The following is a 57671-nucleotide window of genomic DNA, read 5'->3' as shown; positions in this document are numbered from 1 at the left end:
CTCATCAACAAAGCCGAGCGTCTGGTGATAATACGGAACCGAACCGTCGAGCACGATCGCCGCTTTCAAACGTCGCACCGCTTCCTTCTCGATCGGCAGGAAATACGTCAGCGCCAGGCCGTACCGATACTGTACCAGCGCATTGCGCGGTTCAGCCTTTGCCGCGGTCTTGTATTCCTTCAGCAACGCCTTATCCAACGTCCCGCTACGATAGCGCGCGTCGAGGTAACCCCGCCACGCCTCGACAAGCTCCGGACGCCGATCGATCAACTCGCGGAACGTATTCGCCGCAAGCGCCGCATCGCCCACTCGCAATTCGAAATTGCCCTTGTTCAGATACTCGCGAACGAGACCTTCGCGCGCCTGTTCATAAAACGCCGGAGCGCCCGGGAAGAACTGCGCACGCGTATTTTCTTCAACCGACTCGTACGTGTCGATCGACTCAATGTACTTGCCCTCGCGCGCGAGGAGCTCCGCCAGTGCGAACGACGAACGCGCCGCCAGCCGTGGAGCCTGTTCCTCCATCGCGATCGCCTCGCCCCACGCGTCCTTTGCCTGACCGGAATTGCCCGCATCAGCCAACAAGAGTCCCGAACGATAGAACGCCGCGGCCTGCAGCGTCGGTGAATCCGGCACGAGATCTGCCGAACGGCGAACCGACGCATAAGCCGACGCGCCCTCAGGCGGATTCTTTGCCGCGATATCCGTCAGTTGCAGCGCCGCCTTCTCCACAACGTCCGATACATCGCTGAATTCCATCAACACCATCTCGTAAGCCGCCACCACCTGGTCCGGCAGGTTTAACGACTCATACGTCTTTGCGCGAAACAGCGCCGCCTCCGCGCGCACACGATGCGGCGCATCGGTCGCCTGCTCTGCTTCTAGGGCCAACTCAATCGCCCGCGCAGAATCTTCCGCATGCAACGCCAGCCGTGCGGCTTCCAACAGCAAGTGGGAATGCAACGCGGCATCGCTCGCATTTGCCTTCGCCAACTCTTCCAATTCACGCGAAGCACTCGCCTGCGCCGCACGCGTTTCAGCACGCAGCGCCCCGGCGCGTCGCTGCGCAGCCGCCGTCAACACGATACGCCGAAACAGTAGCTCCGCATCCAGCGGCGAAGCCACCACGCCATTCGCCGACGACCAGTCGAGCATCGCCAGTCCCTGCTCGGGCCGATTGGCTTCGCGCAAGACGTCCAACGCCTCCGCGATTGCCTCACCGGCTACTTCAGAGCCCGCCTCGTGCAGAGCTCCTTGCCGGCAAAGCGCAACCGGCGTGTACGGATCGAACGGATCGGCACCCCACGCATCGGTCGCCTGCTCCATCCCCGCCCGCGCCGAAGAAATCCCGGCAACCGCAAACGGCTGCGTCACCAACGCAACATCCAGATTCCCGCGCAGGTTCACGCCGAAAACAAGTTCCCCATCAGAGAGCCGTGGCGCATCCAATCCCTCCAGCGGAGGTGTCAATTGTTGCCACGATCCATCGCGTGCATCGAATCGCCACGCGCTGGGGCGATCACCATCGCCGAAGACTCCATCCCCATTTGTATCGTCTGCAAAAAGCAACCACGGCCCCTCTTCATCCACAGGCTCTGCCGCCATCGTCGCGCCGTATGGAAAATCTGGCATCTCCATCCGCGCCTCCGACGGGCGCACGTCATCCCAGCGCCGCGCGGCGACTTCATGCCACTCGGGCTCGCCGTTCAATGGCGTGGAGCGAAAACGAAGAGCTAGTTTGCCACTGCGCTGCACCCACTGCGGTGAATCGTCGCGAATGCCTCGCTCGGAAAGCGCCCGTGGCTCGCCATTCGGGAATGCCATCACCATCACGTCGCCAAACGCATCCTCGCGCGTCGATGTCCAGGCGAGCCACTTCCCATTGGGCGACAGTGCAGGTTGCGAATCCGACGCCGCGCTGGGCGCAATCGCCGTTGGTTGATCGGGGAACTCCGCATCCAACCGTGTCGTGTAGAGTTCCTGGCCTCCATCGCGCTCTGAAACAAACACGAGGTGCTTGCCGTCTTGAGAAACCGTCGGCGAGTAGTCCGCGGAAGGATCGGATGTCAGCAAGCGCAAGTAAGGCGCCGGATCGCGCCCACTGGCCGCCGTCGAGAGCAACGCCGCTCCGATCGCCAGAAGTGTTTTCCGAGTCGTTTTCATTTTCTCACCCACTCCCCGTCGCGGGACTGCACCCACGAACCGTCCGGAGCCAGATCGTGATTCAATCCGGCGAAGATCCAGGCGACCTCGCCGCGTGACGACTCATCCACTCCCGGCGTTGTCTGCACCAGGCGATCCAGAATCGTCTGCCGATCGGCGTTCTCTTCGTCCACGACGCGCTCGACTTCATCGCGCGTCAGATCGGCAATGACCGCCCCCGCTTCTTCATCACGCAGCGCCAGCAAGCCGTCATTCGCTTCGCCCGCAATGCCTTCGCGCAGGATCCCCTCGATGTCGCCGCGGTTGTACTCGCGATTACGCATCGCCATGTACGTCGCCTGCTGACTTTCCGTCGATGGCGGCGGCGTCTTCAGTGAACCGTCCTCCGAAACGCCGCGCACGCTGCTGTAGATCAGCAGATTCTCGCCCAACGAATCGTACGTCCCGAGAACCTGTTTCTCCAGCGACGTTTGCTCGCCGACCACGAACAGGTCGACATTGAAGAGGCTGCCCCCGCAACCGGTCGTCGCAAACGACACGGCTCCGAGGATCACGATTCCAAGCAAGAGTTTCGGTAGGGTTCTCATGGTAGCGTTCCTGCCTCTGTGGATTGTGATGCATCGATAAACAGATCCGACCGCAGTAACATCAGCAGCGGATCGTGCGCACGACTGATCGCGCCGGCCTGCTGCTGCATGCCGTACACGGCGAAGATCTCGCCCAGTGGCGCGCGGTCGAGGATTGGAAGTGGAACAATCACGCCAACCGGTAATCGAAGTTGCGCGGCCATTGTTACGAGTGAATTCTCAAGCACAAACTGCCCGCCAACCGGCGCACCGAAGTTCAACGCCGTGATGGCATTCTGGAAGCGCGGATCGTCCTGGTTCGCATCCAGCGCCTGCAGCAATCGCGCGAGCGCCTTCTTGCCGATCTGCGTCGAACGCAGCCGCACAAGAAGCGTATCCAGCACGTTGCCTTCGCTCGATTCCGGAATGCGCCACGTCATCGTCGCGACGCCGCTGATCTCATCCTGACACCCACCCAGGTCTCGCAGGTAGGGCGAGAGCTTGCCGCCGCGCAAACCCGTCAATTCCATCTCCGCCCGCAGAACGGGATCGCTGCCCTCTTCAGTCAAAGAAGCCGATGCCGTCGCCGGTCCGCCGAGGAAGTCGCGAATTCCTGCCGACATGCGCAGGCCACGCTCGAATCCCTGCACCGTCACGACCGAATCCAAGATCTCGCCCTCGGCTGGCGGCTTTTTGAACGCAATGCGATCGACCGTGAACTTGCCTTCCGTTGGCTTTGTCGGAATGCGTACGGAACTGTCGAGACGATACGTCTTCAACGCATCCCAACTGCCATTCAGTCCATTCAACGCAAACAGATCCGCAAAGGCCACATCGACGGAATCCGTCGAAAGCAACGAATTGAATTCCAGCAAACGCCCCGGCGTGTTGGAGAGCTTTCCACTCCAATCAATCGTGCCACCGGCGGTCAGCAGAGGATGCGTCTCGTTCAGCCCATCCAGATCCAGGTGGAACTTCGCGTCGCCAAGCAACCTCGGCCCACGCAACCACGACTCGATATCTGTCCCCGCGCCTTCGAGCAGATAAGGCTTCAGACCTTCCGCGCGGAAATTCGCGCCGGCGAGCATCTCGTAATTCCCGACGCTTGTTTCCGGCACAGTCAATTGCAGCACATCGAAATCGTCGAGTTCCAGACTTCCGTTCACCGCAAAATCGCGCACGGGTTTTTGCTCGATCGCGTCCGCACCGATTTCATCAATTCCAAGATTCCACGCAAGCGCCGCGTTCTTCCCATCGTCGGAAGCATCGAACGAGGCATTGCCTGCAATGCCCTCGACCCACCAGGCCTCTCCACTGCGCACGGCGACCTCCCCCCAATCGAGCGTCGCACTGCCGCGCACGGGCAGGCCCCTTGCCAGATCGTACGGAGGCCGCGGATCGGAGCCCCGCAACTTCGTCGTCGCCTGCGCCTTGCCGTGCAGCTCCGGCAAGCGCCCCATCATCTCCTCATCCAACTGGACCAACTGTGTCAGATTCCGAATATCGGAAACATCGACCGTGGAATCCATGCTCCACGAGAAGTCGCCCCAGTTGAAATTGCCGGAGCCACCGCCGTTTCCAACGCCTTCGATCACCGCAACGACATCGTTCGCAATGAAGTCACTCCGCTCCATTTCGATCTTCAACTTACCGGCAAACGTCGTCGGAGGAAGCCGCATCTCCATCGTTTCCGTCGGGAAAACAAACGCACCAATACGACTCGCAGGAATGTTCACAAGAATCGGCTTGTTCATCTCGAAGCGCGTCGAGTTTTCGATGCGAACCTCGCCCATTTGGATATCCATCGGGCCCATGACTTCGCTCGTCGCGGTCACAGCACTGTCCTCATACACAAAGCCCATCGGATCGTTCGGATTCAGCGTCACCGTGAAATCGCGATCGTCACGCGTACCGGCCAGGTACTCGCCCATATCGCCCTTGTACCATTCCATCTCCGGAACATCGGTGGAGAGATTCCCCTTCACGACCCAGCGCTCGCCCATCTTGAGACCATCATCGCCCAACGCCAGCGGCGCATCGATCGTCACCGTGGCCGTCGTCATCCCCGTCGCATCCAGCGCCATCTCCATCGATTCCATCTTCTCCGGGGGAACAAACGCTATCAGGAACGGCATCGTACCGGCAAAATGCCCGCTCGCCGTTGCGCCGGTTCCATCGCCCAGATTCACGGTCGAATCCAGCGACGCCGACATCGCATCGCCGAGCAGAGCATGCAGCCCGTCGATATCGACACTTTCAAGTTCGCCATCGTTCCAACGTACCCGCGTTCCCGTTTCGAAATGCAGATCCTCGCTGAATACATCGGTTCCCATCTGCGTGTAGCGCACGGGACCAAAGGAAAACAGCGACACATGAGCCTGCAGGTCGCGCCCAATCTCACCCTTGGCGTCGAAGTCCATTTCGAGTCGACCCGCCAAGTCGATTGGCAACTCCTTGAACTGCTGCGCCAGCGCCATGATCGGCCCAAGCGACGTCTTCGATTTGCCCGCCAGATCGATCGCCGTCGGCGAGGCGTTGCCTTTCACATCCAGCGATGCCAGCGGACTGCGCAGGGCAGCGTTCCGAATCTCAATCGCCTTCGCGGCCGGGTCGGCCGTCAGATCCCAATTCGCGACAACCTCCGATTGCCGAATCGGCAGCAGACCGTTCTCGCGCGGAATCGCGGCGCCGATGTCCCTGCTCGTCACGGAGCCCTTGGTCGAAATCGAACCATCTGCCGCGCCGTTCGCCGAAACATCCGCGACGATCCGCCCCTGCAGTTCGTGCACATTATGCTGCGCAAGGATCGCGTTGTACGAGTCGTTCAGAGCATCCAGATCGAACCCAGCCGCCAACGCAGTCTTCCACACTGGCGTCTCGCCGGCAAGATTCGCCTCGGCCGACCCGTCCACATAGTACAACGGCGCCGCGACACCAAAAGTCGGGACGGAGAAGAGCTTCTCTGCAGGATTCAGCGCCAATGTGGCCGACGTCTTTGTCGCAAACGGCGACAGATCGAGCGGAAAGGGCAACGCAGTCGGCGTCTCTGCGAACGGAGCCAGCGTCGTCAGTGCGCCGGGTGAAACATCCAGCGAAACGAACACGCGATGCTCCGCGTCGCCCGGCGGCAGAAGGCGCGCCGTGAAATCCATCGTCCCCGTCAACCCGGCATCGTTCGTTGCACTGATGAACGACGCGCCCAGCATCCACAGCTTCTCAAAATCCGCGTGCGCGTGGGCCTCGAAGCGCCCCGGATGCGCCGGATCGTCGAACGCCAGGTCGCCCCCTTCCGCCAACATCTGAAGCGCAGGCGAATCGAATGTCGCACTCAATTCATCTACTCGTCGTTCCGACAGGTCCATTGCCGCAGAAAGCGAAGCCGTCAGGTTCGGAATTGTCTGCGGCGCCGGCCCCAGAGGCGCACCCGCCGCCACGACATCATGCGTGGCAACGCTCGCTTCGACGTCCCACTTCTGGAAGTCCTTCGCGTGCCGCGCATTCAGCGCCAACTCCAGCTCGCCATCCATCCGTGGCACAAATGCGTCCGGCGGCAGGCCCGGCTGCGCAAGTTCCGCCCATCGCCGGAGCGGAATCACAATACGCGCCACGATCGGCTCTGCGCCCGTCGCGTCCGCATGCAGGAAGAACCCGCCCGCAGCGATCTGTCCCGCGTGAACCATCCCGTCGCTCGCCGTCGTCGCAACCGTCGTCATCGGAGTCAACATGCCGTCCGAATCGATCCAGTGCTCGATCTTCGCGCGCACATCCCACGGCATCGTCTCTTCGCCCGAACGCAGCGTACCATCCACATCGATCGTCACCGGCGCCACGTCGCCCGGCCATAGAACGGACAAGGAACCGCCTTCCCATCCGGCGACGTAATCGCGCGTCAAGTCCACCGCCCGCAGATCGATTTCATCCACGGCAATCTTCAGCGAAGAAATCGGCAACGGCGCCGCTTCCGACGGTTTCTCTTCCTTCGGCGGCTCTGGCGCCTCCGGCTCCTTCTTCATGCCGTCGGCGATCTTGATAACGTTCCACTCGCCGTCTTCGAGCCGCACCGCGTTCACTTCCACACGATGCACGCGAATCTCGTCGAGAGCATATGGCGGCATGCGCAAAACGCCGGTCAGCGTCAGCGGAACCTCTACGCCCTCCAGGTCGAACAACGGCCGGTCGTCTTCGCCCTCAATCGCCGGAATCTCTATGCGATCCAACGTCAACGGCGTGCGCCAACCGAATGCGATTCCCTCGATCGTAACGGGTCGACCAAGGATCTCGCTCGCCGTCGCAGAGGCTTTCTGCTCGGCCCAACCACTGGTCAAAATCGCCGGAGTCACCAACACGACGATCAGCAGCAACAGAATCAACCCACCCGCAATAAAGAGCAATCGCCGCAACCATCGTCGCGGCTTCTTACTCCGTCCCTCTTTTTCAAGCGACGGAACATGCGGTTTCGGCGATTGCTCGGAAGAGGTCATCGGCTATGCAATGTACGTCCCATTGTGTTTTGGAAGCGCTCGCGCTGCTGCACACCGTCGACGCCCTGCAGCTCCGTCGCCAGCATCGCGTTCAGCTTCCCGATGCGCGCACCCGTGTCCGGATGCGTCGAAAACCACCCGCCCTGTTTGGTCGTCGTCGCCCGCAGATGCTTCAGGAAATCGCGCAGCCCCGCCGGATCGTAACCGGTGAATGCCGTGATCTCCGTCCCCACGAGGTCCGCGTCGTACTCGAATCCCTTGTCGATGCCGTGATCGAACACCGTTGTAGAGAAGAAATCCACCGCCTGCGTGTACTGCGCCATGTCTTCTTCCAGCGCAACGGCCAGCTCCTGACCCGCCTGCAGAACCTGCTGGCGCTTATACATCTTCAGCAGATGCTTCTCGTTCACGTGCGCCACCTCGTGCGCCAGAACGCCCGCCAGTTCCGCCTCGGTTTCCATCAGCTCCAGCGCACCGGACGTCACAAAAATATACCCGCCCGGACCGGCAAACGCGTTCGGATCCGGATTGTCGATCACCGCGAAGTAGTAAGCGCTCGACGGCAAATCCTCGCGGCCACCCTGACGCGCCACCGCGCGACCAACCAGGTTCACGTAACGCTGCAGTTCTTCGCTCGGATGCGGCTTGCCGTACTGACTGAATGTGCGAACGGCCAGACCGCCACCCAACGAACGCTCCGTCTCCAGATTGATGCCCTGCGCCGCCTGGTGCACCGAGCCCGCTGCCTGACCCAACTGACGAGCCCGCGCCTCTTCCTCCGGCGTCAGCTCGCCTTCGCTCGCCTTGTACGCCACATAGCTCGCCTCGACCAGGCTACCGAACTCCTCGCCGGAACACGCCGCACTCCACAACGCAACACCCACCAGCAACATCGCCGGCGCAATCGCACGGAAACGAATCAAGTCACTCCACCTCATGAGTTGATCCCTCCTTCGCGCAAGAACTCATCCACCTCGGTCTCCGTGATATCCGCGGCGCGCTCTTCCATCTGCTGCACTGCATTGATCACGGCCATATCGACCAGGCCGCCGTTTCCGCCCGCCAGGTTCTCTGCATTCTCCGACAGCCCGCGTCCGGACGCTGCCGTGCGCATTTCCTCCGGCCCATCCGTCCCGCGGATCAGGCCGCCGAAACCGCGATCCGCATCCGGCGGATCCTCACTGATCTTCAGCTTCGAAACCCAGCCCTTTTCCCCCGACGGCGTGCGCACCAGGTAACGCATGCGCGTCTTCTTCAGCACCGTCAGAGCCGTTCCCTGCTCCACCGTCACAACCACCGGACCGGCCAGCCCAGTGCCCTCGCGCAACTCCGTCTCGTACGTCTTCGCGTACACGATTTCATCGGCCGCCACCGGCCCCGGGGCAGTCGCCCACAGAGCGGCCGCCATAATCGCCGCGGCAGACCAGCGCAATCTCTTCATAAACCCACTCCTTTCAAGTCCCAAAGACTCACCAAGATCGCTGTACCTGGTTGATGCCCCAGGATTTCCCTCAATCGCCCTCCGGTCAATCAGACAATCCATCCCCCGCAAAGGTTCACCGCCGGAATCCCCCCTGGGACCGCCGGCTTCCAGCCGGCCAGCCCCTTGAGGTGGCTTGGGCATCCCTGCCCAAGAGCCGATCCAACACCCCTCGCAATCCCCCACCCCGCACTAAAATCCCATTGAAGCTCTCGCTTCCGAACAATCACCATGCCTCAATCACCCACGCGAGGACCTTGCCATGCTACGCAGCCTGATGAGCCTGATCAGCAACAACTTCATGTACTCCTGCATTGCCGGCGTCGTCCTCGTCGTTGTCGGCGGCCTCGTCGCCTTCAAAGCCGACAGCAAATGGGGCTGGCTCGTCCTCGCCGTCGGCGTCGTCGTCATCCTCCTCGCCGGCAAAGGCGCCGGACTGTACTAACCGCCAGCGACATCCCTCCATTCTTCCGTTGCCACGACCCACGCCCTCCACAAACATGCGTCAAACGCATCTGCGTTTTGTGGAGGGGGGGAGCAATGCAGACACGGCCCTGGAATCGCGTATTCGTTGGAATAGTCGCCATTCTCGCTTCGTTGGCCGCTTCGGTGCCCGCCGATTCGCCTTCGTCCGAAGGCGTCTTCTACGACGTGAATCTGCACGTCCTTGACGGCGGCATCGGCGGCGGGTCGCAGACAGGCGTCGTCGGCGATTTCAACGAAGACGGCCATCTGGACATGGCCAATTCCATCAAAGGCACGGGGAAGACTCTTCTCAGCCTGGGCCGTGGCGACGGGACGTTCTTGACTCCCGGGATTCTGCACCAGGGTGGAGTGACCTACGATCTTATTGCGGCAGATCTGGATGGAGATCGTCACCTCGACATTGCCGTCTCCGAATATGAAACCAGCGGCGTCCTGGTGCTTGCTGGGAACGGCGATGGAACATTCGCCAAAGCGAAGGCCTTCCCCTGCACCGCCTCCAATCGATTGGCGGTTGGCGATCTCAACTCCGATGGTCTCCCCGAAATTGTGGCACCGAATCTTATTCTCTGGAACGGAGGAGGTCTAGACTTCTCGCGCATGAGTCCCATCTCGCTGGCTCCATCGGGATTCTGGAACCTCGAGATCGTGGACATGAATCGAGATGGCCGGGCCGATATCGTCGGGCTCGATACACAACAGAACTCCATTCACATCCTTCTAAACCTCGGCGATGAGCAGTTTGCGCCCGTCTCCGATTTCCCAACCGACATCCGCCCCTACCGATTCGACCTTGCAGATATGAACGAAGATGGCTACTTGGATGCCGTTGTTTCTGATGTCGGCACGCCCCAGATTGGCTTGATGTTCGGAGATGGGACAGGTGCATTGGAGGATCCGCTCTTTGTTCCGATCTCAATGCCGTCCCCATACGCGTACACGAACGACATCAACAACGACGGTCATCCCGACATGATCTTATCGGGAATCAATAATCTGACCATGATGATTGGGACCGGCGGTGGAAACTTCGAACCGGAATCAACGTACTTGGGACCCGATATGATTCGAGGCCTCCTTATTGGCGACTTCGATGGCGATTCGAACGCAGACCTCGCTCTGTGGAGATATGGCAGCTCCGACATCTACATTATCCGAGGCAGCAGCGATGGCACGCTCCAGATCCCGTACATGATCCCAGCCTGCCGCGAGCAGATCGAAGAAAGCACTATTCATCGATCCGGGCCGGCGCAGGTGATTCTCGAAGACGTGAACGGAGATGGCCGAGAGGACGCCATCACCCTGAGCAGCGGCGGAATTGCCCTGATGTTCCTGCTTCGTGACTCCAGTGGGGCCTTTGAAGAACCGATTCTCACCAACGCAATCGATGGAAACTGGCAAGGTCGTTGCGCCCTGGCGGCGGCAAATCTGAATGGCGATGCGTTTCCGGATGCGATGCTGTGGGGCGATGCGGAGCAGAGCGTCGCAGTTGCCATCGGCGCAGGCGATGGAACATTCATGGTCGGGCAGCGAATCCCTGTACTCGCCAACAGTGCGAATTGCTCGATCCTCTCGCTCGATGCGGCGGACTTCGATCGAAATGGCACCGACGACCTGGTGGTGGGGTGCGGAGATGGACTCGAGATCTATCTGAGCAACGGAGATGGAACCCTCGCCACAACGCCCACGCTGAAACTTGAGGACGCAGATGAATTCGTCGCCGGAGAGCTCAACGGAGACCACATCTTCGATCTCGTGGCATCGAGCTCCACAACCTGTACACTCACCCTCCACTTCGGAGTTGGACAGGGCGGATTTCAGGACCCCAGGTCACTACCAATGCCATTCTGGGGACGCGATTTTGTTATCACAGATCTCAACGCCGATCAAGCTCCGGACCTGCTGCTAACGAATTCGACATCGGATGAATTCTGCGTCCTTCTTGGGCAGGAAAATGGAGACTTCTCCGCTGCTGTCACTTATTCGTTCGCCGGTTCAGGGTACCCCATCTGGGCGAGCTTCGCCCCTCCTGTTTGTGCAGACTTCAACGGCGATGGGTTCGTCGACGTCGCGGCCATCTCTGGTGGCACAAACAGACTGGCGGTGCTTCCCGGTCGTGGAGATGGAATCTTCGGCGACGCCGTTCACTACTTCGTCGGAAACACCCCAACCAGCCTTGCCACTGGCGATCTCGACAATGATGGAGTCGCAGATATCCTCGCAACAAACAGCGATAGCCTTGGCATTTCCATCCTCCTGAGCCAAAGGACGGCACAACTCCCCATCGATGGGTGGATGGCGAAATAGCAAATCGGAATACTGTGGGAGGGAAGATGGAATGAACAAGAGCGAGATTTGCAACAGAGAGAAGAGTAGCATGCGCAATCACAGGGAATGGCTGAAGCGAATCCTTCTCGGGATGGTCCTCTTACTTCCCTCCCTCTCGCCTGCGAATAGGACATCGAGACCTTTAGAAGCACCTGTCGCAGTAGTTCTTCCCGACAATATGGAGTTCCAACCTGTTCTGTCACACATCGTCCACCTCGACTCAGATGGATACGCGGATTGTGTCGTGACGCAACGGCAGGATGATAAGGTCTACGTCTACCCCGGACAGTCCTCCGGATTCTTTCGCGATCCGAAGATTCTCGATCTTGGGTCTAGCCAAATCGAAACTTCATGCACGGCCGATTTGAACAAAGATGGCATGCCTGATCTTGTCATCGGATTAATCGGATCCACCTCCGTCCTCATGTTCCTTGCAGATGGCCTCGGGGGATTCCACGATCCTACGTCGCTCCAGTTCACTTCTTTGAGTTCGGCGGTCGAGAAGATCTCTGTAGCAGACATGAATGGCGACGGAAACCAAGACCTTCTGCTCTCCGCCCTCCGTTTGCACATCCTGCTCGGAAATGGCGACGGAACCTTTCAGGAGTCGATTACAACCACCATTGGTTCGCCGTCAGAGTATTCCGTCGTTTCCGACTTCAATAACGATGGGAAGATCGACTTCTTCTATGGCTCAGGCTATACACAGCTTGTTCTTGGAAACGGGGATGGCACACTTGAAACCCACGAAGCCCCTGTCACCTCGATGGCTTGGATTGCTGGAATGGAGACTGGAGATTATGATCACGATGGCAACCAGGATGTTGCCGTGGTCAACATGCCATCTACCGGCTCACCGAGAGAACTGACAATTCTACTAGGCAACGGTGACGGCACATTCACAGTGGACAGTTCTTATCCCCTGGTGGGCGAAGCCTTGGGACTGGCATCCGAGGACTTCAACCGGGACGGCCACCTGGACTTCGTCTGTGATCGTCACATCTCTTCTGACTCTGATGGTATCCAGGTTTTCTTGGGAGAGGGAGATGGTACATTTGAGGAATTACCCCCACTTCCAATCTCGTACACCTGGCATATTCATACCACAGTGGGAGACTTAGACGGGGATGGGATTCTCGATCTGATCTGGACGGGCTACCAAAATACCGCCCCGGTCCTTTTTGGAAATGGAGATGGAACATTCATGACCGAGCCGCGCAGCATCCCCTCCCGCGATAAAGCAACTCGGCTGGCGACCGGAGACTTCAACAATGACGGCATGTCTGATATCGTCTCGATAGCAAAGAAATCCTCCGATACCACAACGCCTGGACTCTCAATCACGTTCGCCCAGAGCGATGGAGCCTACTCTCCCGCGACAGAATTGGTCGTCGGACCAAGCCCCCGAGAGATGGAGGTCGTCGATATTAATCGTGATGATAACCTCGATATACTCTGGATCGATAGTGAAGAAGACACATTCTCCGTTCTGCTCGGGGCCGGCGACGGTACATTCACGATGGCGCTTAAGGAGGCGGTTCCAGAGTATCCCATCGATTTCGCCTGTGCCGATCTGAATGAAGATCCGTGGTTGGATGTCGCCATCCTCAGCATCAACGGCCACAGAATGACTATCTACTTTGGCGCAGAGAATGAACTCTTTGAACCAGAGACACTCTTTGCTCCGATATCCTATCCCAAGGCCCTTGCCGCCGGAGATCTCAATGGGGACGCCCATACAGATCTTGTACTCTCTTCCGAATGGTCCACGGTCCGGATTCTGCTCGGCGATGGGCAGGGTGGTTTTACCTACTCCACCATCCCTGCTGATCTTGCCAGTGGAGAGGATATCGAACTGACTGATTTCAACGGCGATGGGAATCTGGATATCTTGATCGTCAGTGCCGTGTCAATTGCTCCCAGCCCCCTCGGTCTCATAACCGTATTGCTCGGAAATGGCAATGGAACCTTCCAGCCAGGTACAAACTACTCGGCGGAAGGAGGTTGGGCAAGCCGCGCCTCGGTGGGTGATCTAAACGAAGATGAAATCCCCGACGTCTTTCTCACGCTTCAAGGTGGAAGCGCCCGCTTCTATGCCGGCAATGCCGATGGCACGCTCGAACCTCCATCTTCTCTCTGGGTCGATCTTCCCGGATCAACCGCCGCGACGCTTCTTGATTTCGATGACGATGGAGACCTTGACGTCTTCGTTCCATTGGAGAAGGAAAACTCAATGGCACTCATTGAAAACAACATCATCCAACGCGCAGGCCCAGTACCCATTGGCTGGATGGCTAAATAGAAAATCATGAGAGGGAAGAACGAATGAAGAAGAGCGGAACTCACCAAAGACACTGGGCGACAGCCTTCGCAGCATTCCTTTGCCTACTTGCAACTTCAGCCACATGTGCTCCATGGTTTGAATCCCCCGCGCAGGCGCCGTCTCTGCACAATTCATGGAGCTCGGCAATGGCGACTGGTGATTTCGATGGAGACGGATTCCTCGATATCGTTTCCTCCGAAACATACTGGGGCGATACGGGCCCAGAGCAGATGGACTATGGCATCGCGATCTTCCTCGGCAGAGAAATCGGTTATCCAAGACCCGGGATATCCGTCCCCACGCGAACCGCTTCGGAGATATTCAGTACTGCCGATTTTAACGAAGATGGTCTTGATGATCTCCTCGTCAGCTACGGCTCAAGCAATACTGTATCCGTTTTCGTCGGACACGAATCCAAGTTTCTCGACGAGGGCACATCATTCACGCTTCATCTCTACCAGCAGGCCCCACCATGTCACGCCATTGGCGACATCAATGGCGACCAACACCTCGATCTTGTATTGGGCACGTCGTATGTCTTTTCCGAGTACATCGATTTCGTGTTTGGGAATGGGGACGGAACATTTCAAGAGCCCATTTCCTTTCCTGTTCCGCCCTCTCTGAATGCCGATTTACTTGTACTTGGCGACTTTGTCGAGGACGGTCATCTCGACATGATGATTGATGGCAGGTCGCTATTCTACGGCGATGGGACCGGCTCATTCACATGGCATGCCGATCTGAGCGACCGATTGGAGCTAGCTGACTGCCTTGCGTTCGATTGCAATGCCGATGGCCATCTCGATTTCGTGCAACTGGTTGAGGATTCACCATTTCGACTCCGTGTACATTTGGGAAATGGCGAAGGGAGATTCACGCTCAGTCAGGAAGTAGAGATCGAGGACGAACCGAGGCGCCTCGCCGTCGGTGACGTCAACAACGACGGGTTCCCGGATCTTGTGTGTACTACTGCAATCGATACCCCTCAGAGCAGTGTCGCCATTCTGCTCTTCTTGGGGAATGGTGATGGCTCGTTCAAGGAAGGCGCCGACCTCGGTATTGGAGATCAAACGGCAAGGCTCATCCTTGAAGACATTGATGGAGACAAGAACACTGATCTGCTGCACTCCTCCTTTTGGAAAACTCCACGCATTTCATTCGGGAATGGTGATGGGACATTCATGATGGCCCTCTCCTCGATCCCGGCAGGCGACAGACCGGGATCTGCGCAAAGTGCGGATCTGAATCGCGATGGAGTTCCGGATGTCGTCGTGACAAGCCGGGCTCTCTACCCAGATACGGATGTAGACGCCACTCTGACGATCCTGCTCGGAAACTCTGACGATTCATTCTCGACGCCCACCACGATCATCGTTGGAAAACAGATCGCCTATGTCGCCATCGAGGACTTCAACGGCGATGAAATCCTCGATCTCGTGGCGAGCGGTCACCGCTCCTCCACGCTGAACTGCTATCTGGGAAAGGGCGATGGAACTTTCCAAGAATCGCTGCCGACCGACCTGATGGTCCAGTCTGAGGATATCCAAACTGAAGACCTGAACGGAGATGGAATCCCTGATCTTGTTCTCTGTACATCGGAGACCAAAATCGAGGCCCTTCTCGGAGAGGGAGACGGCACATTCACTGAACTACTACCACTCTTAACCGGCGGAACCGACTCGTTGCCCGGTTGGATCGAAGACTTGAATGGAGACAATATCCCAGACATTGCAGTCCCAAATGTCAGTGAATGGCGTGTATATTTCGGCAAGGGAGCCGGCCTTTTCGGGGTTCCAACCATCTACTCAGGGACGTTCAAGCCGTTCAGCATCGCCGGTGGTGACCTCGATGGAGATGGCGATAAAGACCTGGTCGTCGCGGGTTTACGCGATCAGATTTTTGCCCCCCCAACAACCTACGTCTATGTCAATGATGGAACGGGGAACTTCACACTTCATGCAACCCACGTGGATCTGTGGAGTAGCCCACTCCAACTCCTGCTGAGAGACGTGAACGGTGATGCCAGGCTCGATATGATCAAGTACTTGCATGGCCCTGGTTTTTTTGCCATCTATCCTGGCCGTGGAGATGCAACCTTCGAGGCCCCTGTGGTTCTTCCCCTTGAACCGGGAGGCGTCGGATTTTCCACCGCCGACTTCGACTCCGATGGCGACCCGGATCTCGTCTTCACCACTGATGACGGACTCTCCATCCTTTACAATCTCACCTTCGGCCAAACACTCCCAATCGTCGGCTGGATGGCCAAATAGAAGACACTCCGCCCCCGGCATGCTTTACCGGGGGCGGATTCATGTCCTTCTCTATTCAAAAACTACCCAACGTCACACGCCGGCTGTTTCCTTTGCCGGCATCATCGAGCCGCTTTCCATCAGGCGCAGGTGGAAATCGAACGCGTGGCGCAGATCGTGGGGGATGTGCCCCTTCGAGGCGCCCGCCAGGTACTCGCGCAGCAACGGACGGTAATCCGGGTGCGCACAGTTCTCGATCACCAGTTCGGCACGCTGGCGCGGTGTCTTTCCGCGCAAGTCCGCGAGCCCTTGATCCGTTACCAGCACCTGCACCGAATGCTCGTTGTGATCAACGTGGCTTACAAACGGAACGATCGCGCTGATCGCGCCACCCTTTGCAATCGACGGCGTCATGAACATCGAGATGTACGCGTTACGCGTAAAGTCACCCGACCCGCCGATGCCGTTCATCATCTTGCTGCCACAGACGTTCGTCGAGTTCACGTTGCCGTAAATGTCCGCCTCGAGCGCCGTGTTCATCGAAATCACACCCAGGCGACGAATCGCCTCCGGGTTATTCGTGATCACCTGCGGGCGAATTACAATCTTGTCCGCGAACGTATCGAAGTTGTCGTAAACGTAGCGCAACTTCTCCTTCGTCACGGTCAGCGAACACGTCGACGCGCCGAGGCACTTGCCCTCCGCGATCAGATCGATCATCGAATCCATCGCCACTTCCGTGTAGAAGTAGAACGGCGGGATACGCGCATCCTGGCCCAGCGTTGCCATCACGGCGTTCGCGACGTTACCGACGCCCGCCTGCAACGGCAGCAGTCCGTACGGCACACGCCCCGCGATCTGTTCGCGCACCAGGAAGTCCACAACGTGCCGACCGATGTTCGCGCTGGCATCGTCGAACGGCTTCCATGTACCGGCCTCGTCCTCCAGGTTCGTCTCGACCACGCCGATGACCTTCTTCGGATCGATCAGACAGAACGGTGTGCCGATTTTGTCGAGCGGATGGAAGATCTGCAGCGCGCGGCGACGCGGCGGCGGCGGCGGCTCATACACATCGTGCATCTCGCGCAACCGCGGATTGTGATAGCGATTCACCTCGATCAGAACCTTCTTCGCCTTGCGCAGAAACGTCGACGAAGCCCCCTGGGAGGTGGTCAGATAAACGTGACCTTCGGGGGTAACCGCCGTGGCTTCCACAACAGCGATATCGATGTCGCCCAGGAAGCCATACTCCAAATACTGCGGGACGTGGGAAAGATGGAGATCGAAGAAATCGATCTCGCCATTGTTGATCTTCTTCCGCTCGCCGGCATCGCTCTGATACGGGCAACGGAACTTGATCGCATCGGCCGCGGCAAGCGAACCGTCCAAGCTATCGCCACTCGACGCACCGGTGATCAAGTTGATCTTGAACGGTTTGCCGTCCTCGTGAAAGGCGTCAGCTCGTTTTGCGATGGCTGCGGGGATGACCTTTACTGCGCCGGCGGCAGTAAAGCAGCTCATGGCCACCGTCATGCCGTCATGGACTTGTTCCGCGGCCTCCTCGGGTGTAAGGACCGCATACTTCTCAATCATAGGAAACCTCGCTCCAGGGCTGGGGGAAGGGCGCACGAATCCAGTAATGTCCCTCCCGGTTGGCGCCAGTCAACCCGAGGCAAATGGCGGGACTCCAGCTAAATCTGCACCCCAACGTGGATAAAAGCGATAAAAATTGTCGTAATGATGTAGGGGCTTGCCTCCCCGCCCACTCAAAGCAACTCTGAACCATCCTGGAGGCAGACTCCGATGCTCCTGCGAGCGCTTATCTTCCTCGGCCTGAAGTTCTGGCTCATTCTCATCGGGCTTTGGCCGTTCGGGAATGCATTGAAGCCTCGCATCCTCCTGGGGTCGCTCGCCTGTCAGCTTGCCGCGAGCGCCTTCTGGATCCTCCGCACACCGGCCTTCGGAACCGTCTTCGCAGCGATCGCGCTCTTTCACCTCGTTGGTGTAGCGACTGCGTTCTTTCGGCCGCGCGGAGAGTGGTACCTGATCCCGTCGGGCGACCCGGGGCTGAATCCGCTAATCACTTTCTGCTTCTTCCTGCTCGCAATCTATCTGGTCGGTTTCCCGTTTCCACAGATTTTCGCCGCGGCCGGCTCACCGATCAGCTTCGCAGGAATCTTGAAGGCCTTGGGCAGCGCCAACACCCTCTCGCCGCACAGCCTCATCTTCTTCGCCACGATCATTGTGCTGAGCAATCCGCGTGAGGGGAATCCACTGTTCAGCACTTGGACCGGCGCATCTTCGATCATGATCGGAGTCGCGGACGTGTGGATCCGTCCAGGCGAGTCGCTCGTCCCTGAAATCACTTACTTGGTTCTGGGTCTGATTTGTTTCGTCTTCGCGCGATTGCAACGGCGCCAGTTGAAGAAATCTTCGCCGAACGGCTCGCTACTCACCCCAAACAACGATCTCAGCGATTCGGACCGTCGGGGATCTTGAGAGGAAATTCGGCTCCAGAACCTCCAGCCGAATCGAATCCAACATCGCGTCCGAATCGATCCAGATGCGTTCGCGCGCCACGGGCTCGTCGTGCTGCACCACCGCCAGAGGCTTCCAGCCGTGACCATTCTGATCTTGCCCGGAGAGAGCGAAGCTCTTTACATCGAACTGTGGCGAGAACCCGCAGCTTTCCGCATGCACAATATCCACGGCACGGATGCGTGCCGGACTGTAGAACTTCAGCTCCACCCAGTGATTCCCCGCCCCCGCAGATTCGTCTTCACCCGAGCGGAAACTCGCATCGGACAGCACCATGTGCGCATCGCGTGGTCCCGCGGCCCAGAACTGACCCAGGCCACGGCTCCAGGCCGCCTGCCCGTCGATCAACGCGCCCGGCCCGTTTCGCATCACGCCCTCGTTCGAAGCGCGCACGACGCCGATCGAAATCGGGCGCAGCATCTCGCCGTCGCGCCCGACCATTGTCGCCTCGCGCGGTACCGCCGCCACCGCCACGCGCGTCGAAAGCATCCCCAGCTCGCGCGTCCACTCTTCATTCTCCATGTCCGCAATCATCCGCCGGCGATCCGCCGCCAACTCAATCGCCTCCGTCGCGCCCTGCTCGGCCAGGAAGTCCGCCATCTCGCGGCGCGTCACGGCCACCTCGCGCCGCCCGATACGCCCCGCCTGGCTCAGCATCACCCACGAACCCGAGCGGTCCGTCGCCAGCGCCGTGCGAATCGCCTGCTCGCCGACCTCGCCGTCGAACTCACCGCCGCGCATCAGCAGATTCTCTCCCTGCAGCGTCAGCACCGACAGCTTCACCGCGCCCGGCAGCTCGACATCGAAGTACAACGTCCGCGCCTGCATCAGCGCCTGGCGATGCTCCGGCGAGAGCCCCAGCGGAATAATCAGCGCCCAGTCGTCCTCGTTCAGCGAATACCGGTCGAGCGGCTTGGGCGTTCCGGCCAGCCATCGCCGGTGCGACGTCGGCACCGCGTCGTTCCAGATTGAAATCGCAGGATGCGCATTTCCGGGGGCGGGCTGCAGCGGCACCGCCAGCGTCCCCTCCGGCCACGAGGCCCCCGCCACGGAACTTCCGCTGAACGCTCCGGAGTACAACGCCGGCAAATCCGCCGATGGCGCGCCGTTAATCGACCCGAGCGGAATCTCTGCATCATCGCTGGTAATGATTGTGCCTGATAACTCTGCCGGCTCCATCAGGCGAACCGCGCCTTCCGGCAGAACCGCCGCCACCGGACCCGTCGCGGGCCAGCTCAACAGCTCGCCGCGAACAAAGAGCAGACCCTGCATCCACTGGGCGCCCGACAGATCGGGCTCCAGTTCCCAGGCCAGGATCGCCTTGGCCTCGGACTCCTTCGCCATCTCCTCCAGGTGCTCGCCGCTCCACGGACCGCGCTCCGGCAGGATCGCCTCCAGCGTCGCGTTGCGCGCCGCCAGGTCCACGCGAAGCAGTTGCGCCTCCAACCGCCCGTCGTTCGTCGTGCGCATGTAATCCGTCATCGTGATGTCCGCGGCCAGCATTGTGCGCTCGCCGCGGGCACGCCTCAGGACATTCTGCGCCGGAGCCACCGTCACAACGGCAAGACTGGCCATCAGCAGACCCCAGGCAACAAGCGACCGGCGGTCACCGATCGCCCTTCCTCTCGTCGCTCGCCGCTTGCCGATCGCCACGAATCGTCTACCTCAGCGTCTCTTTCAGGAACTCGTCGGAAATCCGCCGCGCGTCCTCGGCCGCCTTCGGGGCATAGCCGCCTTGATTGGAAGGATTGGCAAACGCGTGGCCGACATCCGGGAAAGTCTCGATGCGATAGGGCACACCCGATAGAGCCAAACCGTCCGCCAGGGCGTCGACCTCTTTCAGCGGAATGTGCGAGTCCGCCTCGCCGAAAATCCCCAACACGCGGCCCTGGATCCGACCCAGTTCCTCCGGATCGGTGATCGGCGTCCCATAGTACAGCACACACGCATCGATCCGCGGCTCCGCGATCGCCAACTGCAGGCTCTTCGTCCCGCCAAAGCACCACCCGATACAGCCGATCGGCTGCCCCTTCGTCTGGGGCAGCTTGGCCAGGAAATCCACCGCGCCGCGCATTGTTGCCACGGCAGCCGCGTCATCCACCTCGCCCTTCAGCGCCGCCGCGTCCGCCGGACTGGTCGCAACCCGGCCGTTGTACAGATCCACCGCCAGTGTCACGTAGCCCAATCGCGCCAACCGCTCCGCCTCCGACTTGATGTGCTCATTCAAGCCCCACCACTCGTGAATCACCACGATCGCCGGCACCGGGTCGCTTGTGGCCGGACGGCACAAATACGCATTGTGGGTCCCGACCGACGACGAGTAAGAAATCTCACCGGATTTGATGGAGAACGGACGTGACGCCTTCGCGGCGTCGTCCAGATCGACGTTTGCGCCGTCGCCGGCACATCCGGCCAGCGCCAGCGTCAGAATCAGAATCATCGAGTGCAGGGGCATGCGATATCGAAGCATGGGAAACCTCCGAGGCGAATTGGACTTCCCTTCGAACGCAGAAAGCGGGCCGCCCGCCTTCCCGGCACTCCAAAGGATGGAGCCAGGTGCCTGACAAGCAACGGATTATTTGCGTGATTCCCTCCCGGTATGCCGCCGAACGACTCCCCGGCAAACCACTCGTCCAGATCATGGGGCGCCCCATGATCCAGTGGGTCTACGAATCCGCCTGCGCTGTCGAGGCCTTTGACGAAGTCCTTGTCGCGACCGACGACGACCGCATCAAGGAAGCCGTCGAGAGCTTCGGTGGAACCGCCGTCATGACCTCCAAAGACTGTCCCTCCGGCAGCGATCGCGTCATGGCGGCCCTCGAAGGCCGCGGCGCCGACATCATCGTCAACGTCCAGGGCGACGAACCCGCCATGCCCGTCGCGACCATCGAAACCGCGCTCTACGCGCTGCTCGATCACGACGACGCCGATGTCGGAACCGCCTGCATCGCCATCAAAGACCGCGAGCGTTTCCGCGATCCCAACGTCGTCAAAGTCGCCCGCGCCGCCGATGGCAAAGCCCTCTACTTCAGCCGCTCGCCCATCCCGTTCGTCGGTCGCATCCCGCTGGCCGAGCTCGAAAAGCCCTACTTCGTCTACGGCTACAAACACATCGGCATCTACACCTATCGCCGCAAAGCCCTCGAAGCCTTCGTCCACATGTCCCCCACCCCGCTCGAACGCATCGAGCGCCTCGAGCAACTCCGCTTCATGGAAGCCGGATACCGGATTTACTGCGGTGAAACCACCAGCGACTCCGCCGGCGTCGACACCCCCAACGACATCCCGCGCGCCGAAGAAGCCCTCCGCGCCATGGGGCGCGGAGTCTGAGACCCCTGGGACCGCTTGCGTCACGTGCTCGTGCTCGTGCGCGTAATCGAAATCTCGAAAACCGAGTGCGAGTACGAGTACCGCTCCGCTGAGTACGAGTACGCCCCCACGAGGTGACTTGGGCATCCTGCCCAAGAGCCCACCCGCCAATCCTCGCCCTTCGAATCGCCCCTCAAGGCGCAACGCCCCACCCCATACCAGCCCAGGGAGTCCTGACTCGTCCGCCGTAGCCCTTGCGAAGGCGGGAGGCGCGACCCATCGCCCCCCCCAACCCCAGCGGGCTCTCCAACATCACTGGGCTTGAGCAAGGATGCTCAAGTCACCTCACCCCCGCGCTTTGCCCCCCTCGTGCTCCTGCTCGTACTCGAAACCCCAAGAACCGAGTACGAGTACGAGTACCGCTCCGCTGAGTACGAGTACGCCCCCTCGAGGTGATTTGGGCATCCTGCCCAAGAGCCCACCCGCCAATCTTCGCCCCTCAAGGGGCAACGCCCCGCCCCATACCAGCCCAGGGCGCAAGCCCTGGGTCCCCAGCGTCCAGGCCCAGGGAGCGCTGAAGGCGCGACCCACCGCTCCTTTGCGTTGACGATGCCCGAACTCGGGACCACATTATCAAACAAAGTCCCCAGCAGCGAGGGCCGGGGGCCTCTGTGCCTTTGTTCGCCCTCAAGCCGGTTTGTCCGCGTCCGCAGCGCGGACCACTGACAGGAGAATTTCGATGATCTGGAAGCAGACCACTGCCCGGAAGTTTCTCGCTGGATTGATCATATTGTCGCCTGTGGCGGCCCTGGCCGGAGTCCCCCTCGTGGTTCCGCCGGAACCGGCTGTCAAACCGGTCATCACCGCGCCCGCCCAGCAAGATCGCAACAGCGACCGCATTGACGATCGACTGATGGAAACCGTGGCTGCCGTGAAGATGCAGATTGCCTCGCGCTCCACCACGATTCCCGAGAAGAAAGCCGCATTGGCCCAATGGGAATCCACGATCCCGGTCAACATGGTCTTCGATCGCCAGATCACACGCGATCAGATGAAGCAATTCGTCGATCTGGGCGGCGAAATTACCTATATTTATCAAAACCTGGGCTACGGATGGCAGGGTACCTTGCCGATGAAGAGTATCGAGCGCCTGCCCAAGCAGATGGGCAGCGATCTTCTGCTCGTCCAACAGCCCGTTCCCATGAAGATGCACATCCACACCGCGACCCGCACCGGCCGCGTGCGCCAGGACATCTGGACCACCGGTCTCGATGGCGGCAGCACCGACACGATCGGCATCGCGATTATCGATACGGGCATTTCCGGCGGAACAACGGGCAGCACGGCCGGCAACACCCACACCGACTTCGCCAACCTGACCTACTGGGAAGACATGACCACCGATGCGGAGGCCAATCCCATCGACGTCCAGCAGCACGGCTCCCACGTCGCCGGTATCGCGGCCGGCTCCGGAGCCAGCGGGGGGGCAAACCCCACGACCATCGAAGTTACGAATTCCGGTATCTATCCCCCCGATCCGGGCAACATCAACGCTTTCAGCGTTGGCACCCTCGATGTCCCGACAAACGCCACGGCAATGGACTGGGTGGAGACCCTGTCTTGGGAGGGCGGCGGCGGCCGTGAGGTTACCCTCGGCCTTCTCGCCTATCAGCCGGGCTCAGGATACGCCCTGGTCGGATCGGACAGCGCCGTCACGACCAGCCCTCAGACCTTCAGCTCGATCGGCCTCCCGAACCCGATTTCGGCATTCGGCTCGCCGACGAATATCTGGCAACCCGCTACGTGGAAGAACAACGACACCACATTCGGCACATCGACACACTACTCGAACATCAGCACGCTGACCGCCATCAACGGCGGCGAAGACTTCGGTGTCGGCGATGCATTTGATCTGTTCCGCGGCGTCGCCGCCGGCGCCGAACTGGCCGCCTTCAAGGTCTTCTCCAATGACGGATCCGGCAACAGCGCCTGGACCCAGGCCGCTCTCGACCGCATCGTCACTCTCAATGGCAGCGGCCAGGACATCAAGGTCGCCAACCTCAGCCTCGGCACAGGCGCCGGCGTCCTCGACCAGACCACCCGAGACAAGGTCAATACGCTCGTTGCGAACGGTGTCGTGGTGGTTGTCTCCGCCGGGAACGACGCATCGGCATTGGGCTCGAACACGATGGGCGACCCCGCCCGCGCCGCAAAGGCCATCACCGTCGCCGCGTCCAGCGACACTAATCAGCTCACTGATTACTCCAGCGAAGGCTTCACACCCTCCGCCGCAGAAGAACTTCTCGGCATGGGCCACAAGCCGGACCTCATGGCTCCCGGCGGCTCTGACGACCAGAGTTACATCACCTCCGTCGACTCCAACGATTCAGATGCGGCTGACGCGGGGGACTTGGGCATCGCCGACGTCCGTGCCGACGACTATCAGAGCCTCAAGGGCACTTCGATGGCTGCGCCGTTCACCGCCGGTGCCGTCGCGCTCGTCATCGACGCCCTGCAGGACAACGGCATGGCCTGGTCCTTCCTCAGCGACTCTGGCCCCCTCTATGTCAAGAACCTCCTGCTGATGACCGCCACCGAGTCCAACCAGACCCGCGAGGGCGGTGGCAGCAACCCGACACTCGATCGCAGTGGCATGTGGGATTCGCAGGAAGGCTTTGGAATGATCAATCCCGACGCCGCCATCGAAGCCGGCACCGAGGTCTTCGTCTCGCCGCTCAGCGCGACCCTCGGCTCCAACCCGACCGATCGCCGCGCCCTCGCCCGCCAGGTCGCTCTCGTCACCTCGAACACCGTGCAGTACAACCTCGCCGTCCCGACGACAGCCGACTACGACCTTTACCTCTTCAGCGGCACGCCCGACGGCGAAGGCCAGCCCGTTCTGCTCGCATACAGCGCAAGCGCCGGGCTCGATACGGATGAAGTCATCATCTACGAACCATCCGCGACCGAAGACGGCGCCCTGGTTGCCAAGTGGGTTGCCGGCGACGGCACATTGACGCTGACGGAAGGCGTTCCGCCTACGCCGACACCTTCCCCCACCCCGTCCCCGACGCCGACACCGACGGACACGCCAACCGCGACTCCGACGGATACTCCGACGCCGACGCCCAGCGACACGCCCACTCCGACGCCGTCACCCACACCGTCGCCGTTCCCGACGAACACACCGATTCCGCAAAACGGCATCGATCCTCTGACGCCGCCCGATATCGATGGCGACGGAACGGATCTGGACCCGATCGTCGTTCAAAACGACTCCGCGCCGTCAACTACGGCGCTGCAGATCGCAAACCTCCGCGTCGCGCACGACAACGACTTCCTGTACCTGCACATCGGCGCCGTCGTCCCAACCGAGCCCTCGCCGCAGAACGCCGCGCTTTGGATCTTCTTCGACGGCCCGAACGCTGGCGTAAACCCGGTCACGGATAATGGCGGCCAGGGCCCCGTCGGTGCCACCGACGGCCAGAACGGCGTCACCCTCGAGCCCACCATGGAGGCCGACTACCTCTTCTGGCTCGAGAACGGCACCACGGCCAACCACGACATCTACGCACTCTCGGTCCTGAACTACGACCTGGCGACCAGTGACGTCTGGTGCGATATCGACCTCGGAGTCGGCACCTACACGCCGACTGGATTCGAACCCGTCGGCTTCACGATGCAGTTCGACAATGCCGGCGGTTTCAGCGTCCCGGGCGACACCAGCATCGTGAACACAGGATGGGAACTCGCCATTCCGCTTACGGCCCTTGGCTTCACGGCGCCTCTGACGCCGATCACTCCGCAGCAGGAGGTCCGCTTCATGATCGCCGCGGGCGATGCCAACACCGGCTTCTACACGAATCAGGTGCTTGGGCCGACCAGTTCCGCCTCCGATCTCGGCGGTGGAATCGCCGTGCTGAAACCGGACTTCGAACTCAATGCCTACGGCGCGGGAGGCGGCCCCGGCGGCTTCACGGGCCTCCAGACCAACGTCTACCAGTTCGGCCACGTCGCCTCCGGCATGGAGTCCTGGACAACGTTTGAGTAGCAGCAGGTCACCGACTGCATTATCTCAGAGGGGCGCCGTCATCCGCGGCGCTCCTCGTTTTGGAAGAAAGGGGTTCTTATGGACGACGTTCGATTGGTCGGCAAACTGATGCCCGTGCGACTCCTTGTGCTGGACGTCGACGGCGTACTGACCGACTCCGGGATCTACCTGGGCGAGTCGGAGGAAATGAAACGATTCACAACGCAGGACGGCATGGGAATCTCCCTGCTGCAGCGCGCGGGCATCGCCGTCGCGATCATCACCGCCCGCGAGAGCCGCGCCGTCGAACGCCGCGCGGGGGAACTCAAGATCACCCACCTCTACCAGGGCCGGCACGACAAGCTCGATACCATCAAGGAACTCGCCGTCGAACTCGGGCTGGAGCCCGCGCAGATCATGTACATGGGCGACGACCTCGTCGACCTGCGCCCGATGCGCTGGGTCGGCGTCGGCGCAGCGCCCGCGAACGCCTGCGTGGACGTGCGAAACCAGGCCGACATCGTCACGCACGCGGCCGGAGGCTACGGCGCCGTGCGCGAAGTCGCCGAACTGATCCTGCGCTCACAGAACCGCTGGCAGGAAGTCCTGAAACCGTTCTTGGAGTTAGATTAGGGAAACGGGACCTGCGTCTCCACAGGCCCCGACATCAATCAGGGCAAACCGTGTGTCACCCCCACGTCGTTGATCCGCTTGGCGAGTGTCACGTCGAGGGTCGTCACGCTCTCGAACTTGTGCGTCCAGAGCTGAAGCTTGACCTTGGTGAAACTGATCAGAATATCCGGGTGGTGGTTCATCTCCTCGGCTACCGGTGCGATGTCGTTCACGAACTCCATCGCATCCTGGAACGTTTTCAGCCGAAATCGCTTCACCAGTCGCTTCCCCTGGTATTCCCATCCGGGCAGTTCCGTCAGTGCCTCCTCGATTTGGACCTCGTTGAGAATATCCTTCTCGCTTGCGGTCGTCATTACTTGCTCCTTGCATGAACAGGTCGTTGGGTGGTTTGAGACGATGCACGGAACACGCTACGCGGCCGCACGCGCCCCACGCAAGGTCAACTGAACATGCCACAGGACAAAATCACCCCTCTCCAGATCGATCGCGCATGGGCTAACCTCGACGAAGAGAAGCCCGAAGCCGTCCTTGAAGCGCTCCAGGAGGACCATTACGAGACCACCGCCGCACATACGCTTCGCGCCATCGCCCTGGAAGAACAAGGCCGCCACGAGGAAGCTGTCGCCGAATTCGACGCCATCCTGAAGCGCCAGCCCGAGAACGCCGTCGCTCGACTCAACCGCGGCCTCGCCCTCCATGGACTTGGACGAAACGCCGACGCGGCAAAGGATTTCTCCGCCGGCCCTATCTTCCCATCGCCCGGATTTCTGAAGCGATTTCTGCGACGCTTCTGGCCCCTTCACTTCGAGAATCGCGAGCTCCTCGCCCGCGGATTCGACGACGTCCAGCAAGATTGGCCGCACAAAGCAAAGGTCCAGGCCTTCCGCGAAAGCCCCGAGAGCTTCTCACCCGCGGCACGTCGGCGTCTCGCCCGCGATCTCGAACGGCACGGCATGAACATCTATCACCGCGGCGCCCATGCCACCGCGTGCCGAATCTACGAAGCCGCCTGGGAGCTCGATCCCGAAGACGAGATCATCCGCGCCGGATACTCCTGGTGCCTGCTCGGGTTCGGTTTCCACGAACAATCCCGCGAACTGATCGAACCCCTCGTGCGCGACGGCGCGGAACGCTACCGCACCGAGCGCCGCACCACCGCACTTCCCCACCCCCAGATCGTCGTGCAGTGGGCCTGGTGCCTGCACGAAGCCGGCGAGCACCGCGAAGCCCTCGCCGTTCTGTCCACTGTTCGCCCCGAAGGCCCCGACGACTTCGGCTCACACATCGTCGCCGCCCTCAGTTGGGACGCCCTCGGCGACCCCCTCAACGCCGACCGTGCCTACGTCCCCGCCCTCCAGGACTACTTCCTCGACACCTGGGAGCAGTTTATCCAGCCCTTCATCAAGAAGACCGTCAGTTGGCTCGCTGAGGAATCAGCCCCCGAATAGGGCAGTGAATTACCCAACCGGGGACAATTCTCCCCAACATATTCCACACATATCAATCGACCATCGTTTTTAGTGGTTTTACGCCATTGTTTTTGTTGCCAGGCCCGCCGCGCTTGCACTACTGTTCATGTTGCCCTCGGATGAGTTGAATAAGTCTCGAACGCCGATCCCGATTTACGTCTCTCCGAGGATCAATCAAGGTAAGGAGAGAGGAAATGAAACTTCCGCATTTCCGACTTGGGATTGCCCTGTCGGCAACGATTCTGGCCACCGCAATCGCTTCAGCGCAATACACGCCGGTGCAGACTACCGAGCAATTTGAAGGCTGGTCGTCGTCGTGGGCCGGGCGCCTCTTCAACTACACAACCGTCCCACCGACCGCCTTCCCGATGCCCAACTCGAACGGGGTAATCCTGGAACCCGAATCGCCCTCGCCCGCCGGCACCGAAGAACTTCGTATCGCCTCCTCGGACGAGAACACCTGGATGCTCGCCGCATGGGCCTCTTCGCCTCCGGTCACGGAGCCACAGAATCCGACAGCGTACGAGTTTCAGACAGAGGCGGACACGCTCTACGCCTACCGCTGGCATCTCAGCAGCGATGCCCCCCCGGGCACGGAGTCGAGCCAGACGGATCTCTGGCTGAACTTCCATGGCCTCGTTCCTCAGGTCTGGCGGGCCTCCGAACAATGGGGGCTAGGCAGCCCAATCGGCCCGAATACGAACACGCGCCCGATGACGCAGTACGTCTACTCCCGCTCCCCCGCCGGTGCCATCCTTGCATTCTATACTCTGGATACCGATGCAACGCGAGGGATCGACACAACCCTGTGGGAGATCGACGTACTCAAGGTCGACCTGGAGAGTCTGCCGGGCAAAACCGTCCTCTACAACGGAGGCGGAGTCTTCAGTCGGGGAACCGGTGAACCGACACCTGTGGCTGATCCCGTGCCCACTCCATTCGATCTCGAAAACCAATGGCGTTTCGTCAATCTGCAGACCGAGCGGGTTATTGGAATACGCGGCTCCGGAGGCGACAAACTGGTCATCGCCCCTACGATCGACCTGGAAGCCCAGAGCTTCGCGACCTGGATTTCCGACGGCGGCTCTGCTCCCCTGATCCAGAATCTTCCACCGGGAAAGCTGCTCGTCGCAGATTTCTGGCTTTCTTCTCCGCTCGCTGACGATCTCCCCGACATCATGCCGTACGTCGAAGTGGCACTGATCAGCGATTCCAACACCTCCGCCGACCCGCGCCGGTTCTCCACGGTGCGATTCGATTCTGCCAAGACCGGCGAGAACGACATGGCCTTGGAGAAGCTCGCAAAGCACTATCGCGTCGTCATGGATCCCCAGATCCCCGACGGAACGACCGCCGGATTCAACGCGCTCATCCGAGTCGATCTGGCCGATCCGTACCGCTTCGAATTCCAACCCACCTTCAAATCCGGAATCATCAACATTCACCGCGTCACGATCACGTCTTACGACACAGTATCCATTCCCTGATTGCCGTAAGGATCGCTCGAGATCAAGACCCGGCGGCGAGACGAGTCAACGTCGCCGGGTCTTTCGTTTTGTGCGAGAACACAATGTCGCCCTCGCTGACAGTGCCGTTCGTCGGATCGTACACCGTCGTGTCGATCAGCGTCGTGTTCAGCTTCCCGTCCGGGCCGACACTCGCCAGCGAATAGCTGCCGAATTTGTCCGCCTGGATCGCGGTCAGATTACCCCCTGCAAGGTAATTGTACACGAGCGGTTTGCCGAAGATGTCTTCCGGCAAGCTGGTAATATACGCTACGGGCTTCGTCAGATCCAACAGGTGCCCCGAGAACCCGATTCCGTTCGGCGCGGAAGGATACCGATTGTTGTCGACCGCAAAACTCTCGAGCGCCGTCTGCAGACTCCTCATATCGGCCTTCGCGCGAGAGACCTTCGATCGCGTCTGCGCCTCGAGCAGGTTCGGCACCGCGATGGCCGCAAGGATTGCAATGACTGCCACAACGACCAGCAGCTCGATCAGGGTGAAACCCCGCCCTGCCGCTCGATTCTCCAAGCGCCACCCGCCCCTCGCGATGGTGACGTTTCGAAACAACATGACTCTTACTGTCCCTTCTCGATTCGGATGCCGATCTGTGCGCCATCCGAATTCGGGTCGACATTCAGGTCCACCTTCACATCCGCGTCGTCGCCGATGTGCCGATGATAGGAATCCGTCAGCGCCGCCTCCACCTGAGCCTTCGCGACCTCGGGGTCGACGCCGTTCTTGATCATGTCGCGCAGGGCATCGATGCTATTCTGCGCCTCACGCTGGAACTGCTCCATCTGCTTATTGTTCAACGGCGGCTCTTCGCCGTCACCGATGCGCTTCGAAACATCGACGCTCAGCCCGCCCAGCTCATTGAGTACGGCGCGGTCTGCATCCGTCATCTGGTCGATGGGCTTCGTCTGAATCTCGCCATCCTTGAGCGTCAGGATCCGGCTCAACGCCGCCGCCTGCTCCGCCGGCAATTCGCTCAAAGCCTCATCCAGCCCATTCGGGTCGTTCAAATTGACCAGCAGCTTCTTTCCTGACCCCGGGAAGTCCAACGTGGCGAAGGCCATCTCCTTCTCTTCGCCGCCGCCGTCGCCCGGCGCCATCGCCTGAACGTGCCGCTGTGCGCCCTCCGAGGCGGCGGAACTCGACGCCGACTGATCGGACGACTTGAACATAAAGAACGCCGCTCCGCCCGCGAGAGCGAGAACAGCCAGTGCAATCAGTGCTTTGTACATGATTCCGATTTCCTTTCGGGTTCGTGATACCTGGTCGAGGGTTTGGTGCACGCCGCGCAGCGCAGGCCGCACGGCACCGTTGGAATCGCAAGCGCTCCAGTCCCGCACCCAACGGGCGCTGTCATCGGAGCGACTCATCGTGCGCAGGGCAGGCGCCTTGCCCGGCGCAGCGGTGGCCTTTCGGCCGCGCGTCACGCGGCACTCGCCACCGGCAGTCTGAAGACGAACCCCGCCGTGCAACACCGCCACGTCGAGTTCGCTGTCGTGAATATTCAGTTCAAACGCCGTCCCCGTGACGATCACCTCGCCATGCGGCGTCAGCGTCCGGAAGGCTCGCTCGGCATGCTCGGCCACCAGGGCCAATGCCCGCCCCGCAACCAACCGCAGCAGCCGCTCTGCCTTCGTCCAGGCGCACAGCTCCAACTCCGCGCCCTCCGCCAGCCAGACATCGCTTCCATCGTCGAACCGCAGCAGCATCCGGCCGCGATCGATCGTAATCTTCGTCCCGGTTGCCAGCCGCGCCCGCTCATCGATCGAGTGACTCCGCCCCGTCTCCGGATCGATCGCCGTCGCCTCGCCCGACAGCAGAATCACCGTCGCGGTCAACGACTCCGCCCGACGCCGCAGCATCTTGCGCACGTCCGCCAGCCGGCGGTTCTCGAAATCCTTGGTCAGCGCATCAACGTCAGGAAACATTGCCGTTCTTCCTTCGGGGGCGATGGTCTTCCGCCAGCGATTCGCGCAGCTTCTTCAGCGCGCGATAGTACTGTGTGGCGGCGGTGTTGGCGGGCCGATCCAGCGCCTCGCCGATTTCGCGAAATGTCAAACCTTCGAACACGTGCAGCAGAATCACCTCGCGGTCGCGCTCCTCCAGCCGACCCAGCTCCGCCAGGGCCGCCTGCTCGCCCTCGCGCCGAATCAGCTCCTCCAGCGGCCCCGCATCGTCCGACGGCAGAACATCCAGCCCATCCTCCGTCCCGGCCAGATCCACGATCGCCGCCGGCTTGCGCCCGCCTCGGCGAACCTCCAGACAAACCCGCCGGCAGATCGCAAACAGCCAGGGCCGAAACGGCCGATCCGGCCGGAAAGTCCGGTGATTCTCCAGAATCCGCAGCAACGTCTCCTGCGTCGCCTCCGCGGCCGCTTCTGCATCGCCCAGCATCGACGCACAGAACCGCAGCAGATCCCGGTAGAACGCCACCGCCAGGGCATCCATTGCCTCTGGATCGCCGTCGTGGAACGCCGCGCGGAGTTCCGAACTCGGTTCCTTGGCGTGTCGTGTTGGAGAATCGCTCACGGCGGTCCTTTCGGGCAGCGTTCAACTATACTTGCCGTGGCGCGCCGGATTTTTTCACGCTTTTTCGCCCCCAGGCAAAAAAACGGCGCCCCCCGCATGGAGGGCGCCGTCCGACAATCGCGGGTCCGGGCCATCTACTCGATGGCCCTCAGACGTCTCTCCGGCGGCGTTTCGGTCGCCTCCGGCTCAGTCACGTCCTCTTCTTCGTCTTCGTGGTCGTAGGTGGGTTTCTTCCTGGCCATGCCTCTCTCGTCGAACCCCGAGACAATCGTCTCGTAGCTGACGTACAGACCCAGCACATTGGTCATTTCCGCGTCGATATGGCTGATCTCGACAATCTGGCCATTCCGGGCGGCGGACATCACGCTGGCATCGCCAAAGCTGATGAACCCGAACAGAACCGCCACGCTCGACGAGCGACCGATCCGGTTGCCCATCTGCGTGCCGTGGAACTCGATATCGACAGGGAAGGTTGTATGATTGAAACCGGTGCCCCAGTAGGGCCGGACGGGCGTGTTGTAGAACACGCAACCGTTCAGCATCAGGACACACAGGGCGAGCAAGCCTCCCCGCAGGGCGACCGCTCGAAGCGCGGTGTGTTTGTCTCTAGGAATCATTGGCCGTACACCTCCACGGTGAATTCGGCATAAATCCCCAGGATACACAGCGCCTCATAATCCGCATAGGCCACCTTCTCGATCCCGCCCTCGCGGACGATCGTCGAGACCGCAGCCTCATCCCACGCAAACCCGAGCCCAGTGATCAGGAAGTCCCGGAAGTACTTCGTGCTGCGCGCAGAGTACTTCTTCGAATCCCGGCCAACGGGCGTCTTGTCGTAGTGGACGGTGAGAGGGGCTTTGATGTTGGTGAACAGCAGGCCGTTCGGCGGAACCACCGGCGCCGTATAAAAGGCGCACGATGTGCCAAAGACAGCCACGAAGACCAGCGCAGCCAACGTCGCAAGCCCCCGCGTTCGATGGAGGAGCAGGCGCGCTTTCATCATCATTCCCCGTAAGCTTTCGTCGTGAAGCCCTGGTAGATGAACAGAATATTCAGATACGAATAATCCACGTGATCGATCTGCTCCAACCCACCGTTGCGGGCCGCCGACGTCACGCTCGCATCGCCGAACGCAAACAGGCCGAAAATGCAGACCGCGGTGGACTTGCCCATCGCGTAACCCACCGGCGTCTCGTCAACGTCCGTATCCAGCGGAGCCGACACGGCCGTGAACAGACCGCCCTGGGGCGGCATCACGGGGGCGAAATACCCCACGCATCCGGTGCAGAACAGTGTACAGGCGCAAACAAGCGCCAAAATCCAACGTCGCATAAGAACGCTCCTTGGGTCCCCCGCCCCCCCGGGCTGGGGAAAAGAATATCGAAATTCCGTCACTCCTGACTCTTTGTGCCGAATCTCACCGTCGCAGGCAATCTGAAAGTCCCCAGCCCCCCTCGTGCTCGTCGTCGAGCCCATCGCTCCCTAACGATCCAGGACCTTCCAATCCAACACCGCCGTGGTATCGCTGAAAATCACGGAAATGTCTGCCGACGCTGGCGCAATCTCCGTATTCCCGGCAACATCAGACGCCACCGTGTAAAACTCATAGGTCCCATCGCCCCCCGCGCTCGCAGAGTCAAAGGCAACCGGAGAACTGGAAAACGTCCCTGCACTCGAGAATGCGGAAGCATTCCTGGAGTAGAACAGCTCTACGCTCGCCACACCGCTTCCTCCCGCATTATCGGATGCGGCGAATGTCACCTCGATGATCGCCGACGCCTGAACCAGAGAGCCTGTCGGGCCGGTCGCCGCACTTGTAGGTGCCTGGGTATCCACCCCGGTCCCTGCCAGTGCCACAAGTACGGTCCCGCTGCTCGTGTTGGTCGCGAGGGAAACCTCGCCCGAATAGGGGCCGAGGCCGGGGGGCATGAACTCAACCTCCAGGCTCGTCGTTGTGCCTGCTGTCAGTGGGCTTATCGGCGAGACGCTGAGCGCAAAGGCCCCGCCCCCATCATCGGAAAGCGTTGCCGTGGAAAGAAGATCGGCGTCGCCGGTGTTCCCCAGAACAGTCGCGAGAGATGCGCTCGAACCTCCGAGCTCGATGTCTCCGAAGTTCAATGACGGCGGATTCAACCCAAGCACAGGCATGGTCAGTCCAAGATTCAGCAGAATAGAGACAACATCCGAATCAACGCTCGGCACAACCAGATCCACAAATCCGTCGCCATTGAAGTCGCCCGTTGCCAAGCCGTAAGGTCCGGAATCGACAGCGTAGTTCACCATGGCCGCAAACGTCCCATCGCCGACTCCGCCGCTCCCGTTTCCGAACAGAATAGAGACGTCATCCGAGTTGAAATTGGCCGCTGCCAAGTCGACGATCCCATCGCTATCGAAGTCCCCAGCAACCACGCAATACGGCGAAGGCCCCACACCATAAATGACTTGGCTGGCGAAGGTCCCATCTCCAATTCCTCCAGAGCCATTTCCCAGCAGTACAGAAATGCCTGCTGCCAGAGAATTAGAAACGGCCAGGTCCGCGATACCGTCGTCGTTGAAGTCTCCTGTGATGACATCGAACGCGCCGCTGCCGGCAGCGTAATTCGCAGCCAGGGCGAATGTCCCATCTCCAGTGCCGGAAGCGCCATCTCCCAACAGAACGGAAACATTGCTTGAGTTCGAGTTTGAGACCACGAGGTCGGTGATGTCGTCGCCATTGAAGTCCCCGGTGGCAACAGTCGTCGGACTCGTGCCAGTCCCATATGTACCGCTGGAGGTGAAGGTCCCATCTCCCACGCCCCCGCTGCCGTCACCGAGCAATACGGACAGACTGTTTGCCCCGCTGTTTGTCACGACGAGATCGATAATATCATCGCTGTCGAAATCTCCGGTTGCAATTCCCGCTGGGCCATTCCCTACGGCGTAATTGACGGCCGACCCAAATGTCCCGTCGCCAATCCCACCGCTACCGTTGCCCAACAGCACGGACACATTGCTCGAATTCCCGTTTGCTGCGGCCAGATCCGGGATGCCGTCCCCATCGAAATCTCCGGTCACCAGGGCGACAGGACGATTGTCCGCCCCGTAGTTCACCGCAGTCGAGAACGTCCCATTTCCAACGCCTCCGATCCCATTTCCAAGCAAGATCGAGAGATCATGCGATGTGGCGTTCGCGACAGCCAGATCCGCGATGTTGTCGCCGTTGAAATCCCCGACCACGACATCATAGGGAACGGTCCCCGCGCTGTAGGAGGAGAAAGACGAAAAGCCTCGCCAGTCCTGCGCCCCTGCCTGCGAAGTGGACATCAAGAGGATGACAAGGCATCCCCCCAAGAATGCACATCGAAGAATATTCATCGAGGGCCCCCAACCAAAGAGAGTGCCCTGGCCATGTCGTGTCCCCACCCACTTCCCGCAGATATTCGCTTGGACCGCGGCCCAACCAAGGAAAAATAGGATTCGTATTTTGCTTCAGCGTTGAGCCCCGTAGCTGAATCTGTCAATTCGATTCCCGGAGACCGATAAGCCCAGCATGAACTGCCAGGATCGAGGCGCGCAAGGCGGCGGCCGACCGCAGCCCAACGAAGAGCCTGGGACATTGAGAACGGGCTCTAACCCGCCGCCCCTCTTGACGGCACGGGGGGCGATTCCGCAGGGTTTTTCCTCCGCCGGGACACAATCCCGCCCGGAGCATTTATCGAGGATGAGCTGCCATGAGTACGCCCAGCAATTCGGAAGCTGCCGAAACAAAATCGAGCGGCAAAGACTTCGTCCGCACAAAGGTCGAAGAAGACCGCCGCGCCGGCAAATGGGACGGCCGGGTCGTCACCCGCTTCCCGCCCGAGCCCAACGGCTTCCTGCACATCGGACACGCCAAGTCCATCTGCCTCAACTTTGGAATCGCCGCCGAGTACGGCGGCCGCTGCCACCTGCGCTTCGATGACACGAACCCGACCAAGGAAGAATCCGCCTACGTCGAATCCATCATCCGCGATATCAAGTGGCTGGGCTGGGACTGGGGCGAACACCTCCATTACGCCTCCGACTACTTCGAGCAGCTCTACGAGTGGGCCGTCAAACTCATCGAGATGGGCAAAGCCTACGTCGACGATCTTTCCGCCGAGGAAATCCGCGAGCACCGCGGCACCCTGAAAGAGCCCGGCCGCCCGAGCCCGCACCGCGATCGCAGCGTCGAGGAAAACCTCGACCTGTTCGCTCGCATGCGGAACGGCGAGTTCCCCGATGGCACGCGCACTCTCCGCGCGAAGATCGACATGGCCCATCCGAACCTCAACATGCGCGATCCGGTGCTCTATCGCATTCTGCACGCATCGCATCACCGCACGGGCGACAAGTGGTCCATCTATCCGATGTACGACTTCGCCCACGGACAGTCCGATTCGATCGAAGAGATCACACACTCCATCTGCACGCTCGAGTTCGCCGATCACCGGCCGCTCTATAACTGGTTCCTCGAAACGCTCGAGATTTATCATCCCGAGCAGACGGAATTTGCACGCCTCAACCTGACCTACACCGTAATGAGCAAACGCAAACTGCTCGAGCTCGTCCGCGAAGGTCACGTCAACGGTTGGGACGATCCGCGCATGCCAACCATCTCCGGAATGCGCCGCCGCGGCTATCCCTCCGAGTCGATTCGCAATTTCTGCGATCGTATTGGCGTCGCCAAAGCAAACAGCGTCGTCGACATTCAACTGCTTGAGCATTGCGTGCGCGAGCACCTGAACAAAGTCGCGCCGCGCATCATGGCGGTTACGCGACCGCTGCGTGTCGTCATTGAGAACTACCCCGAGGACAAGGAGGAGTTCCTGGAAGCCGTCAACAACCCCGAAGACGAATCGGCGGGCAAGCGCGGCGTTCCATTCTCGCGGATTCTCTACCTCGAACGCGAGGACTTCATGGAAGATCCGCCGAAGAAATTCTTCCGGCTCGCGCCCGGCCGCGAAGTGCGCCTGCGCTATGCGTACTTCATCACCTGCAACGAAGTCGTGAAGGACGAAAACGGCGAAGTCGTCGAACTGCGCTGCACGTACGATCCGGAAACCCGCGGCGGCGATGCGCCCGACGGGCGCCGCGTGAAGGCAACCCTCCACTGGGTCTCCGCGCGACACGCCCTGCCTGCGGAAGTGCGCATGTACGACAAACTCTTCATGACCGAAGATCCGAACGACGTTCCCGAAGACGGCGATTGGCGCGACAACCTCAATCCCGACTCACTCGAAGTCGTGAAGGAGTGTTACATCGAACCGAGCGTCGCAGGCGCGGAGCCAGAGACGATTTATCAGTTCGAACGTCTTGGCTATTTCTGCGTCGACGCCGACACCTCGTCCGATTGCGCAGTCTTCAACCGCACTGTGCCGCTGCGCGATTCGTGGGCCAAGGCTCAGAAATCGAAGAAGTAAGGAAACCGACCACCGCGTGACGATGAAAGCAACATTGATGGGGACGGGGACATCGACGGGAGTGCCGTCGATCGGTTGCGATTGTCCCACGTGTACGTCCGACGACCCGCGTGACAAACGACTGCGCGCGGGATTGCTAATCCGCGATACCGAAGGCGAAAATCCGCGCGCGTTCCTTGTCGATTGCGGTCCGGATTTTCGCCAACAGGCATTGCATTACAAAATCCAGCGCCTCGACGGATTGCTGCTCACGCACTCGCACTTCGATCATATCGCGGGCATCGACGATTTGCGGATTTATAATTTCCGGCAGAAACAAATGCTGCCCGTGTACGCGCTCGAAAACACGCTGCAGGACCTGTCGCGACGCTACGATTATATTTTCCATCCGCCTCAGAAGGGTGGCGGCGTCGCCTCCCTCGACCTGATCCCCATTGTCGGCCCATTTACATTTCTCGGAATGCGCATCATCCCCCTGCCCGCGAAGCACGGCATCCTCGACATCGTCGGATTCCGCTTTGGCGATTTCGTTTACATGACCGATGCCAGCTACCTGCCTCCCGAGACCATGGACCTGATGCGTGGCTGCAAAACGCTCGTCCTGAACATGCTGCGGCGCAAACCGCACTCCACGCACTTCTGCTTCGACGAAGCCGTCGAAATCGCTCGAGAAATCGGCGCGAAACAAACCTGGTTCATTCACATGGCTCACCAACTCAAACACGCCGAAACTGACGCCGAGCTCCCCGAAGGGATGAACCTCGCATGGGACGGCGTAGAATTTGAATTCGAGTGCGAGTGATTTGCCACAGATTATCAGGATGAACTCAGATCAATCCATAACTTCCGTTCTCCCAAATCCAACATTCATAGCAATGCGCTTTTCTTCTTGTCTTATTGTATCTGAGTTCATCCCATCCATCTGTGGCTAAATCCTCCATGAAACAATACGACGCTCCCAACGCTGACTTGACCCAGAGAATCATCGGGTGCGCGTACCATGTTTCCAACACACTCGGGAGCGGATTCCTTGAGAAGGTCTACGAGAATGCGCTCATGATCGCCCTCGAAAAGGCAAATCTGAAAGCCGAGCAACAGAAGCCCATCGACGTGTATTATGAAGACTTTCTCGTCGGACAGTTCGCCGCGGACATACTTGTTGAAGACGGCGTCATTCTGGAACTGAAGTGTGTCAGTGAACTCGCCAACATCCACACCGCCCAATGCCTAAACTACCTGAAGGCAACCGGCCTCAAGACCTGCTTGCTGCTCAACTTCAACAAAGCGAAAGTCGAAGTGAAACGAGTAAGCCTCTAGACGGGCTTAAAAGATATGCACAGATCAGATCCGCTTCTCATCTGTGTGTCCCCATCTGTGGCAACAAAGAGGTTCCCCATGACGTCATCCCCCCCCAAGATCCTCACCATCGCCGGCAGTGACAGTGGCGGCGGCGCCGGTATCCAGGCCGACCTCAAGACGATTGATGCGCATCGCTGCTACGGCCTCAGCGTCATCACGGCTCTCACAGCGCAGAACACACGCGGCGTGCAGAGCGTCCACGACGTCCCGCGCGAGTTCGTGCGCGAACAACTCGATGCTGTGCTCAGCGACATCGGCTGCGACGCTGCAAAGACCGGCATGCTTTCACAACCCGGCGTGATCGAGGAAGTCGCCGATCGCCTGGCAACCTTCGGAGTCACGAAACTCGTCGTCGACCCCGTGATGATTTCAAAGAGCGGCCATCGCCTGCTCCAGCCCGACGCGATCGGCGCATTGAAGTCGCGCCTGATTCCGATGGCGCGCGTGATCACACCGAACGCACCCGAAGCCGCCGAACTCGTCGGCTTTCCCGTCGAAACCGTCGAAGACGCCCGCCGCGCCGCGACGGCTTTGGCGAAACTCGGCCCGCGCGCTGTCCTCGTCAAAGGCGGACACATTTCCGACCGCGACGAAATGGTCGATGTCTTGTGGGAGCCGTCCGGCATCCGCGAATTCGTCGGCGCTCGCCTTGATGCGCGCCACACGCACGGCACCGGCTGCACCCTCAGCTCCGCCATCGCCTGCGGCCTCGGAATGGGCCTCGAACTCTCCACCGCCGTCGAACGCGCCCGCGATTACCTCATCGGAGCAATAAAGAACGCCTACGAAGTCGGCGGCGGCATCAGCCCCGTCAACCACTTGTGGAACATCCGCTCGGGGGATGCGGGTGTATAGAGTTCACCACGAAGGCACGAAGGACACGAAGAAGAGCGTGGAGATACCATCTGCTCCGCGTGTTGCAGTGAGTAACAAGAATTGGGAGGAAGGAACCATGCAGTTCGATCCGCTTTCCCGCAGAGTCATAGGTTGTGCGATTGAAGTACATCGTGAGTTGGGTCCGGGGTTGCTCGAAAATACATACGAAAACTGCCTGATGCGAGAGTTCGAACTGGCGGGGATTTCGGCCAAGCACCAACTTGCCCTGCCCGTTCGCTACAAAGGCGTCGATATCGACTGTGCCTATCGAATAGACATTCTTGTGGAGGACGAGCTTGTTCTCGAACTCAAGTCCGTGGAAGCGCTCCTTCCGATCCACGAAGCGCAGCTCCTCACATACTTGAAACTAGCCAAGATGCGGACTGGTCTCCTCATAAACTTCAACTCAGAAGTCCTTAAAGATGGGATCAAGAGGCGCGTTCTTTGATTGCTCTTTCTTCGTGCTCTTCCTGCCTTCGTGGTGAATTTATGACAAACCCGCCGCCCGATTCCCCTTTGACAGAGTCCCGCTTCTCCCCCCTTCCTAATTCCCGAACCCTGCAGGCTTCGGCCCGATGGGACAAAGCAACCAAAGGCTGCGACGAGGAAGAGTAGGAAGACGCGGGTCAGAGCACGAGAGAAGGAACCCTTGGCTGTGAGGTTCCTGCCGCCCCGCTTCCGAACTGGCCTCCGAGCCGTCGGCGCGAACGTTTCAAAACGAAGCTACTAGTTCCGGCCGGGATTGGCTCCCCCGTTAGAGGAGTAACGAAGGTTTCCCACCGCACATGCGGGGAAACGAATTCGGGGTGGTACCGCGCAAACTTCGCGCCCCCGACGGTCACACGACTGTCGGGGGCGTTTTCGTTTGAGAGAATGATGAGAGAATCGACCCTCAACCTGCTTCACCTGCTCCTTGGCGGCCTGCGACTCGGCCGGCCGTGAGTAGCGTTTGCGCGGACGCGACCACGGCCAAAATCACCAACACCCCATTCACAGACACAAACAATCGCCCCCCGGAAAACCACCGAAGAGAGGCTTGAATCATGTCGAAGAATAGCTCCGAAGATCGCATCATCATTTTCGATACAACCTTGCGCGACGGCGAACAGTCTCCCGGCTGTAGCATGAACCTGCGCGAGAAACTGGCCGTTGCGCATCAGCTCGCACGCCTCGGCGTCGACGTCATGGAAGCCGGCTTCCCGATCAGCTCGCCCGGCGACTTTGAATCCGTCCACCAGATCGCCAAGACCGTCGGCGTTCAGGACAACGCTCCGACCATCGCCGGCCTGGCGCGCGCTCGCCCCAAAGACATCGAGCGCTGCTGGGAAGCCGTCGCGCCCGCAAACAAACCCCGCATCCATACGTTCATCGCCACGTCGCCGATTCATATGGAGTACAAGCTGCGCATGGAGCCCGCCGCCGTGATCAAGGCCGCCGCCGAGATGGTCGCCCTCGCCCGCTCCCTGTGCGAAGATGTCGAGTTCTCCCTCGAGGACGCCGGCCGCACCGAGTGGCCCTTCATGGTCGAGATCACCCAGGCCGCCATCGAAGCCGGCGCGACGACGATCAACGTTCCTGACACCGTCGGCTACTGCCAGCCGCATCAGTTCGCCGAGCAGATTCGCTACCTGCGCGAAAACTGCCCGAACATCGATCAGGCTATCATCAGCGTGCACTGCCACAACGACCTCGGACTGGCGGTTGCCAACTCACTGGCCGCCGTCGCCGAAGGCGCACGCCAGATCGAATGCACCATCAACGGCATCGGCGAACGCGCCGGCAACGCATCGCTCGAAGAAATCGTCATGAACTTCAAGACGCGCCACGACTCCTTCGGAATCGATACGAAGGTGAACACCGAAGAGATCTACCGCACGTCCCGCCTCGTATCGGACATGACCGGTTCGCGCGTCCAACCGAACAAGGCCATCGTCGGCGCCAATGCCTTCGCGCACGAAGCCGGCATTCACCAGGACGGCGTCCTGAAGCACGCGCAGACCTACGAAATCATGACGCCCGAATCCGTCGGCTGGACCGGCGAAGGCCTCGTCATGGGCAAGCACTCCGGCCGCCACGCCTTCCGCATGCGCGTCCAGGGCCTCGGCTATCATCTCGAAGAGGCGGAATTCGAATCCGCCTTCGAGCGCTTCAAGGAGGTCTGCGACAAGAAGAAGGAAGTCTACGAGGACGACCTGATCGCGCTCGTCGACGAAGTCCTCTACAAGGGCTCTGCGAAGTGGGAACTCTCATCGCTGAACGTCATGTCTGGCACCGGCAAGATTGCAACGGCCACCGTGTGCGTGAACTTCGATGGCGACGAACGTTGTGATGCCGCCATGGGCGACGGCCCCGTCGATGCGACCTTCCAGGCCATCGATCGCATCACCGATAACGACGTGAAGCTCGTCGACTACTCGCTGGAAGCCGTCACCGGCGGACGCGATGCCCTCGGCCGTGTCACAGTCGTTATCGAACGCGAAGGCCAACGCCAGGTCCGCGGCCGCGCCGTCAGCACAGACGTCGTCCTGGCCTCCGCAAAGGCCTACATCAACGCCCTCAACAGCCTGCACGTCCAGGAAAGCCTCGCCGCCCAACGCGGCGAAGAGAGACAAGACGAAGAACCCGCCATGACGCCCTGATCCTGTCCCATCCGTTTCACAAGAAACCAAAGGCCCGCCGCGAAACCGGCGGGCCTTTCTTGCAGGTCACTCTAACAACGAACCATGATCATCAATACAGCGCCCAATCGGAGACGTCAGAGCCACCCATCGAGCCGCCTTCATCAAGCGAGAGGTAGGAGTCAAAGCTACCGAAGGTGAGGAAGAAATCCGGACCCGTACCGACCGGACTCGTGCCAGTGCTGGAGATCACCGTGCGGTTCCCCGTCGCCGGATCAATGCGGAACAGAGTCTCCTCGCCCCCATCGAGCACCAGCAGACTGCCATCGTGAGAGACCGTGATCCCGCGCGGATAGCTGAGCGTTGGGCCGGTTCCCACGGAATTGTTAGCGACATCCACACATGCGCCGGTGTTCGGATCCACGCTCTGGACGTACTCATCAGCCGACGTGATATAGAGCAGGCCATCTATCTCCGAGTAATCCATCCCGTAGGAGCCGCGGAACGTTCCGGTTCCGACACTCGATGATGCGATCATCGTACGTTCGCCGGTCGAAGGATTCACTTGAATGACGCCCGAACCTGGATCTGCGAGATAGATGTTTCCCGCCGATGTGCAGACAACACCGTATGGATAGTAGAGGGTTTCTCCGCTCCCTGTGTTTGGGGTCGAGAGCTCAACGAACGTCCCGGCCGTCAAATCGCCCCGCAGCAGTCCGCGGTTGGTCGGAGTGTCGTAGGTCCCAGTGAACAGGAGTGACCCGTCTTGCTCCTTCGCCAAACCGCCTTTCTGAGTCATGAAGTAGGAAGCCGTGGCGAAGTCGATCAGTTCCACTCGATCGCCGGTATCCGTGTCGAACCGATAGATGCCCGACTCCATCAGACCGATCAGGTTGTCATTGTCCTCCAGGTACACGGCCCGGAGCCCGGAAACAACATCTCCACTCCCAACGCTCGTGGACGCAATCGTGGTGCGATTGCCCGTCGCGGGATCGACCATCAGAACGTAGTCCTGGTGGGCGATGTAAATGGCATAGTCCGGCGGTGTGGCGGCCTGCGAGGCGACTGTCCCGCCAAGCAGCACTGCAGCAACAAAGATACTGGTTCGAGTGAACATCTCACTCCTCCCTGAATTGATCGTGGCGACTGACCAAAGCAGCCTGCCCGCTTCCCCATGTCATTTTGACAAGAGCCAAACAGACAGGAGTAGAGCGCCGCAAGCACAAAGTGCGACATTCGTATATCCCGACCCCTGCCGCGACAGATCCCCTGGCCTCACGGATTGGGTGCTGCGCTTTCGGAAATGCTACTCGTAAAACAGCCAGCCGGCGGCCTTGGTTGGGGCCAAGGTGGTGATGTCCTGCACCAGTCCTACATACAGCGATGTCGAGTCATTCAGAGCTGGACCGCTCCCCACTGGGTCGATCCCGGATCGAGAAATCACCGTGTACGCACCCGTCGCCGGGTCGACCCGGTAGAGCACGTCGTTATTGCCTTCAGTCAGTGCAAGCAGGTCGCCGTTGTCGGCAAGCGCCAGCGCCGTCAATGTCGACGTATTCGGCTCCGGTCCCAAGGGCATCGTGGCGACAACAATGCGATTACCAGTCGAAGGGTTAATCTGCACGATCAGGTTTTCCTCGATGGGAGAGGAACTATAGTCTTCGGCTCCCGCATAGAAGTTGCCATCCTGGGTGGAGTAGACGAGTTTTGTGATCAGCACAAGTCCGCTGCTTCCGAAACCTATCTCCTGGCTACTCAGAACCGTCTCGGTCCCAGTCGCAAGATCGAGTCGCACAAGATACTCTTCACCGACTCCCTTGGCGTAATACGCATCCCCTTCCACAAGGATCATACCGGTGTACTCGCTGACTTCGGGAATAAAGCCCGTCTGATATGTGTAAACCTCTTCAAGAGTGTTGTCCGTCAGGTCGAGCCGATACATTCCAGTGATCCAGTAGCCGGCCTCGGTACCGGAAAACAGTGCAGATGTCGGAGATTCGAGAACTAGTGAGTTGGGGCGGATGTAGACGGAGATGGGGGCGCGCAAGATGACCAATGGCTCCCCGTAGATGTAGTTCACTTCCCCCGAGGTGCGATCTGCCCTCGCCATCCAATCGGGAAAGGCGATCAGCAGGCTCGATTCGTTTTCGATGACGACGTCCGTATAGCCGATATTCTCTGATGGGCTGCCGGGCTCGGCACCTACGAGATAGAAACGGTCTCCGGTGTCGGGATCGATTTGCAGGACACCGGAATCAGTCGTTAAGTAGATGACGCCGCCGATCTCGTCCGGCGGATGGGCTCCAGTGCCAGTGAGTGGCACGCTGATGAGAGGCGCATTCGGATCATCCGTCGTAACTTGAAGAGACGCCGACTTTGCGCCAGACACATTTGGGTCGAAGGTCACGGTTGCACCGATCTGCTGCAAGGGCTCGAGCGGTGCCACGGGGTCGTTCAAAGTCAGAGCGAACTCTCCCGCATCGGCCCCAGTAATCTCGACTTCATTGCCCGTAAACGTCAGGGCTTTAAGACCGTCATTCAGAATTGTCACGTCGACCGGTGCGGCCGGGCCTTCGCCCGGATCCCGAGACCCGTAGTCGATGGCCGCCGGCGAAACCGCCGCGCGCGGAATCTTCTCGCGATAAATCCAGACGGTGCCACCGGTGTACGGAGAGTACCTCGCCACCAGGTCGGCCTTGTTGTCCTCGTTCGTATCGATCCGAATGCCCATCGGACTGACATAACCGTCAATGTTGAAGGGAGCATCGATGGTCAGGAAATGCGTCAGATCCGGAGTCGAATAGAGATATACCTCCTTCAACTCCGGACTGCCGTCGTGATGGACGGAGACGACGAGATCCTCGGAGCCATCGCCGTCGAAGTCGCCGATGTCTGCGTAGGTCTGACCGAAATATCGGATGTTGTCCGGATCCGGATTCTCCAACGAGTCAATCAGCGAACCGTCCGCTCCCGAGTAGAAACGCAGGATTCCTCGTCCGCCCGTCCCCGTAGGTTCTTCATCGTCGGAGCCGATCAGGATGTCCGGTACTGTATCCGAGTTCATGTCCGGCACGGCAATGGAGCGAAGTCCGAAGTCATCCACATTGTCGGCGCTTGGACATTCGAACGTGTAGAGAAGCGCGCCGTCGGCGGGAGAGAAGACGTAGACTCTTCCTGTATCCGGAACTTCTTGAACGTGCTCATTCGCAAAGACGATGATCTCTGGATAGGTATCACTGTTCAGGTCACCGATCCAGTCCAGCGGGTCCAGGCGGGTGTAGTTTTCCGCGTTCGGAGAGTCGATCGTGCGCACCCAGGAGCCGTCGGTTCCGGAGAACACGTAGAGGCGCGGAGGTGTCGATTCGGTTCCATGGGAGCCCACCATAATGTCGGGCACCGAATCCCCCGTCACATCGGGTAAGCCCACGGCGGTCCCGAAGTACCACGTGTCCTGGGGCGTTGGGGCCTCAATCGTGTAGAGAAGCGACCAATCGGAACCCGAATAGACATAAACACGGCCGCCCTTTGTGATTCCATTTCCCTGCTCGCCGACGGCCCCAATGATCAGGTCCGACTTGGTGTCCCCATTCAGGTCTCCAGCGGTCGCCACAAGGCCGAACTGACCGGAGGCCACCGGATTGGGCGATGTGAACTCATGGATGAGTGACCCGTCGGCACCGGAGAAGACGTACGCGCGGCCGACCAGGCTCTCTGGATAGATGTCATCCGAGCTTGCCCCAAGGGCCAGATCGTCGATCCCGTCCCCATCGACGTCTCCCAGATTGCACCCGCTCATGCCTAAAGTTGATTGGGAGACGCCATCCGCCTGAATGACAACATCAGGCGGTATCGCCGGGACAACCGGCGCCAAGAGAACCGTCGCGCCCAGCAGAGCGCAGTGAAGATAATGTGCTTGTTTCATGAAACTCCCCCTCCCGAGAGAATCGCGAAGGAGGAGACGCCGGTACTGCTTCCAGCTTCCTCCCCCTTCCCGACAGAAAGACACTTGTCGCCAGCGATGGCAAACGCAACACAAATTCGAGACCACTCAATTTGATGTTCGACAACCCGCGGGGAGTGCGCAGAGGGAGTTGAGCCAGGCTCAACGGTAGGCAGCGGTGTTGAGATGCCGCTGGCCGCATCATACACACCCACGTCCAATTGACTTTCTGCGAATGGCCCCAATAGGGTCGCCTCTTTCGCGACGGAATGGCGCGTCGTTGCCGCTTGAAAGAGAGAATCGAGGGCATAGGAGTCGAGAACGTGTGGGATTCACTTCTGGCCGACAGGCGAAGGTTCGCGGCCGTGGCCGGCTTGTTGTTGCTGCTCATCGCTGGATTTCAGTTTGGTTTCCTGAGCCATCGCTCCCTGTGGAACGACGAGTTCATTACACTCCGCGTCATCGGCCAGACGCCGCGCGAGGTCATCGCCGAGCGCCTCGCCAGCAACCACGTTCCCGGGTACTTCCTCGGTCTCCAGGCCTGGAGCCACCTTGCCGGCACCAGCGAAACCGCCCTTCGCTTTCCCAGCGCCGTCTTCGCCTTCCTCGGCATCCTCGTCGTCTGGCGCCTGGGCGCCTACCTCTTCGGCGAACGCCTTGGCCTCCTCGTCCTCGCGCTCGCCGGCTTCAACCAGTTCGTTCTTCAGATGGGCACCAATGTCCGCATGTACAGCGGCCTGTACTTCACCGTCGCGTGCTCCCTCTCTGCGCTGATTCGATATCTCGACACCGGAAAGAAACGCTACGCCGTGTACCTGGCGCTGGCGGGAATCCTCGGAATCGCCCTCCACCTGCTGCACGTCTTTGCCATCGGAGCCGGAGCCATCTACGTCGCCGCGCGGTGGAAAACCTTCCGCGATCGACTGATCGGAGCCGCCGCGGGGCTCATCGCGCCGCTCATCATCTGGACCCCGCTCATCGTTGGTTGGGAGAAGGAGCAAACCAAGGTCGGCATCATGGAGTGGGGTGGTTTCAAACTCTACGCCGCGCTCCGCCAGGCCGCTAAACTCTCCCTCGGCGATTATGGCTACGCACATACGGACGTGCTGGATACGGCCTTCGTGATCGCGGCGCTCAGCTTCATCGCTATCTGGATCGCGCGCATTGTCTGGAAGCGCAAAGGCCGCCTCGCGCCAATCGATCGACCGACCACGCACTTCCCGCTGCTGTGGATCTGGTTCCTCGTTCCGCCGATCGGAATCACTCTCGCCAGCATGACCAACAAACAAGACCTCATCGGCCCCGAACGCTACTTCATCTCCATCGCCCCGGCTGCCGTCCTGCTTTTCACCGAAGCCGTCCGCGTCCTCGCCGCCCAGAACCACCGTCGACTCGCCACCGCCGTCGGAACCTGGTTTGTCCTCATCACGCTGGCGGCCACCTTCTTCTACCTCCGCGATCCCGGCTCGGGCCTTCGCGAAGTCGTTCAACATCTTGCCGAACACATCGAGGATGGCGATGTCGTGGTCACCTCCCGCACACGCGCCCGCAGCCGCGCCTTCGAGTACTACGGCCTGCCGGGCAGGCCTGACGCCGAAGCCTACGAGGCCCGCGATTCCGACGAAGCAATGGATCAGTGGTTGCGCGCGAATGCGCCGAAGGATGGTACGCTCTGGATCGTCTACTACGGCGATTGGGAAGACTCCCGTGCCACCGAGGTCCCCGAAGAGACCCCCGACGTCTACGTCCCGCTCGACGACCTTTACATCTACGGCAGCACTGCCGTCCGGCCCTTCCGCGTCCAGTCGACCAACTGACTACCTGTTCAGAACATCGTCCCGCACCGTGTTCGCCTTCTCCTGCACCTGCAGGATCAGATCCTTGCGCATTCCCATTTCCTGCAGAATCTCGCCCAGGTACCGGATCAACAAGTCCACATGTCGATCGTTCAGCCCACGCTCCATCAAATGCGCGTGGCTGGATCGCATATCGCGCCCCGAATAGCCATTCGGCCCGCCCGTCACCATCGAAAGAAACGCCTTCTGCTTCGCGATCTGCGCCTCGACATCCATGCCCTCAAAGAAATGCGCAACCCGCACATCGCTCAGCATCTTGCGATAAAGATGACGCGCCAGTTCCTCCATCACAGGCTCGCCGCCGAGTTGTTCGTAAACTGTGGACATTTTACGCACCTCCTCTGCACATCGAAGGCTGTTATCAGCCGATTCCGATGTTTTCCTAAAGTCGCAGCATAACCCTTGCCGACCCCTGGGACAGCCGACCTCCCTGTTTCGTGCTCGTGCTCGTAATCGTGATCGATCCGCCACCGTCCACGAGGTGACTTGGGCATCCTGCCCAAAAGCCAACCTGCCCACCACGTCCCAGCCGGCAAGCTCACCATACGGCCAAAGCCTCGGGGCTTGAGCAGGGATGCTCAAGTCACCTCAATCGAGTCCGCCAATCGCGCCTCGTACTGCCCCTCGCCCTCAGGGTTGACACTTTTTCCCTCGCGCCCCAAGAACTCCTCCAGAACCACGTTTGTCCCCCTGGGGCCCAGGGCCCATCGGCGTTGACATCGTTTGTCAGGCGGCTCTAGACTCCATGCGCTCTTGACGAGTGATTACCCGATTAGAACGCGGTCACATCACCACTTAGGAACCGAGAACCGAATCGACATGCCGGACAAGTACCAAGATCAGGACGAACTCATCCCCGAGGACCCCAAAGAGCGGGCCGCTGAGGACGAATACCTCAGCAAACTGGCGAACTCCGTCCTGAAGAAAAAGGAATTCCCTTACAAGGACCGCGTCAAAGGCTCCGAGCGCCGACCCGTCGTGCCGGGCGAAACCAATCGCCCCGGACCGGTCCCGCCGGCCCCGAGCCAACCCGCCCCCGCCCGCGAGGAGACCCAGAGCGGCTCCAGCGTCGGCCGCGGCGTCCTGGGCACCGATGGAACCTTCCCCGTCGGCACCATCCTCTACTTCGAGGATGGAGCCATCGGATTCTTCAAAGACCACCGGCACGACAAAGACTACGAAATCGTCTACCAAATGCGCCCCGACGGCCGCATCAAGCCCCAGGGCGTTCCCCTGCATGAATACGAAGTCAAAGCCATCGGCCAACTGCCCCCGGAATTCGTTCTCCGTCTGCAGCGTCGCATGCGGTGGCAGCGTGACGAAGTCGTCTTCCACCTCGACCACTTCGACTACTGCCAGCTCGTTCCGTACATCGTCGACACGGCATCCGACACACAGACCGGCTCCAGCACCACGGTGCCAAAGATGCCTGCTCCGGCGGCCGGTGCTGCCCAGGAAGAAAAGAAACTTGTCCGCGGACGCCGCGTGCGCATCAACTTCGGCAACCAGGAGTGGCACGCCGTCTACTGGGGCCAGGACGAACTCGGCCCCGTCGTCGCGCACAACACCCACCAGCACTGGGCGCTCATGCACCTCGATCTGAATCGCTTCCGCGACAGCCTCGTTATCGGCGATGCCGTCGACGAAGAGACCTACGCTCAGATTGCCGAGGACATCGCGTCCGCGGAATAACCCGCGCCCACGAGCACAATGACCTCAGAAAACCCCGCCTTTCACGACCATCTGATCCGCGTCACCTATCGTGACACCGATCAGATGGGTTTCTCCTATTACGGGAACTACTTCACCTACATGGAGATCGGCCGTACCGAGTACCTGCGTGTTCGCGGCCTTCCCTACGTCCAGCTCGAAGAGAGAGGCCTGCTTCTTCCCGTGCTGCACGCCTCCTGCGACTATCACCGCCCCGGGCGCTATGACGACCTGCTGCGCATTCGCACCTCCGTCGAACAGGCAACCCGCGTTCGCCTCAACCTGCACTACGAAGTCTACTGTGACGCCCGCAACGAACACATCGCCACCGGCAGTACGCGCCACGCCTTCATGAGCCCCGACGGCCGCCCCCGCCGCTGCCCCCAGGAAGTCATCGACACCCTCCTCGGCCCGCCGAACGCATCGAGTTGAAATCGTGTCCCTGGGACCGCCGGGACCGCCGGCTTCCAGCCGGCAACCCCTCCAAAAGACGATAACGAGTTCGAGCACCGCTCCGCTGAGTACGAGTACGCAGGAGACCAATTCGAGGTGACTTGGGCATCCCTGCCCAAGAGCCGGCCCGCAACCCTCGCAGAAATCCACACACCGCTGGGCTTGAGCAAAGATGCTCAAGCTACCGCAGAGCCCCCCTTCGTACTCCTACTCGAAACTCCCATCCCAACAATTCGAGAACGATTACGAGCACCGCTCCGCTGAGTACGAGTACGCAGGAGACCAATTCGAGGTGACTTGGGCATCCCTGCCCAAGAGCCGTCCCGCAACCCTCGCGCACTCCCACTCGATCTTGCCCCAAAAAAGGGGCAACGCCCTGTCCTATACCAGCCCAGGGCGCAAGCCCTGGGATTTCCGCGCGCCCCCACCAAGCGCTGAAAGCGCGGTCCATCCCCCCCAACAAGAACGGGCGGGTGAATCACCCGCCCGCGAATGCAGACAAATCCAAGAGATTGCCACCCACCGTCACGTCGGATGTCGATCGAACCGTTGCCGCAAGCGCCGCTCGCGCTCCTGCTGCACGGCTCGCGCTTCCTCCTCATCCACACGCAGGTCCGCCGAAGCGATCTGCGCGTAGCCCTGCCGGTAGCTCACCTTGAGCTGCAGTTGCGCCAGGACTTGCTCCAGATTCAGCGACTTGCGCGCCGACGCCGGAGGATGCACCTCGAATTGCGTCTTCACATTCTTCGCCAGCCGCTCCGGCTGGAAAGGCTTCGTCAGGTACAGGCTCGCACCCAACTTGTAGCCGTGCTTGATTTCCCGCGCGCTATTCTTTGCAGAAAGAATAATGATGGGCAAATTGCGCGTCGCGTTGCTCTTCTGCAGCATTTCAACAAGCTGGAAGCCTGTGATCTTCGGCATCATCACGTCGAGGATCAGCAAATCCGGCTCAAACACTTCCAGAAGTTCATAGATGTCCATCGGGTTGGAGAGAGTCAGAACATCGTACTCCTCCATCAACGTCAGTCGGATCAGTTCGAGGGTGTCTTCGTTATCATCAACGGCCAGAATGCGATAGCGCTGCGCCATGATCGTCCGCCGCCTCGGTAGAAGTGTCGTGCTTCCCCATTCGGTCTCCCTACGTTCCACTCAAGACGCTTCGGTGTTGGTTGTCAATCCTTGTGCTCGGCGGACGGCGGCACTTCTGTCACAGAAAATGTGCAATAATGCCCGGATCAGGCCCGGAATTGGCTTCCTTGACTGGCCATACAGTAAACTCGCAATTCCCCTAATATCAATGGAGCGGCCCGTCACCACGACGGGCCGCTGTTTCTTCTCGACCTTCTGCCCTCATGAAGGCTCCGCTCGGTTCCTCGTAAAAAAAACGGAGAAACTTTCCAACCAAACGTCCCGCTCGAACACTTACATGGTGAACGGGACAAAAATAGCGGCAGAAGTCCCGAAACAGGACACCGTACCATGGCCAAATCCCCAACAACGGACGAGCAAAGCCGGAAGCAGCTCCTGGCCCGCGCCGTCGAAGGCGACACCAAAGCCTTCTGGAAGCTCGTCCGCCCCTGCGAACGCACCATTCACGCGGTCGCATACGGCGTTACCGGGGATCCGGAGATGACCCGAGACATCGCGCATGACACCTTCGTCCGCGCCTTCTCGACTCTGGGAAATCTGCGATCCGAATCGCGCCTTTCCAGTTGGCTCTACTCCATGGCCCGCAACATCGCCCACGAGCACCTGCGCAAAGCCGAACGCGGCCGCCGCGCCCTGGCCAATCAGCCCGCGCCGGAGGTCATCTCCGTGCCAGAGATGCTCGTGGAAAAGGAACGTCTCCGACAGCTCGAAGAAGCCCTCCACAGCCTCCCCGAGCCCCACCGCGTCGTTCTTGGCCTGAAGTACATGAACAACATGTCCTGCCGGGAAATCGCCGATGCACTCGACATCGGCCTCGAAGCCGCCAAATCCCGCCTGTTCGAAGCCCGCAAAGTCTTGCGGGCGCGCATGGAGGCCGCCGATCGAACGGCCGCCACCGATCCCGCGCAACACACGCGCGGCGTACAGAAAGGCAACGGCGGGTGATGACGCTCGCCGGGGAGTTTCTCCAATGATGACTCGTAACGAAGCCGAAAACCGAATCCTCGAATTCCTCGAAGGCGAACTCACGCCCGACGAGGAACGCGAACTCATGGCCGAAGTCGAGGCCAACGAAGAATACAAAGACCTGCTCGAACAATACCGCCGCCAGGATCGAGAACTGGCCGCGTTCTTTGGCGCCGCGGAAGAAACGCTGGCCGAGTCGGCCGACCGGCCCGATCTCTCTGCGCTTCCCGTCGCACGCACCACGCGCGAACCCGCGAAGGTTCGCCCGATTTCACGCTGGATGGCGATCGCCGCATGTGCGGCACTTCTGATCGCCGTCGGCACATACGTGATTCTGCCCTGGGGTAACGGCGGCGCCGTCGAACGCGTCCTGGCATCCCAAGGAACCGTGCAGGCATTCGAGGCCGAGGGCATTCGCTCCCTTGCCGGAGAGGATCGCCTGCCGGCCACAACGCAGCGCCTGAAGACCGCCAACGACGGCTACCTGCAGTTGGCCCTCGCCAACAACACCGGCAGCGTCGAGCTCAACGCTAATTCCCTCGTCCGTCTTGCCGGCTCGAAGAACAAGCCGCAGTTCGAACTCGAGCGCGGCGAACTCTTCGTCGCGAATAACGCCGCGAAAGAGTCTGCCCGTCCGGTGCGCGTCGATACGCGCGAATTCCGCGTCGAATCCGACGGCGGAACCTTCAGTGTCGTCCGCGGCCTTCGCGGTGCCGAAGTCGCCGTCGCCAGCGGAAACGTCGAAGTCATCCAGGCCGGCGTCGTGAAAAAACTCGGCGCGGGTGAATCCTACAGCAGCGAGAAAGCCCGCCCGATTCCCGTCGATCGACGCATTGCATGGACATCCGCCGGCGCAACCGCCATGAACGCGGACGAGCCGACGCTCGTCGCAGAACTGCCCGACGCCGATGCCGCTGCCACAACGTCTGCTGCCACGATGAGTTCGATCGATGAGATCGTCTCGCCCTACGGCCAAGGCGTTGCTCTCACAACCGACTATCTGCCGGAAGACACGATCGTGCTGGTCGAGATTCCGAGCATCGCGCATCTCATCGGTCCGACCGGCACCGAGTCTCTCGCGGACGTCATCACCGAAGAAACTATCCGCACCTTCATCGATCGCCTCAGCGAAGTTGAAATCGACGAAGAATCCGCCGAGCAATTCGCAACGGGATTGGGGACCGCTCTTCGCAGTCCCGATGTGCAGACGGTTCTGAAAGCACTCAAAGGCTCCGTCAGTCTCGGCGTGGGCGAAAACGGCGCCGTCCTGATCACCGATGTGCGCTCCGATGCGGCTGCTGTTGAAGAAGTCATCAACGGCAAGCTCGTGCCCCTTCTGAGCCTGCTGCAGATGGGAAACGAACAAGTCAGCGCGCGCGTTGAGAACGGCTTCCTGATCATCGCTATCCAGAACGCCGCGTTCCTCGAAAGCCTCGAAGCCATCCGCACCGACACGCCGACCGACTTCGCCTACTCGCCCTTCGTGCTCGATCTTCGCAATACGTCGCCGCACAGCACCATCACGGGAGCAGTCAACGTCGCGGGTATCAATCAGCTGATGCTCGAACACGACAGGACCTACGGCGATCGCGCCGCGGTCGCCATGCAGCGCTTCGGTCTCGACAACATGCGCGCCATCATCGGCGCCACCGACTTCGGCGATCAGGCAGACAACCAGGCCGTTCGCGTGACCTTCGATGGTGAACGCCACGGCATGGTGGGTTGGCTGGACGAACCGGGGGCGATGGGGTCCATCCAATTCTTCTCGCCCGATACGCACGCGCTGCTTGCTATGAAAGTCCAATCGCCAGAAGTTATGCTTGAGGAAGTCTTCGGTTGGCTTCGCAGCGAAAACAAGAACTTCGACGCGGTCGACCAGTCCGCCGAAGCCGAACTCCTCCGCATGGTCGCCGCAACGCTCGGAAACGAAGCTGCCATCGGCCTCGACAACCCGCTGCTGCCGATTCCCAACGTCAAGGTCGCCATCGAAGTGCTCGACCCGATCGCCTTCCACAACGCGATGCTGGACCTGATCGACCTGATGGCAACCTCCGGCGATTCGCAGCTCGAGAAGGTGCAAGTACGCTCCGAGAGCTACCGCGGCCATCTCGTCGTGTCCTTTGAATATCCCGGTGCCCCGTTCGGTATCAGCTACGCCGTCATCGACGACTACGTCATCTTCGGCCCCGGCGCGGCCTTCGTGAAGAACACGATCGAAATGTCTGAAGACGGCCGGTCGCTCGAAAACGAGTATGCATTCACGAGCAGCCTGCCCGCCAAGAGCGGTTCGCACGTTTCCATGCTGCTCTACCAACCGTTCTCGAAGTCGGCCAAGGAAGTCGCGCCGTTGCTCCAGAAACTCGGCGTCCAGGGAATCGAAGACCTCGTCGACCTGGCGGAAGGAAGTGAGAACGAAGCGCTCGTCGCCTACGCCATCGCTGAAGACAACAGCGTCGACTTCTTCGTCGAAGGCTTCCGCGTCGGCGACCTCGAAATGACCGGCTGGATCCCCGCCGTCGCCGATTGGTACAAACCCATCGAGTAACAGAATGCACCACGAAGGCACGAAGATGAGAAGGAATGAGAAGTGATGGAAATCGAACACCAGCGAACTCCAGTTAGTACTTCTTCGTGCACTTCGTGCCTTCGTGGTGATTCCGAATAGGAGAACACCGTGTTTGTAGAACTCGACAACCTCGTCGTCAAATACGGCAGCAACGAAGTCCTGCGCGGCATGACCACCGTTCTGGATGGAAAGTCAGTCGGCTTGCTCGGGCCTAACGGCGCGGGCAAGTCGACCCTCATCAAGACCCTGATGGGGTTTATCAAACCGACTCGTGGCAGCGCGCGCGTGCTCGGCTACGACGTTCGCACGCAGGCAATGAAGATTCGGCAGAACATCGGCTACATGCCCGAACACGAAGCCTACATCCACGGCCTGTCCGCCGTGCGATTGTTGCGCTACGTCGGCGAACTTGCCGGGCTGCCTCCGCGCGCCGCCATGGAGCGCGCGCACGAAGTGCTCTACTATGTCGGCATGGGCGAACAACGTTACCGTTCCGTCGAGACACTGTCGCTCGGTAACCAGCAACGCGTTAAACTCGCCCAGGCCCTCGTGCATGGCCCGAAGGTCCTTGTGCTCGACGAACCGACGAACGCGCTCGATCCGGAAGGCCGCGACGAAATGCTGCGCCTGATTCGCGACATCGGCGAGATCTCCGGCAGTCACGTCATCATGTGCTCGCACATTCTGCACGACATCGAATTCTGCTGCGATTCCGTCACGGTCATCAACAAGGGCCACGTCGTCCTGAACGGCAAGATCGCGGAACTTCGCAAGGAATACCTCAACACCTACGACGTGCGGCTCGAAGGAGACTCCGAACGCTTCATGGGCGCCGTCGCATCCATGGGCTGGAACTGCAACGAAGACGTTACGGGCGTAATTCGTGTGCATCTGCCCGAAGGCGAAGGAACGCGATCGCTCTTCCAGATTGCGCGCGATCTCGACGTTCAGATTCGCCACTTCCACTTCAAGAAGGATTCGCTCGAGGACATTTTCGTCAGCGCCATCGAGGAATCGGAAAGCGTCGCCAATGCCCGTACATGAGATACGATATCGCGCCTACGAAGGCCCGCTCCTGCCCCAGGTTCTTCGCCTGGCCGCTGTTCCCACGTACTCCTTCCGTGCGGTCTTCACGAAGTACGTCGCGACGGTCCTGTTTGGCCTCGGCGTCGTCGCCCTGATCGGCATGACGTGCTACTTGTACGTGACAAACAACTTCCTGCTGCGCCAGACCTTGAATCTTTCCAACATGCCGCTGGTCGATTGGAAGAACCTCATCGCGCGCCTGCTCTACATTCAAATCTGGCCCTGCATCTTTATCACCGTCCTGACGGCGCCACGCATGATCGCGCCCGAACTCGCGCACCACGCACTTCCCATCATCTACAGTCGACCGATCACGCGAACCGGCTACATCCTGGGCAAAGTCTCCGCCTCCGCCGGCATGCTGAGCTTCCTCACATGGTTCCAGGTCATCATCCTCGCAATCCTTATGATGTTCATCTATCCGAATACCGCGGAGATCTTCGACAGCATTCTCGGCGACACAATCCCAACGGTCTTCGCCGCCGTTCTTTCCGGGCTGGCAATTGCGATCACGATCTCACTGATTGGATTAGCATGTTCTGCCGCCACAAAGAATCGCGCCTTTGCAGGCATCCTTTTCCTTACCGTCTACTTCGGCTCCGGAGCACTGTCCGCGTTCGCCGGCGAGATTTTCCACAACGATCGCATGTACTTCGGACTTGTTGATACCCTTTATGACCTGCCCGCTGTCTTCATTCTAGGCGATTCCGATCGTTCTCCGTTCTGGGTCGTCTTCGGCATCGCAATCTGGTGGGTCATTTCGCTCGTATTCCTGCACTGGCGGCTGCGTCCCGTCGAAGTCCATAGGGGGTAACCACGTGAGCGCATCTGCAATGATCGAACTGAACGACGTCTCTCGCTGGTACGGCGAAGTCATCGGCGTCAACCGCGTCACGGCGACCCTGCGCCCCGGCATCACGGGACTGCTCGGACCGAACGGCGCCGGCAAATCGACTCTGATGAACCTGCTGACCGGGATGATTCATCCCAGCCAGGGAACCGTCCTCATGTACGGCGAACCCGTGTGGGGGAACGCTGCGATGATGCACCGGCTCGGCTACTGCGCGCAGACGGATTCCTTCTACGAGAAATTCAGCGCGCGCGACTTCATCGAATCGCTGCTTCTTCTGCGCGGCTGGATGAAGTCCCGTGCCCGAGCCGCCGCCATTCACTCACTCGAACAGCTCGGCATGGCCCAGTACATGAACCGCCGAATCCAGAGCTACAGCAAGGGCATGCGCCAGCGCGTCAAAGTCGCTCTGGCACTCGCGCACAATCCCGAGATTCTCGTCCTGGACGAACCGCTCAACGGACTCGATGCGGTCGGCCGGCACGAGATGATGGGACTGATCCGCCAGTTCGGCAAAGAAGGCCGCAACGTCATCATCAGCAGCCACGTCCTGCACGAAATCGGCGCGATGACGAACAATATCCTGATGATGAGCGGCGGATACCTGCTTGCCGAAGGCGACATCCGCGAAGTCCGCCAGGGCCTCAAGAGCCACCCCCACCAGATTCTCATTCGTTGCACAAACCCACGCCAAGCGGCCGTTTTCTTCCTGGAACAAGAATC

44 protein-coding genes (2 of these 44 cut by a window edge) are annotated in these 57671 nt (G+C 60.2%); 24 read left to right on the top strand and 20 right to left on the bottom strand.

Annotation, left to right across the window (positions count from 1 at the left end):
• The 5 genes from KQI84_16260 to KQI84_16240 all read right to left on the bottom strand — a co-directional run.
• Positions 1-2163 carry the beginning of a CHAT domain-containing protein gene (locus tag KQI84_16260; GenBank protein ID MCB2156429.1) on the bottom strand. 5478 nt of this gene lie to the left of the window's left edge, so 2163 of the gene's 7641 nt are visible here — the first part of the coding sequence; the start codon lies at positions 2161-2163; the stop codon falls past the left edge of the window.
• Entirely contained in the window at positions 2160-2750 is a 591-nt protein-coding gene (locus tag KQI84_16255; protein ID MCB2156428.1) for a YdbL family protein, read from the bottom strand. Before KQI84_16255 ends, KQI84_16260 begins: the two co-directional genes overlap by 4 nt.
• Positions 2747-7120 carry a hypothetical protein gene (locus KQI84_16250; GenBank protein ID MCB2156427.1) on the bottom strand — a complete coding sequence of 1458 codons (4374 nt, stop codon included), beginning with the start codon at positions 7118-7120 and terminating at the stop codon, positions 2747-2749. The genes KQI84_16255 and KQI84_16250 overlap by 4 nt, the downstream gene beginning before the upstream one ends.
• An 86-nt stretch (positions 7121-7206) precedes the next feature.
• Positions 7207-8148, bottom strand: coding sequence for a M48 family metalloprotease (locus tag KQI84_16245; GenBank protein ID MCB2156426.1), 942 nt, complete (start codon positions 8146-8148; stop codon positions 7207-7209).
• Positions 8145-8651 (bottom strand): SH3 domain-containing protein, encoded by a 507-nt coding sequence (locus KQI84_16240; GenBank protein MCB2156425.1) that lies wholly within the window; start codon positions 8649-8651, stop codon positions 8145-8147. Before KQI84_16240 ends, KQI84_16245 begins: the two co-directional genes overlap by 4 nt.
• 301 nt (positions 8652-8952) lie before the next feature.
• Here KQI84_16240 and KQI84_16235 point away from each other — a divergent pair, with 301 nt between their 5' ends.
• The 4 genes from KQI84_16235 (at position 8953) to KQI84_16220 (ending at position 16094) form a co-directional block, all read left to right on the top strand.
• On the top strand, positions 8953-9135 hold the full coding sequence (locus KQI84_16235; protein ID MCB2156424.1) for a hypothetical protein: 183 nt from the start codon (positions 8953-8955) through the stop codon (positions 9133-9135).
• A 95-nt stretch (positions 9136-9230) separates the two neighbouring features.
• Positions 9231-11480, top strand: a complete 2250-nt coding sequence (locus KQI84_16230; protein MCB2156423.1) for a VCBS repeat-containing protein — start codon at positions 9231-9233, stop codon at positions 11478-11480.
• A 265-nt stretch (positions 11481-11745) separates the two neighbouring features.
• The gene (locus KQI84_16225; protein ID MCB2156422.1) at positions 11746-13803 is read left to right on the top strand and encodes a VCBS repeat-containing protein; all 2058 of its coding nucleotides are present in this window, start codon (positions 11746-11748) and stop codon (positions 13801-13803) included.
• Positions 13804-13970: 167 nt separating this feature from the next.
• Positions 13971-16094, top strand: coding sequence for a VCBS repeat-containing protein (locus KQI84_16220; GenBank protein ID MCB2156421.1), 2124 nt, complete (start codon positions 13971-13973; stop codon positions 16092-16094).
• Positions 16095-16166: 72 nt separating this feature from the next.
• Here KQI84_16220 and KQI84_16215 read toward each other — a convergent pair whose 3' ends face one another.
• Complete coding sequence (locus tag KQI84_16215; protein ID MCB2156420.1) at positions 16167-17666, bottom strand: succinate CoA transferase; 1500 nt, start codon at positions 17664-17666, stop codon at positions 16167-16169.
• A 210-nt stretch (positions 17667-17876) separates the two neighbouring features.
• Between KQI84_16215 and KQI84_16210 the strand changes: the two genes are divergently transcribed.
• Positions 17877-18572 (top strand): hypothetical protein, encoded by a 696-nt coding sequence (locus KQI84_16210; protein ID MCB2156419.1) that lies wholly within the window; start codon positions 17877-17879, stop codon positions 18570-18572.
• On the opposite strand, the gene KQI84_16205 is transcribed toward KQI84_16210, so the two are convergent.
• Positions 18522-20186 carry a hypothetical protein gene (locus KQI84_16205; GenBank protein MCB2156418.1) on the bottom strand — a complete coding sequence of 555 codons (1665 nt, stop codon included), beginning with the start codon at positions 20184-20186 and terminating at the stop codon, positions 18522-18524. The genes KQI84_16210 and KQI84_16205 overlap by 51 nt on opposite strands.
• Before the next feature lie 85 nt (positions 20187-20271).
• Positions 20272-21081 carry a dienelactone hydrolase family protein gene (locus tag KQI84_16200; GenBank protein MCB2156417.1) on the bottom strand — a complete coding sequence of 270 codons (810 nt, stop codon included), beginning with the start codon at positions 21079-21081 and terminating at the stop codon, positions 20272-20274.
• 104 nt (positions 21082-21185) lie between these two features.
• Here KQI84_16200 and kdsB point away from each other — a divergent pair, with 104 nt between their 5' ends.
• The 3 genes from kdsB to KQI84_16185 all read left to right on the top strand — a co-directional run bounded on the left by kdsB (position 21186) and on the right by KQI84_16185 (position 26583).
• Positions 21186-21941 (top strand): 3-deoxy-manno-octulosonate cytidylyltransferase, encoded by a 756-nt coding sequence (gene kdsB / locus KQI84_16195; GenBank protein ID MCB2156416.1) that lies wholly within the window; start codon positions 21186-21188, stop codon positions 21939-21941.
• Between the two features lie 718 nt (positions 21942-22659).
• A complete protein-coding gene (locus tag KQI84_16190) occupies positions 22660-25971 on the top strand; it encodes a S8 family serine peptidase (GenBank protein MCB2156415.1) in 3312 nt (1103 codons plus the stop codon).
• Between the two features lie 78 nt (positions 25972-26049).
• Complete coding sequence (locus tag KQI84_16185; GenBank protein MCB2156414.1) at positions 26050-26583, top strand: HAD hydrolase family protein; 534 nt, start codon at positions 26050-26052, stop codon at positions 26581-26583.
• 38 nt (positions 26584-26621) lie between these two features.
• Here KQI84_16185 and KQI84_16180 read toward each other — a convergent pair whose 3' ends face one another.
• Complete coding sequence (locus KQI84_16180) at positions 26622-26936, bottom strand: 4a-hydroxytetrahydrobiopterin dehydratase (protein MCB2156413.1); 315 nt, start codon at positions 26934-26936, stop codon at positions 26622-26624.
• 96 nt (positions 26937-27032) lie between these two features.
• Here KQI84_16180 and KQI84_16175 point away from each other — a divergent pair, with 96 nt between their 5' ends.
• Entirely contained in the window at positions 27033-28031 is a 999-nt protein-coding gene (locus tag KQI84_16175; GenBank protein ID MCB2156412.1) for a tetratricopeptide repeat protein, read from the top strand.
• A 215-nt stretch (positions 28032-28246) separates the two neighbouring features.
• Positions 28247-29539, top strand: a complete 1293-nt coding sequence (locus tag KQI84_16170) for a hypothetical protein (protein MCB2156411.1) — start codon at positions 28247-28249, stop codon at positions 29537-29539.
• Positions 29540-29561: 22 nt separating this feature from the next.
• Here the strand turns inward: KQI84_16170 and KQI84_16165 are convergent, their stop codons facing one another.
• The 7 genes from KQI84_16165 to KQI84_16135 all read right to left on the bottom strand — a co-directional run bounded on the left by KQI84_16165 (position 29562) and on the right by KQI84_16135 (position 35405).
• Positions 29562-30128 (bottom strand): type II secretion system protein GspG, encoded by a 567-nt coding sequence (locus tag KQI84_16165; protein MCB2156410.1) that lies wholly within the window; start codon positions 30126-30128, stop codon positions 29562-29564.
• A 5-nt stretch (positions 30129-30133) separates the two neighbouring features.
• On the bottom strand, positions 30134-31498 hold the full coding sequence (locus tag KQI84_16160) for a FecR family protein (protein MCB2156409.1): 1365 nt from the start codon (positions 31496-31498) through the stop codon (positions 30134-30136).
• Complete coding sequence (locus tag KQI84_16155) at positions 31488-32099, bottom strand: sigma-70 family RNA polymerase sigma factor (GenBank protein ID MCB2156408.1); 612 nt, start codon at positions 32097-32099, stop codon at positions 31488-31490. Before KQI84_16155 ends, KQI84_16160 begins: the two co-directional genes overlap by 11 nt.
• Before the next feature lie 134 nt (positions 32100-32233).
• Positions 32234-32716, bottom strand: a complete 483-nt coding sequence (locus KQI84_16150) for a TRL-like family protein (protein MCB2156407.1) — start codon at positions 32714-32716, stop codon at positions 32234-32236.
• Positions 32713-33105: a TRL-like family protein gene (locus KQI84_16145; protein ID MCB2156406.1), complete on the bottom strand. Its 393-nt coding sequence runs from the start codon at positions 33103-33105 to the stop codon at positions 32713-32715. The genes KQI84_16150 and KQI84_16145 overlap by 4 nt, the downstream gene beginning before the upstream one ends.
• On the bottom strand, positions 33102-33431 hold the full coding sequence (locus KQI84_16140) for a TRL-like family protein (GenBank protein MCB2156405.1): 330 nt from the start codon (positions 33429-33431) through the stop codon (positions 33102-33104). Before KQI84_16140 ends, KQI84_16145 begins: the two co-directional genes overlap by 4 nt.
• A gap of 150 nt (positions 33432-33581) precedes the next feature.
• Positions 33582-35405, bottom strand: a complete 1824-nt coding sequence (locus KQI84_16135; protein ID MCB2156404.1) for a VCBS repeat-containing protein — start codon at positions 35403-35405, stop codon at positions 33582-33584.
• A 404-nt stretch (positions 35406-35809) separates the two neighbouring features.
• Between KQI84_16135 and KQI84_16130 the strand changes: the two genes are divergently transcribed.
• The 6 genes from KQI84_16130 (at position 35810) to KQI84_16105 (ending at position 42393) form a co-directional block, all read left to right on the top strand.
• Positions 35810-37519: a glutamine--tRNA ligase/YqeY domain fusion protein gene (locus tag KQI84_16130; GenBank protein ID MCB2156403.1), complete on the top strand. Its 1710-nt coding sequence runs from the start codon at positions 35810-35812 to the stop codon at positions 37517-37519.
• 16 nt (positions 37520-37535) lie between these two features.
• Positions 37536-38321 (top strand): MBL fold metallo-hydrolase, encoded by a 786-nt coding sequence (locus KQI84_16125; protein ID MCB2156402.1) that lies wholly within the window; start codon positions 37536-37538, stop codon positions 38319-38321.
• Positions 38322-38458: 137 nt separating this feature from the next.
• Positions 38459-38836: a GxxExxY protein gene (locus KQI84_16120; protein ID MCB2156401.1), complete on the top strand. Its 378-nt coding sequence runs from the start codon at positions 38459-38461 to the stop codon at positions 38834-38836.
• Positions 38837-38914: 78 nt separating this feature from the next.
• The gene (gene thiD / locus KQI84_16115; protein ID MCB2156400.1) at positions 38915-39733 is read left to right on the top strand and encodes a bifunctional hydroxymethylpyrimidine kinase/phosphomethylpyrimidine kinase; all 819 of its coding nucleotides are present in this window, start codon (positions 38915-38917) and stop codon (positions 39731-39733) included.
• Between the two features lie 97 nt (positions 39734-39830).
• On the top strand, positions 39831-40202 hold the full coding sequence (locus KQI84_16110) for a GxxExxY protein (GenBank protein ID MCB2156399.1): 372 nt from the start codon (positions 39831-39833) through the stop codon (positions 40200-40202).
• A 595-nt stretch (positions 40203-40797) separates the two neighbouring features.
• Positions 40798-42393, top strand: coding sequence for a 2-isopropylmalate synthase (locus KQI84_16105; GenBank protein MCB2156398.1), 1596 nt, complete (start codon positions 40798-40800; stop codon positions 42391-42393).
• A 91-nt stretch (positions 42394-42484) separates the two neighbouring features.
• Here KQI84_16105 and KQI84_16100 read toward each other — a convergent pair whose 3' ends face one another.
• Together KQI84_16100 and KQI84_16095 are read right to left on the bottom strand one after the other, a co-directional pair.
• Entirely contained in the window at positions 42485-43489 is a 1005-nt protein-coding gene (locus KQI84_16100; protein MCB2156397.1) for a hypothetical protein, read from the bottom strand.
• 189 nt (positions 43490-43678) lie between these two features.
• Positions 43679-46294 (bottom strand): FG-GAP repeat protein, encoded by a 2616-nt coding sequence (locus KQI84_16095; protein ID MCB2156396.1) that lies wholly within the window; start codon positions 46292-46294, stop codon positions 43679-43681.
• 341 nt (positions 46295-46635) lie between these two features.
• Between KQI84_16095 and KQI84_16090 the strand changes: the two genes are divergently transcribed.
• Entirely contained in the window at positions 46636-48129 is a 1494-nt protein-coding gene (locus tag KQI84_16090; protein MCB2156395.1) for a glycosyltransferase family 39 protein, read from the top strand.
• On the opposite strand, the gene KQI84_16085 is transcribed toward KQI84_16090, so the two are convergent.
• Positions 48130-48495: a group 1 truncated hemoglobin gene (locus KQI84_16085; GenBank protein ID MCB2156394.1), complete on the bottom strand. Its 366-nt coding sequence runs from the start codon at positions 48493-48495 to the stop codon at positions 48130-48132. It lies immediately after the preceding gene.
• 492 nt (positions 48496-48987) lie between these two features.
• On the opposite strand from KQI84_16085, the gene KQI84_16080 reads away from it, so the two are divergent.
• Positions 48988-49860 carry a hypothetical protein gene (locus tag KQI84_16080; protein ID MCB2156393.1) on the top strand — a complete coding sequence of 291 codons (873 nt, stop codon included), beginning with the start codon at positions 48988-48990 and terminating at the stop codon, positions 49858-49860.
• 18 nt (positions 49861-49878) lie between these two features.
• Positions 49879-50310 carry an acyl-CoA thioesterase gene (locus tag KQI84_16075; protein ID MCB2156392.1) on the top strand — a complete coding sequence of 144 codons (432 nt, stop codon included), beginning with the start codon at positions 49879-49881 and terminating at the stop codon, positions 50308-50310.
• 546 nt (positions 50311-50856) lie between these two features.
• Here KQI84_16075 and KQI84_16070 read toward each other — a convergent pair.
• The gene (locus KQI84_16070; protein MCB2156391.1) at positions 50857-51480 is read right to left on the bottom strand and encodes a response regulator; all 624 of its coding nucleotides are present in this window, start codon (positions 51478-51480) and stop codon (positions 50857-50859) included.
• A gap of 330 nt (positions 51481-51810) precedes the next feature.
• Here KQI84_16070 and KQI84_16065 point away from each other — a divergent pair, with 330 nt between their 5' ends.
• The 5 genes from KQI84_16065 to KQI84_16045 form a co-directional block, all read left to right on the top strand.
• Positions 51811-52425: an RNA polymerase sigma factor gene (locus KQI84_16065; protein ID MCB2156390.1), complete on the top strand. Its 615-nt coding sequence runs from the start codon at positions 51811-51813 to the stop codon at positions 52423-52425.
• A gap of 25 nt (positions 52426-52450) precedes the next feature.
• Positions 52451-54991 carry a FecR family protein gene (locus tag KQI84_16060; protein MCB2156389.1) on the top strand — a complete coding sequence of 847 codons (2541 nt, stop codon included), beginning with the start codon at positions 52451-52453 and terminating at the stop codon, positions 54989-54991.
• Between the two features lie 129 nt (positions 54992-55120).
• Entirely contained in the window at positions 55121-56056 is a 936-nt protein-coding gene (locus tag KQI84_16055; GenBank protein MCB2156388.1) for an ABC transporter ATP-binding protein, read from the top strand.
• A complete protein-coding gene (locus KQI84_16050; GenBank protein ID MCB2156387.1) occupies positions 56043-56912 on the top strand; it encodes a hypothetical protein in 870 nt (289 codons plus the stop codon). Before KQI84_16055 ends, KQI84_16050 begins: the two co-directional genes overlap by 14 nt.
• 4 nt (positions 56913-56916) lie before the next feature.
• On the top strand, positions 56917-57671 hold the 5' portion of the coding sequence (locus KQI84_16045) for an ABC transporter ATP-binding protein (protein ID MCB2156386.1). The gene runs 193 nt beyond the window's last position; 755 of the gene's 948 nt are visible here — the first part of the coding sequence; its start codon is at positions 56917-56919; its stop codon lies beyond the right edge, outside the window.

It is taken from the genome of bacterium (assembly GCA_020444065.1).
Classification (GTDB): domain Bacteria; phylum Sumerlaeota; class Sumerlaeia; order SLMS01; family JAHLLQ01; genus JAHLLQ01.
The sequence above is the reverse complement of the archived record's forward strand: the minus strand, read 5'-3'. Positions and strand labels throughout refer to the sequence as shown.

Coding starts and splice junctions, on each gene's coding strand:
- KQI84_16230 (MCB2156423.1), top strand. CDS start 9,231: ATGCAGACACGGCCCTGGAATCGCGTATTCGTTGGAATAGTCGCCATT.
- KQI84_16050 (MCB2156387.1), top strand. CDS start 56,043: ATGCCCGTACATGAGATACGATATCGCGCCTACGAAGGCCCGCTCCTG.
- KQI84_16215 (MCB2156420.1), bottom strand. CDS start 17,666: ATGATTGAGAAGTATGCGGTCCTTACACCCGAGGAGGCCGCGGAACAA.
- KQI84_16100 (MCB2156397.1), bottom strand. CDS start 43,489: ATGTTCACTCGAACCAGTATCTTTGTTGCTGCAGTGCTGCTTGGCGGG.
- KQI84_16150 (MCB2156407.1), bottom strand. CDS start 32,716: ATGATTCCTAGAGACAAACACACCGCGCTTCGAGCGGTCGCCCTGCGG.
- KQI84_16110 (MCB2156399.1), top strand. CDS start 39,831: ATGCAGTTCGATCCGCTTTCCCGCAGAGTCATAGGTTGTGCGATTGAA.
- KQI84_16085 (MCB2156394.1), bottom strand. CDS start 48,495: ATGTCCACAGTTTACGAACAACTCGGCGGCGAGCCTGTGATGGAGGAA.
- KQI84_16170 (MCB2156411.1), top strand. CDS start 28,247: ATGAAACTTCCGCATTTCCGACTTGGGATTGCCCTGTCGGCAACGATT.
- KQI84_16160 (MCB2156409.1), bottom strand. CDS start 31,498: ATGTTTCCTGACGTTGATGCGCTGACCAAGGATTTCGAGAACCGCCGG.
- KQI84_16095 (MCB2156396.1), bottom strand. CDS start 46,294: ATGAAACAAGCACATTATCTTCACTGCGCTCTGCTGGGCGCGACGGTT.
- KQI84_16245 (MCB2156426.1), bottom strand. CDS start 8,148: ATGAGGTGGAGTGACTTGATTCGTTTCCGTGCGATTGCGCCGGCGATG.
- KQI84_16185 (MCB2156414.1), top strand. CDS start 26,050: ATGGACGACGTTCGATTGGTCGGCAAACTGATGCCCGTGCGACTCCTT.
- KQI84_16075 (MCB2156392.1), top strand. CDS start 49,879: ATGACCTCAGAAAACCCCGCCTTTCACGACCATCTGATCCGCGTCACC.
- thiD (MCB2156400.1), top strand. CDS start 38,915: ATGACGTCATCCCCCCCCAAGATCCTCACCATCGCCGGCAGTGACAGT.
- KQI84_16205 (MCB2156418.1), bottom strand. CDS start 20,186: ATGGCCAGTCTTGCCGTTGTGACGGTGGCTCCGGCGCAGAATGTCCTG.
- KQI84_16105 (MCB2156398.1), top strand. CDS start 40,798: ATGTCGAAGAATAGCTCCGAAGATCGCATCATCATTTTCGATACAACC.
- KQI84_16235 (MCB2156424.1), top strand. CDS start 8,953: ATGCTACGCAGCCTGATGAGCCTGATCAGCAACAACTTCATGTACTCC.
- KQI84_16130 (MCB2156403.1), top strand. CDS start 35,810: ATGAGTACGCCCAGCAATTCGGAAGCTGCCGAAACAAAATCGAGCGGC.
- KQI84_16255 (MCB2156428.1), bottom strand. CDS start 2,750: ATGAGAACCCTACCGAAACTCTTGCTTGGAATCGTGATCCTCGGAGCC.
- KQI84_16210 (MCB2156419.1), top strand. CDS start 17,877: ATGCTCCTGCGAGCGCTTATCTTCCTCGGCCTGAAGTTCTGGCTCATT.
- KQI84_16190 (MCB2156415.1), top strand. CDS start 22,660: ATGATCTGGAAGCAGACCACTGCCCGGAAGTTTCTCGCTGGATTGATC.
- KQI84_16080 (MCB2156393.1), top strand. CDS start 48,988: ATGCCGGACAAGTACCAAGATCAGGACGAACTCATCCCCGAGGACCCC.
- KQI84_16165 (MCB2156410.1), bottom strand. CDS start 30,128: ATGTTGTTTCGAAACGTCACCATCGCGAGGGGCGGGTGGCGCTTGGAG.
- KQI84_16065 (MCB2156390.1), top strand. CDS start 51,811: ATGGCCAAATCCCCAACAACGGACGAGCAAAGCCGGAAGCAGCTCCTG.
- KQI84_16175 (MCB2156412.1), top strand. CDS start 27,033: ATGCCACAGGACAAAATCACCCCTCTCCAGATCGATCGCGCATGGGCT.
- KQI84_16180 (MCB2156413.1), bottom strand. CDS start 26,936: ATGACGACCGCAAGCGAGAAGGATATTCTCAACGAGGTCCAAATCGAG.
- KQI84_16220 (MCB2156421.1), top strand. CDS start 13,971: ATGGCGACTGGTGATTTCGATGGAGACGGATTCCTCGATATCGTTTCC.
- KQI84_16060 (MCB2156389.1), top strand. CDS start 52,451: ATGATGACTCGTAACGAAGCCGAAAACCGAATCCTCGAATTCCTCGAA.
- KQI84_16200 (MCB2156417.1), bottom strand. CDS start 21,081: ATGCTTCGATATCGCATGCCCCTGCACTCGATGATTCTGATTCTGACG.
- KQI84_16120 (MCB2156401.1), top strand. CDS start 38,459: ATGAAACAATACGACGCTCCCAACGCTGACTTGACCCAGAGAATCATC.
- KQI84_16140 (MCB2156405.1), bottom strand. CDS start 33,431: ATGCGACGTTGGATTTTGGCGCTTGTTTGCGCCTGTACACTGTTCTGC.
- KQI84_16240 (MCB2156425.1), bottom strand. CDS start 8,651: ATGAAGAGATTGCGCTGGTCTGCCGCGGCGATTATGGCGGCCGCTCTG.
- KQI84_16145 (MCB2156406.1), bottom strand. CDS start 33,105: ATGATGATGAAAGCGCGCCTGCTCCTCCATCGAACGCGGGGGCTTGCG.